The sequence below is a fragment of the Cellulophaga sp. RHA19 genome (genome assembly GCF_002813425.1).
Classification (GTDB): domain Bacteria; phylum Bacteroidota; class Bacteroidia; order Flavobacteriales; family Flavobacteriaceae; genus Cellulophaga.
The window spans coordinates 1,915,686-1,973,356 of record NZ_PHUL01000001.1; the positions used below are offsets into that span (position 1 = coordinate 1,915,686).

The 57,671-nt window shown below is 32.6% G+C and carries 36 protein-coding genes (2 of these 36 cut by a window edge); 24 read left to right on the forward strand and 12 right to left on the reverse strand.

Annotation, left to right across the window (positions count from 1 at the left end):
• Positions 1–351, reverse strand: the 5' portion of a protein-coding gene (locus AX016_RS08480; RefSeq protein ID WP_100895191.1) for a phytoene desaturase family protein. Its footprint begins 1,110 nt before the window's first position; 351 of the gene's 1,461 nt are visible here — the first part of the coding sequence; its start codon is at positions 349–351; the stop codon falls past the left edge of the window.
• 126 nt (positions 352–477) lie between these two features.
• A complete protein-coding gene (locus AX016_RS08485) occupies positions 478–2,439 on the reverse strand; it encodes a fasciclin domain-containing protein (protein ID WP_100895192.1) in 1,962 nt (653 codons plus the stop codon).
• A gap of 141 nt (positions 2,440–2,580) precedes the next feature.
• Here AX016_RS08485 and AX016_RS08490 point away from each other — a divergent pair, with 141 nt between their 5' ends.
• Positions 2,581–3,453 carry a MerR family transcriptional regulator gene (locus tag AX016_RS08490; protein ID WP_100895193.1) on the forward strand — a complete coding sequence of 291 codons (873 nt, stop codon included), beginning with the start codon at positions 2,581–2,583 and terminating at the stop codon, positions 3,451–3,453.
• 200 nt (positions 3,454–3,653) lie between these two features.
• The gene (locus AX016_RS08495; RefSeq protein WP_100895194.1) at positions 3,654–4,976 is read left to right on the forward strand and encodes a Gfo/Idh/MocA family protein; all 1,323 of its coding nucleotides are present in this window, start codon (positions 3,654–3,656) and stop codon (positions 4,974–4,976) included.
• Positions 4,977–4,995: 19 nt separating this feature from the next.
• Here the strand turns inward: AX016_RS08495 and AX016_RS08500 are convergent, their stop codons facing one another.
• Positions 4,996–5,865 carry an AraC family transcriptional regulator gene (locus AX016_RS08500; RefSeq protein WP_100895195.1) on the reverse strand — a complete coding sequence of 290 codons (870 nt, stop codon included), beginning with the start codon at positions 5,863–5,865 and terminating at the stop codon, positions 4,996–4,998.
• Positions 5,866–6,089: 224 nt separating this feature from the next.
• Here AX016_RS08500 and AX016_RS08505 point away from each other — a divergent pair, with 224 nt between their 5' ends.
• The 15 genes from AX016_RS08505 (at position 6,090) to AX016_RS08575 (ending at position 32,020) form a co-directional block, all read left to right on the forward strand.
• Complete coding sequence (locus tag AX016_RS08505; RefSeq protein WP_100895196.1) at positions 6,090–9,344, forward strand: DUF1553 domain-containing protein; 3,255 nt, start codon at positions 6,090–6,092, stop codon at positions 9,342–9,344.
• A gap of 25 nt (positions 9,345–9,369) precedes the next feature.
• The gene (locus AX016_RS08510) at positions 9,370–10,884 is read left to right on the forward strand and encodes a DUF1501 domain-containing protein (protein ID WP_100895197.1); all 1,515 of its coding nucleotides are present in this window, start codon (positions 9,370–9,372) and stop codon (positions 10,882–10,884) included.
• A gap of 13 nt (positions 10,885–10,897) precedes the next feature.
• Entirely contained in the window at positions 10,898–12,004 is a 1,107-nt protein-coding gene (locus tag AX016_RS08515; protein WP_198519418.1) for a twin-arginine translocation signal domain-containing protein, read from the forward strand.
• 16 nt (positions 12,005–12,020) lie between these two features.
• Positions 12,021–13,409, forward strand: a complete 1,389-nt coding sequence (locus AX016_RS08520; RefSeq protein ID WP_100895198.1) for a c-type cytochrome domain-containing protein — start codon at positions 12,021–12,023, stop codon at positions 13,407–13,409.
• A 22-nt stretch (positions 13,410–13,431) separates the two neighbouring features.
• Positions 13,432–14,922: an alpha-L-fucosidase gene (locus AX016_RS08525; RefSeq protein WP_100895199.1), complete on the forward strand. Its 1,491-nt coding sequence runs from the start codon at positions 13,432–13,434 to the stop codon at positions 14,920–14,922.
• A 293-nt stretch (positions 14,923–15,215) separates the two neighbouring features.
• Positions 15,216–18,350, forward strand: coding sequence for a SusC/RagA family TonB-linked outer membrane protein (locus AX016_RS08530; protein ID WP_232732613.1), 3,135 nt, complete (start codon positions 15,216–15,218; stop codon positions 18,348–18,350).
• A 17-nt stretch (positions 18,351–18,367) separates the two neighbouring features.
• On the forward strand, positions 18,368–20,170 hold the full coding sequence (locus AX016_RS08535; protein WP_100895201.1) for a RagB/SusD family nutrient uptake outer membrane protein: 1,803 nt from the start codon (positions 18,368–18,370) through the stop codon (positions 20,168–20,170).
• 11 nt (positions 20,171–20,181) lie between these two features.
• Positions 20,182–21,738: a hypothetical protein gene (locus tag AX016_RS08540; RefSeq protein WP_100895202.1), complete on the forward strand. Its 1,557-nt coding sequence runs from the start codon at positions 20,182–20,184 to the stop codon at positions 21,736–21,738.
• A 144-nt stretch (positions 21,739–21,882) separates the two neighbouring features.
• Complete coding sequence (locus AX016_RS08545) at positions 21,883–22,872, forward strand: beta-agarase (protein ID WP_100895203.1); 990 nt, start codon at positions 21,883–21,885, stop codon at positions 22,870–22,872.
• Positions 22,873–22,994: 122 nt separating this feature from the next.
• Entirely contained in the window at positions 22,995–24,656 is a 1,662-nt protein-coding gene (locus AX016_RS08550) for a sulfatase family protein (protein WP_100895204.1), read from the forward strand.
• 34 nt (positions 24,657–24,690) lie between these two features.
• A complete protein-coding gene (locus AX016_RS08555) occupies positions 24,691–26,316 on the forward strand; it encodes a DUF5060 domain-containing protein (protein ID WP_100895205.1) in 1,626 nt (541 codons plus the stop codon).
• Positions 26,317–26,430: 114 nt separating this feature from the next.
• Entirely contained in the window at positions 26,431–27,975 is a 1,545-nt protein-coding gene (locus AX016_RS08560; RefSeq protein ID WP_100895206.1) for an alpha-L-fucosidase, read from the forward strand.
• An 81-nt stretch (positions 27,976–28,056) separates the two neighbouring features.
• Positions 28,057–28,971 carry a 3-keto-disaccharide hydrolase gene (locus AX016_RS08565; RefSeq protein WP_100895207.1) on the forward strand — a complete coding sequence of 305 codons (915 nt, stop codon included), beginning with the start codon at positions 28,057–28,059 and terminating at the stop codon, positions 28,969–28,971.
• Between the two features lie 193 nt (positions 28,972–29,164).
• Positions 29,165–30,499 (forward strand): family 43 glycosylhydrolase, encoded by a 1,335-nt coding sequence (locus AX016_RS08570; RefSeq protein ID WP_100895208.1) that lies wholly within the window; start codon positions 29,165–29,167, stop codon positions 30,497–30,499.
• Positions 30,500–30,505: 6 nt separating this feature from the next.
• Positions 30,506–32,020, forward strand: coding sequence for a sulfatase family protein (locus tag AX016_RS08575; protein WP_100895209.1), 1,515 nt, complete (start codon positions 30,506–30,508; stop codon positions 32,018–32,020).
• Between the two features lie 69 nt (positions 32,021–32,089).
• On the opposite strand, the gene AX016_RS08580 is transcribed toward AX016_RS08575, so the two are convergent.
• From AX016_RS08580 to AX016_RS08600, 5 genes are all read right to left on the reverse strand, one after another.
• Entirely contained in the window at positions 32,090–33,634 is a 1,545-nt protein-coding gene (locus AX016_RS08580; protein ID WP_100895210.1) for a sulfatase-like hydrolase/transferase, read from the reverse strand.
• Position 33,635: 1 nt separating this feature from the next.
• Positions 33,636–34,880 (reverse strand): glycoside hydrolase family 117 protein, encoded by a 1,245-nt coding sequence (locus AX016_RS08585; protein ID WP_100895211.1) that lies wholly within the window; start codon positions 34,878–34,880, stop codon positions 33,636–33,638.
• Positions 34,881–34,888: 8 nt separating this feature from the next.
• Complete coding sequence (locus tag AX016_RS08590; protein WP_100895212.1) at positions 34,889–36,265, reverse strand: glycoside hydrolase family 28 protein; 1,377 nt, start codon at positions 36,263–36,265, stop codon at positions 34,889–34,891.
• Position 36,266: 1 nt separating this feature from the next.
• Positions 36,267–37,157: a family 16 glycosylhydrolase gene (locus tag AX016_RS08595; protein WP_100895213.1), complete on the reverse strand. Its 891-nt coding sequence runs from the start codon at positions 37,155–37,157 to the stop codon at positions 36,267–36,269.
• Positions 37,158–37,245: 88 nt separating this feature from the next.
• Entirely contained in the window at positions 37,246–38,628 is a 1,383-nt protein-coding gene (locus AX016_RS08600) for a glycoside hydrolase family 28 protein (RefSeq protein WP_100895214.1), read from the reverse strand.
• Between the two features lie 223 nt (positions 38,629–38,851).
• Here AX016_RS08600 and AX016_RS08605 point away from each other — a divergent pair, with 223 nt between their 5' ends.
• Entirely contained in the window at positions 38,852–41,464 is a 2,613-nt protein-coding gene (locus AX016_RS08605; RefSeq protein WP_100895215.1) for a VPS10 domain-containing protein, read from the forward strand.
• 4 nt (positions 41,465–41,468) lie between these two features.
• The gene (locus AX016_RS08610; protein WP_100895216.1) at positions 41,469–43,091 is read left to right on the forward strand and encodes a sulfatase-like hydrolase/transferase; all 1,623 of its coding nucleotides are present in this window, start codon (positions 41,469–41,471) and stop codon (positions 43,089–43,091) included.
• Positions 43,092–43,147: 56 nt separating this feature from the next.
• Here the strand turns inward: AX016_RS08610 and AX016_RS08615 are convergent, their stop codons facing one another.
• Positions 43,148–44,158 carry a LacI family DNA-binding transcriptional regulator gene (locus tag AX016_RS08615; RefSeq protein ID WP_100895217.1) on the reverse strand — a complete coding sequence of 337 codons (1,011 nt, stop codon included), beginning with the start codon at positions 44,156–44,158 and terminating at the stop codon, positions 43,148–43,150.
• Positions 44,159–44,314: 156 nt separating this feature from the next.
• Between AX016_RS08615 and AX016_RS08620 the strand changes: the two genes are divergently transcribed.
• The 5 genes from AX016_RS08620 (at position 44,315) to AX016_RS08640 (ending at position 53,734) form a co-directional block, all read left to right on the forward strand.
• Entirely contained in the window at positions 44,315–45,961 is a 1,647-nt protein-coding gene (locus tag AX016_RS08620; RefSeq protein ID WP_100895218.1) for a sodium:solute symporter family protein, read from the forward strand.
• Between the two features lie 11 nt (positions 45,962–45,972).
• Positions 45,973–48,252 carry an FAD-dependent oxidoreductase gene (locus tag AX016_RS08625; protein WP_100895219.1) on the forward strand — a complete coding sequence of 760 codons (2,280 nt, stop codon included), beginning with the start codon at positions 45,973–45,975 and terminating at the stop codon, positions 48,250–48,252.
• 65 nt (positions 48,253–48,317) lie between these two features.
• Positions 48,318–51,269, forward strand: a complete 2,952-nt coding sequence (locus AX016_RS08630) for a glycoside hydrolase family 2 TIM barrel-domain containing protein (protein ID WP_198519419.1) — start codon at positions 48,318–48,320, stop codon at positions 51,267–51,269.
• Positions 51,269–52,381: a glycoside hydrolase family protein gene (locus AX016_RS08635; RefSeq protein ID WP_100895221.1), complete on the forward strand. Its 1,113-nt coding sequence runs from the start codon at positions 51,269–51,271 to the stop codon at positions 52,379–52,381. The genes AX016_RS08630 and AX016_RS08635 overlap by 1 nt, the downstream gene beginning before the upstream one ends.
• 48 nt (positions 52,382–52,429) lie before the next feature.
• A complete protein-coding gene (locus AX016_RS08640) occupies positions 52,430–53,734 on the forward strand; it encodes a glycoside hydrolase family 117 protein (RefSeq protein ID WP_100895222.1) in 1,305 nt (434 codons plus the stop codon).
• A 79-nt stretch (positions 53,735–53,813) separates the two neighbouring features.
• Here the strand turns inward: AX016_RS08640 and AX016_RS08645 are convergent, their stop codons facing one another.
• The 3 genes in view from AX016_RS08645 to AX016_RS08655 are tightly spaced (at most 3 nt apart) and all read right to left on the reverse strand, a layout consistent with a single transcriptional unit that may run on beyond the window.
• Positions 53,814–55,457 (reverse strand): sulfatase-like hydrolase/transferase, encoded by a 1,644-nt coding sequence (locus tag AX016_RS08645; RefSeq protein ID WP_100895223.1) that lies wholly within the window; start codon positions 55,455–55,457, stop codon positions 53,814–53,816.
• 1 nt (position 55,458) lies between these two features.
• Positions 55,459–57,282: an arylsulfatase gene (locus AX016_RS08650; protein ID WP_100895224.1), complete on the reverse strand. Its 1,824-nt coding sequence runs from the start codon at positions 57,280–57,282 to the stop codon at positions 55,459–55,461.
• A 3-nt stretch (positions 57,283–57,285) separates the two neighbouring features.
• Positions 57,286–57,671: the 3' portion of a beta-agarase gene (locus AX016_RS08655; protein ID WP_100896833.1), read on the reverse strand. 1,432 nt of this gene lie beyond the right edge of the window; 386 of the gene's 1,818 nt are visible here — the last part of the coding sequence; its start codon lies off the right edge, out of view; its stop codon occupies positions 57,286–57,288.

Below are 57,671 nucleotides of genomic sequence, written 5' to 3' on the forward strand. Positions count from 1 at the left end.
ACTGCCTGGTTCAATTTTTTCAAAAGTGTCTCTAGTTTCATTAAAATCCTCAGAAATAGAAATAGAGTCATTTTTACCAAAATAAATTTGGTATGCAGGATTTAATTGATCTAATTGGTAATATTCACTTGTTTTTTTACCAAAATCAGCAAAAAATTTATCAAAAACATCTGGCATCCAATAAAAAGTAGGACCAATATCAAAAACAAAACCATTTGTTTTTAGTTGTCTAGCTCTACCACCAGTTGTTGTATTTTTTTCTAGCATTGTTACATCATAACCAGCTTTTGCTAAGTAGCAACTAGCAGATAATGAAGAAAATCCAGACCCTATAATAATAACTTTTTTCATAAAGAGTTAACAAGTATCTTCCTAAGATACTATATGTTTTATAAATAATAATAAAAACCGGTGATTTTTTACATCACCGGTACAACAACCAAATTAACCTAACCAACAGGCTAATTTTATCTCAAATTAATGTGTGTCTGGAAATAAAACTTTATTTATAATATGTACAACACCATTACTAGCCTCTACGTCTGCAGTAATTACTTCACCATTATTATCACCGGCATCTGCAATAAATACACCTCCTGTTAAGTTAACAGTTAAGTCTTGTCCTAATGCAGTTGTAATTAATTGTCCGTCTGTTAAGTCTGTAGATAAAACAGCAGCACCAGAAACAACATGGTATTTAAGTATGTCTGCTAATAATGCTTTTTCCTCATCAGTATCAAAATCAGCTAAAGTTGTATAATCTGGTCCTAAATCTTCAAATAAAGCTTCAAAAGCAGCATTACTAGGTGCAAAAACCGTAAATGGCCCTTCCATACCTAATAACTCAACCAAACCAGCATCTGCTTGTTGTAATGCACCAACTAATAAAGATAAATCGTCTGTAGCAATAGCTAACTCTACAATGTTAGGCTGTAAAGCATCTACAATTGCTTGTGGTAATAATACTTTATCTATAATATGTATAACTCCATTTTTAGCCTCTATATCTGCTGTTGCAACAGCAGCATCTGTATCTGTAGCATCTTGTATAAATACACCATCAGTTAAATTAATAGTAATATCTTCTCCTTGCGCTGTAGCTATCATTTGTCCGTTACTTAAATCTGTAGACAATGCAGCCGTACCAGCAACTACGTGATATTTTAAAATAGTAGCTAACATTTCTTTTTCATCTTCAGTATCAAAATCTGAAAGCTCATTGTAGTCATCTCCTAATTCTTCTAACAAAGCAGCAAAAGCAGCATTAGTAGGTGCAAATACAGTAAAAGGTCCATCTGTTCCTAATAATTCTACTAAACCAGCATCTGCTTGTTGTAAAGCACCAACTAATAAAGATAAATCGTTTGTAGCTACTGCTAAATCTACAATAGTTGGTTGTTGGTCTGCAATAAAATCTACAGCAGCTTGTGGTAATAAAACCTTGTCTATTACATGAGCAACACCATTAGAAGCCATAATATCTACAGCAGAAATATTAGCATTAATATCTGATGCATCAGAGATAACAAAAGTACCATCGTTATCAACCACTTCAATTGTGTTATCTGCTAAAGCAGTACCAACTTCACCAGCAGCTAAATCTGTAGATAAAACTTTTGCAGGAACAACGTGGTATAATAAAATGTCTTTTAATAATTGTATTTCATCCTCAGTATCAAAATCATCTAAAGAAGTGTAATCGTCACCTAACATATCTAATAATGCTAAAAAAGCAGTATCTGTAGGAGCAAAAACAGTAAAAGGTCCGTCTGAGTTTAAAGTGTCTACTAAGCCAGCTTTAATTACAGCAGCTTCTAAAACAGTTAAAGCATCACTAGCAACAACCACATCTACAAGAGTACCTAGGTTAATTGCGTCTATTACTGTTTGTGGTAATAAAACCTTGTTTATAACGTGTACAATACCGTTTGTAGCATCTACATCTGCAGTAACTACTTGTGCATCTGCTTCTGAAGCATCACTAAAAAATACGCCGTTATTTAGAGTAACAGTAACATCTTCTCCAGAAAGAGTAGTAATTACTTGTCCGTCTGTTAAGTCACCAGATGCAACAGCTGCGCCAGCAACTACATGGTATTTTAAAATGGTAGCAAGTAGTGCTTTTTCTTCTTCGGTATCAAAATCGTCCAAAGAAGAATACCCGTCTAAACTTGCAAAAAGAGCAGTAAAGGCATCATTTGTAGGAGCAAATACTGTAAAAGGTCCTGTACCACTTAAAGCACCAATAAGGTCAGAGTTTGGACTCTCATCAGATTTTGCAAGTGAAGCAACTAAAGAGCTAAGCACATCTGTTTTAGATGCCGTCTCTACAATGTTTAATTGAGATTCCATTTGCGGTGGAGTATCATCGTCATCATTACATGACGTAAAAGCAAATAAGAATAGAATTAATGCGGAAAAATAAATTTTAGTTTTCATTTTGTCTAACTTTTATAGTGTTAATCTTAGACAAATGTATTAAAATATTTGATAATGTCCAGTTTTTTTTAAAAAAAATTAGACAAAATTAAGTTTGATTCTTTTTTTAAGTTATTTTTGCAACTAGAAAATTTAGTTGAAATGGGTAGTTATTCAATGTCTCAGGTTGCTACACTAACCGGAATTAATGCACATACCTTACGTAAGTGGGAGAGCAGGTATAATTTTGTGCAGCCAGAGCGTACAGATACAAATATTAGATATTACACAGATGAGTTGTTACGTAAATTACTTAACGTTAGTATTTTACAGCGCAATGGTTTTAAGGTGTCTAAAATTGACAAAATGTCTAATGAGGAGCTACACGCTAATGTAACCGAGGTGTTATTAAAACCCATTGAGGGCGATGTGCTAACTGCTCTTATGTTGTGTTTGTTAGAGATGAACGAAAGAGAATTTGTTAAAATACTAGACGGGCACATATTAAACAAAGGCTTATTACAAACAGTTTCTGATTTAATTTACCCTTTTTTAAACCAAATAGGTGTTTTGTGGGGAATAGATAAGGTAATGCCTGCACAAGAGCATTTTGTGTCTAATTTAATTAGACAAAAAGTAATTGCTGGTATAGATAATTTATCATTAGCAGAGGAAGATGCATCTAAAATAGTATTATTTTTACCAGAGAATGAACACCATGAAATAGGATTATTGTTAGCGCAATATATAGCTAAAGATTTAGGATGGAATGTGTATTACTTAGGTCAACATGTGCCTATTGAAAATTTAGAATCTGTACAAGAAATAGTAAAACCAGATTTGTTACTTACTATGTTTATAACAACAATTCCAGATAAAGTAAAAGATAAAATTGCGGCTATATTAAAGCAGACAACAGCACATTTATTAGTTGCTGGAAACCCTATTAATTTAAAAGAAAAATATTTTGAAGGGAAAACAACTTACGTGTCAAATCCAACAGAACTTATTGCTATTTTACAAGAAAGAAAATAAAGAGATCTAAAAATAAACTACAATCCGAAAGCTTAGTGTTTTCGGATTTTTTTTTGTCTTTTTATTAAAAATTAACCATTTATGGCACTATTTTAAACACTACTATTACTAGACAAAGTATAGTATAGGTAATTTTATTGGTATAATTTTTTAATTTTAAAAAGTAACCCTTTTTAATCAAACTAAAAACAACCTATATAATGAAAGACTTAAAAAGTACTAAAAAGCCAGTAACAGATTCTAAAATATCTAGAAGAGGTTTTATAACCAAAACCGCCTTGGCAACAGGAGCCGTAACTATACTACCAAGACATATTTTTGGTAGAGGATTTGTTGCACCTAGTGATAGAATTAATTTAGGATTTATTGGTTTAGGAAAACAAAGTAGAGGGTTAGCAAAGAATTTTGTTGGAGCAACAAACTCTCAAATTGTTGCTGCTTGTGATGTATGGTCAACAAAAAACGAGTGGTTTAAAGGGGCTGTAAATGCAATATATGCAGAAAAAAGAAAACAGAATAATTACAATGGAGTTACAACTTATACAAATTACAACGAGTTACTAGACCGTAAAGATGTAGATGCTGTTGTAATTGCAACTCCAGATCATTGGCATGCAATACAGGCAATAGATGCAATGAAAGCTGGTAAAGATGTGTATTGTGAAAAACCATTAACACATAATATTAATGAAGGTATAGATTTAGTTAAAACAGTAAAAAAGACAAATAAAATATTACAAACGGGTAGTATGCAACGCTCGGGTAAAAACTTTAGACGAGCTTGTGAGTTGGTAAGAAACGGATATTTAGGAGACATAAAACAAGTTCTTGTAAATGTTGGTGACCCTGCAGTACCTTATAATTTACAGCCAGAGACATTACCAGCAGAGGTAAACTGGAACAAGTGGTGTGGCCCAGCACCTTTATTAGGCTATAACCATAGGTTGGCACCATCTCGTAATGATGTAGATTTTTGGCCAGATTGGAGACTTTATGAAGAAGTTGGTGGAGGTATATTATGTGACTGGGGAGCTCATATGTTTGATATTGTCCAATGGGCTTTAGGTATGGATAGGTCTGGGCCTGTAAAGTATGTTCCGCCTACAGATAAAAAAGCAGTTAAAGGTTTAAAAATGTATTATGATAATGGTGTAGAAATGATACATGAAGATTTTGGTAGAGGATGGGGAGTTCGTTTTATTGGGTCTAAAGGAACTATGGATATTAGCCGTAGTTATTTTGAAACTACACCTAAAAATTTGGTAAGTGCAGAGCTTACAGCTTCAGATATTAAACTGTATAATACAGAAGGAAACCATTATCAAGATTGGATTTCATCTATTAAAAACAGAACACAGCCAATATGTGATGCAGAAACAGCTCACCGTTCAGCAACGGTTTGTAACATTGCAAATATTGCCTATAACTTAGGTAGACCATTAGATTGGGATCCTGTTAAAGAAAAGTTCTTAGGTGATAACCAGGCAAACAAAATGCGAGGCAGAAAAGAACGTAAATTTTAATAAAAAATAAGTTTTACCTTTAAATATTCACCTGCTCCTTTCTAAAAGAAGCAGGTGTTTTTTCGGTATGCTTTTTAAATGACCTAGAGAAATAAGATACATTTTCAAAACCAACTTTTTGTGCTATTTCCTCTAAAGAGTCTTTTGTTGTTAGTAATAGTAATTGTGCGCGTTCAATTCTTTTAGATTGTATGTATTTATTGGGTCTTAATCCGTAGGTATTTAAAAATAATTTAGAAAAGTAATCTGTACTGTAGTGGCAAGTATTAGCAAGTTCTTCTATAGTAATGGGTAGGTGTAGATTTTTATTAATGTAATTTAAAATCTGATTTAAATTAGAATTAGATAAATTAATTTCTTTGGGGAGTTTTTTATTAGTTATAAAATTAGATAATAAGGTTGTTAAAATTCCTTGTGTTTCTAAAAACTCTTGAGTACTTAAATTCTCATTTTGCTTAATAAAATCTTGTAGTGTAGGTCTATTATCGTATGTTTTTGGGTCACTATTTTTAATTTCTCTGTTAGCATTTAATATAGTTAACCTTTTAAAGTAATATAGACATTGCTCACTTGCTTTAATTTCGTATTCAAAATTTTTAAAATTATATATAGATAAGCCACTATTAATTTCTTCTAAAAAACTAATATAATATTGTTCATGATAATCATCACAGATATACCTAGCATACGTAAAACTAGGTATTAAATACATGTATCCTGGTTTTAAGTGGTATACATTATCGTTATGGTATACTCTAGCAGTTCCTTTAGTAATGTAATACATTCTTGTAAAAGGGCTAATAACGTTGTCAAAATCCCATGAAGTACCTAGTTTGGCATACCCTGTATTAAGTAAGGTTAACCTTAAAGATTGTAGAATTTCTATCATAATTAGTTTTTGCTTTTTTTAAATAGCTGATTATGTATTTTTTATAAACTAGACTCTTATCTAGACAAACAGCTTACACCACTACTAAAATATAAAATATTAATAGATTATAATACTAGATAAAAACTCAACATAACGGAAAAGTATATTTTATAGACTGATTTGGTCATTTATATAGAGGTAAGTTATTTTATTTTTGATTCGTTATTAAATTATCAATTTTTATGTTAAAAATTAAGATACCGTTAATTTTAGGATTTGTTTTTTTGTTAATCTGTTCTTGTGGAGGTCCAGACCTACCAGAACTGGTTGCGGTTGAATATGATAAACTACCAGAGAAAGTAGATTTTAATGAACATGTAAAACCAATTTTGTCTGATAAGTGCTACTTATGTCACGGTCCAGATAAAGGAAATATTAAAGGAGGTTTACAATTACATGATGCAAGTTTTGCATATGCAGAGTTGCCAGAGTCTCCAGGGAAATTTGCAATTACACCAGGTAATTTAAAAAAGAGTGAGTTTTTTCATCGTATAATGTCTGATGATCCAGATTTAATAATGCCAGCACCAAGCTCACATTTAACATTAACAGATTATGAAAAAGCAGTTTTAATTAGGTGGATAGAAGAAGGAGCAGAGTATAAAAAACATTGGGCTTTTTTAACCCCAGAGAAACATAAAATTCCTAAAATAGAAAATAAAGACTTAGGTGGTAATGAAATAGATAATTTTGTGTTAGCAAAATTAAAAGAAGTAAACTTAACACCATCCAAAAAAGCAGATAAAGAAATATTATTACGTAGGGCTTCTTTTGATTTAATTGGCTTACCACCAACACAACAAGAAATAACAGACTTTTTAAAAGACAATTCTTCTAATGCTTTTGAAAAACAAATAGATAGGCTATTGGCATCTCCTCATTTTGGCGAACAAATGACATTAGATTGGATGGATGTTTCCCGATATGCAGACACGCACGGTTATAGTAATGATAAATACAGAGATACCTCGCCGTGGAGAGATTGGGTTATTAAATCTTTTAATGAAAATATGCCATATGATGAGTTTTTAACTTGGCAATTGGCAGGAGATCTATTTAAAAATCCAACCAGAGAGCAAAAATTAGCTACTGCTTTTAATAGGTTGCATCCACAAAATTTAGAAGGTGGTATTATAGATGAAGAATTTAGATCTGAGTACGTTGCAGATAGGACAGCAACAGTAACACAAGGTATGTTGGGATTATCTTATGCATGTGCTAAATGTCATGATCATAAATATGACCCTATTTCTCAAAAAAACTATTACGAAATGTATAGCTTTTTTAATAATGTAGATGAAACCGGACTAATACCTTGGGATTTAGCAACTCCTGTTCCTGCAATGATGCTACCAACTAAAGAACAAGAAGGTGTAATAGCTTATTTAGAAAAAATTGTTAACGATGCAGAAGAAAAAGTAAAAACCACTAAAAAAGTTGAGGTTAGCAAAGCAGATAAATGGCTTGCTACCAATGCGTATAAAAAAGTGCCGTTAACTGCAAAACCTAAAGGATTAATTGCTTCTTTTAATTTTGATAATAAAAAAATAATAAATGCAGTTGGTGGTAACGGAAAAAATAACATAAGAATGCGTCAGCAATTTGTTGATAATGAAAAACCAGTATTTGGAGAAGGAGCTAGTGGAGATGGCCTTGTAATGAATGGTGATACTTGGTTAGATTTAGATAAAATAGGTATTTTTCAAAGAAACCAACCTTTTAGCATAGGTATAAAAGTGTTTATTCCAAAAGAACTAAAAGATGGGGTAATTTTTCATAAAATGAATAGCCCTGAGTTGCATAGTTTTAGAGGGTATCATTTAAAAATAAAGGATAATAAGTTAGAAGCTTTACTAGCACATGTATATCCAGATAATGCAATTGTTGTAGAGTCATTAAACAATGTTCCTAAAGATAAATGGGTGCAGTTAACTATGACATATGATGGTTCTAGTAAAGCAAAAGGAGTAGCTATTTATGTAGACGGGGAAAAGCAACAAACTAAAGCTGTTTTTGATAATTTGTATAAAGACATCATTTTTCATGAAATAAGGTTGTATGGTCCTAAAAGTGAAAAATTAGAACCTGGTTTACGTATAGGTGCAGTCTGGAGAGGAAAGGGTATTAAAGATGCTATTATTGATGACTTTTTAGTTTTTAACAAAGAGTTAAGTGAAATAGAAGTAATGCAAATTGCAAATCCTGATGCTTTAGAGAACATTAAAGAAAAAAGTGTTGAAAATTTATCTGATAAGGAAAAACAAAAGTTTATAGAGTATTATTTATCAGCCAACTCATTAGCCTATAATAATGTTCTTAAAAAGTTAGAAAAAGATAGGCTAGCTTTAGTAGATAGTATAGACCCTATTAAGCAAATTATGGTTATGAAAGAGAGTAAGCATAATAGGCAAACCTACATTCTAGATCGTGGAAATTATGATTCGCCAACAGATTCTGTTTTTCCAAATGTACCCGAGGATATTTTTGCTTGGAAAAAAGAGTGGCCAAAAAATAGACTTGGCTTAGCCAAATGGATAACGCATAAAAACAACCCGCTTACTTCTAGAGTTACTGTTAATAGATATTGGCAAAACCTTTTTGGGAATGGTCTTGTAGTTAGTTCAGAAGATTTTGGTAATCAAGGTAATTTACCAACTCATCCTAAATTATTAGACTGGTTAGCAATTCGTTTTACAGAATCTGGATGGGATGTTAAAGCGTTATTAAAAACAATAATGATGTCTAATACATACCAACAAAGCTCTGTAATAAGTAAAGAGCTTTTAGCTGTAGACGTAGATAATAAATGGTTGTCTCGTGGTCCGTCAACAAGACTTTCAGGAGAAATGCTGCGCGATAATGCGTTGTATGCTTCTGGTTTATTAAATGAAAAAGTAGGTGGAGAAAGTGTAAAACCATACCAGCCAGAGGGTTTATGGGAGGTAAATGGAGATACATATACACAAGATGGAGAAGAAGGTTTGTATAGGCGAAGTATGTATACCATTTGGAAAAGAACAGTTCCTAACCCAACCATTGCAACTTTTGATGCTCCTACAAGAGATTTATGCTCATCTAGAAGGCAAAAAACAAATACTCCTTTGCAGGCATTAGTAATTTTAAATGACCCTACATACATAGAAGCTTCAAGGGTTTTAGGTAAGTTGATGTCTAAGGAAAAAGATATAACTTCTGGTATTAATATGGCATTTATAAGATTAACCGGTAGAAACGCAACAAAAAAGGAATTAAGCTTACTACAAAAATTACAAGAAAATGAATATCAAAAATTTAGTAGCAACACTGCCAAAACTTTAGGTTGGTTAAATACAGGAGCCTTTAAGTTAAATGAGAATGATAATAAAGCATTAATTGCAGCAAATGCAGTAGTAGCAAGTACTATTATGAATGCAGATGCTACCATAACAAAAAGATAAATATTAACCTTAAAAGAATAAGAATATGTGTAATAATCATCACCATAAATTAAGGTCTAATAATAAAGATTTACAAGAAATTGAAAAGCAAGTAGACCGTAGAGACTTTTTAAAGAAAACATCTTTAGGAATAGGTGCTTTAGCATTGGGTAGCTTATTGGGTGCAGATAAAATGTTTGCTTCCTTAAATAAAAATAGCACTCCAGAAGAAATATTAAGTACCTATAACAAAAACAGATTAGGTTTGCCACACCATTTGCCAAAGGCAAAGAGAATCATTTATCTGTTTCAGAGTGGAGGTCCTTCACAAATGGATTTGTTTGATTATAAACCAAAACTGTCAGATATGTTTGGTAAAGAGTTGCCAGATTCTATTATGAGTGGTCAACGCTTAACAGGTATGAGTGGTAACCAAAGTACATTGCCCATTGCACCTTCTACATTTAATTTTAAACAATACGGAGAGTCTAGAGCGTGGGTTAGTGACGCTATGCCTTATTTGTCTGAAGTTGTAGACGACTTATGTTTTATTAAAGGGATGCAAACAGATCAAATAAACCATACGCCTGCTATTACTTTTATGCAAACGGGTAACCAATTACCTGGCAGACCATCTATTGGTTCATGGCTAAGTTATGGTCTAGGATCAGATAATGAAAACCTACCTACATTTATAACTTTGGTTTCTAAAAACGGAAAAGGACAGCCTTTAAAATCTAGTTTATGGGGTAATGGCTTTTTACCAACAGAGCACCAAGGTGTACAGTTTAGATCTGGTAAAGATCCTGTGTTGTATTTAAGCGATCCAGAAAATTACGATGGTAAAGATCGTAGACATATGTTAGATTATTTAGGTGATTTAAATGACTTGCAAAAAGATGCTTACGGCGACCCAGAAATTCAAGCAAGAATGTCTCAGTATGAAATGGCTTTTAAAATGCAAACTTCAGTACCAGAAGTTTCAGATTTATCAGACGAGTCAGACAGTACTTTTGAAATGTATGGTAAAGATAGTAGAGATCCAGGGACGTATGCAGCAAACTGTTTAATGGCAAGGAAACTGTTAGAAAAAGGAGTAAAGTTTGTGCAGTTGTATCACCAAGGATGGGATCAGCATAACTATTGTCCAGGAGGAGTTAAAAGTCAGTCTAAAAAAACAGACCAACCAACAGCAGCTCTAATAAAAGATTTAAAACAACGCGGAATGTTAGATGATACGTTGGTAGTATGGGGAGGCGAGTTTGGCCGTACAGTATATTCTCAAGGGCAATTAACAAAAGAAAATTATGGTAGAGACCACCACCCAAAAGCATTTACAATGTGGATGGCAGGTGCTGGTGTAAAACCAGGTTTTTCATACGGAGAAACAGATGATTTTAGTTACAACGTAGTAAAAGATCCTGTGCATGTACATGATTTTCACGCAACACTTTTACACTTATTTGGTGTAGACCATGAACGTTTAACATTTAAGCATCAGGGCAGACGCTATCGTTTAACAGACGTACACGGTAATGTTGTTAAAGACCTATTAACTTAAACCAAACAAAAAAATGTCAACCAGAAGAAATTTTATAAAAAACACAGCTATAGCAAGTGCCGTAGTTGCAGCTACACCTACTATGGGTTTTTCAATACTTAAAAAAAGTAAACCAGAGCAAACTATTTTAGGTCACGGAGATTATACCTATAAAGTGCATAATAATTGGGCACAGATAAGTGCAGTGCACAACCCATTGCTTAACTGCCATGAAATGGAAATGGATAGTAAAGGTAGACTTATAATGATTGGTGACCATACCAAAAATAATATTGTAATTTTTGATAAGTCTGGTAAGGTTTTAGATGCTTGGGGAACAGCTTATCCGGGTGGTCATGGGCTTACTATATCTAATGAAGGTGGTGAAGATTTTCTTTTTTTAGCAGATTCTGGTTGGTACTTAAACAAAACAGGAAAATGGATAAAGCACAATGGTAGAATAACAAAAACGACTACAGATGGTAAAGTTCTTTTTGATATTGGTCATCCGCAAACTATAGGTGTATATGAGCCAGGTGAAAATTTTTGTCCTACAGAAATAGCCATAGGTCCTAACGGAGATATTTATGTGGCAGATGGGTACGGACAAGATTATATTTTACAATACAATTACAAAGGAGAGTTTATTAGGCGTTGGGGAGGTCATAACAACACCAATACAGATTATAATTTGCAAAATGCACATGGTGTAGCTATAGATTATAGAGATAAAAACAAACCAATGGTGGTTTGTACATCTAGGAACGAGCAGTGTTTTAAATGGTTTACCTTAAATGGTGTATATGTTAAAACATTAAAACTACCTAATATGCAGGTGTGCAGACCTGTTTTTGATGATACTAATTTATATGCTGGTGTTTGCTGGTCACAACCAAAAGTTGGTAAAACTAATTGGAAAGATCACACTGGTTTTGTTACTATTTTAGAGAACGATAAAGTAGTTTCTAATCCTGGAGGTACAGAGCCAGAATACATAAAAGGAGAACTTCAAAAATCATATCAACTAAAAAACAAACCAATTTTACACGGTCATGATGTGTGCGTAGACGAAGATAAAAACCTCTACATATGTCAATGGAATGCAAATAAAACGGCTCCAATAAAATTAGAGCGCGTTTAAAAATTAAAAAATAAAAATGGAAAATAGTGTCCCAGATTTTGTATTGTTTTTAGGTAGGTTTCATCCGCTTGTGGTGCATTTGCCTATTGGTTTTTTATTATTTGCCTTTATACTTGAGGTTTTTAGTAGAGTTAAAAAAAATCCTGTTTTAACAGCAGGTATACCGTTAGCATTACTTCTTGGAGGAATAAGTGCTTTGGTTGCTTGTATTTTAGGGTATATGTTATCATTAAGTGGAGATTATGATGAAAATGCTTTAGATGCTCACTTTTGGTTTGGAGTAGCAACAACAGCATTGGCTTTTTTAGCTTGGTTAATTAGGATTGAAAAAATAAAATTATCAAACTATAAAAAAATACAACCCAATATAGCAGCACTTACGTTGCTTGTTATTGTTATAAGTGTAACGGGTCATTATGGAGGTAACCTTACCCATGGAAGTGATTATTTGGTAAAATATGCACCATTTAATACCAATGAAAAAACAGAATTAGCAGCAGTTACTAAGGTAGAAGATGCTGAGGTTTATGGCCATTTAGTAGCACCAATTTTAGAGAATAAATGTATTAGTTGTCATAACGATAGTAAAAAAAAGGGAGGATTATCTTTGGTAGATAGTTTGTCTATGCACAGCGGTGGTAAAAATGGGGCTATTTTGGTTCCGGGTAATGCAGATGCGTCTGAGTTGGTAAAAAGGGTTTTATTGGATCCTCACAGTGAAGATTTTATGCCACCAGAAGGCAAAACTCCTTTAACTGAAGAAGAAATAGCAATTGTAACATACTGGATAAATAGTTCTAATGCAGGTTTTAAAACTAAAGTTGCAAATGTAAAAACCCCAGATAATATTACAGCAATAGCAAGTACAATGCTAGGTTTTAGTGCTGCTACTAATAATACAGAGGCTTTACCAACGGTAGGTAAAGTTAGTAGTGAGTTAATATCTAGTATAGAAAAAGAAGGTTTTAAAATTAGAGAACTGGTTTTTGAGTCTAATTTGTTTGAAGTAGTATTGGCCCCAAATACAGTAGTAGCCGGACAAGAAAATGAGTTGAAAGAAAAACTAGAAAAGCTACTGCCTATTAAAGAGAATATAATATGGCTATCTTTAGAAAATAATCAAGTAACAGACGAAAGTGTTAAGATTATAAGTAAAATTACTAATATCCAAAAACTGAAACTCAGTGGTAACCCAATATCAGATAATGCTATTACTCATCTTTTAGAATTAAAAAATATGACCAGTGTAAACTTATTTGGTACTAAAATTACCTCTAAAAGCTTAGAGGTATTTTCTAAAATGGAAAATTTAAAATTTGCTTATGTTTGGCAAACTAGTATAGAGCAGAAAGATTTAGAAAAATATGACGCAGCAGAAATCCCTAAAATAGTTATAGGACTATAACACCAAGGAATTGCAACCTACTATGAAAAAAATAATATTACTAAGTGCTTATTTGGTTTTACTACTTATGGGGTGTACGTCTCAGAAAATAAAAACTGAGCTTCCAAAAACTAATTATAAATATACTGCAGATTGGGAATCACTACAAAAATATAAGGTTCCAGAGTGGTACAAAGATTTAAAATTTGGAATATATTTTCATTGGGGACCATACACTGTACCTGCATATATGAATGAATGGTACTCTAGGTGGATGTACGTAGATGGACATCCGATAAATAAATATCATAAAAAAACATATGGTAGCTTAGATGCTTTTGGTTATAAAGACTTTATACCAATGTTTAAAGCAGAAAAGTTTAATGCAGATGCTTGGGCAGATTTATTTGTAAATGCAGGCGCACAATTTGCAGGGCCAATTGCAGAACACGCAGATGGTTTTGCAATGTGGGATAGTAAGTTAACCACTTGGGATGCCAAAGATAAAGGTCCAAAAATAGATGTTGTTGGGGCTATGGAAAAAGCCATAAAAACACGTGGTTTAAAATTTATAACAACTTATCACCGCCACTGGTTATATGCCTGGTACCCAACTTGGGATAAAAATACAGATGCTTATACTACCAATTTTAGTGGTTTATACGGACCCAAAGTTCCTAAAGGAACTTTTGTAATGGCAAATAAACCAACAAATCCGTTACCAGATAATGATTTTAATAAAGAGTGGTTAAATAGGTTAACAGAGTTAACAACTAAATACGATCCGGACATTGTATGGTTTGATAATAAAATGGACATTATTGATGAAGATTATAGAAAACAATTTTTAGCAAACTTTTATAACCAAGGATTAAAAAATAACAAGGAAGTTGTTGTAACCTATAAATTTAAAGATTTAGCAGTAGGCTCTGCAGTATTAGACTTAGAAAGGTCTAGAATGAGTAAAAAAAAAGATTTTACTTGGCTAACAGATGACTCTATAGATTGGAAATCTTGGAGTAATGTTCAAAATCCTAATTACAAAACAACTAACAGACTTGTAGATTTTTTAGTTGATGTGGTGAGTAAAAATGGTGCAGTTTTATTAAATATTACACCAACAGCAGAAGGAGAAATTCCTGCAGAGGTTAAAGAACGTTTGTTACAAATGGGAGCTTGGTTAAAAGTTAACGGAGAAGCTATATATGGTACAAGAACTTGGGATATATATGGCGAAGGGCCTGCAGAAGTTGTAGAGGGACACTTAAGTGAACATAAAAATAAAGACAATACAGAAAAAGACATTCGTTTTACAACAAAAGACGATGTATTATACGCTACAGTTTTGGATTGGCCAAAGGATGAGGTTGTTATAAAATCTTTATCAAATAAAAAGCAAAAAATAAAACAGATACAACTTTTAGGTAGCACAGAAGATATTAGTTGGGAGCAAACGGCAATGGGTTTGGTAATACAACCATTAAAAAACAAAGTAGGTAACTATGCCTTTGTTTACAAAATAGAATTCTATTAAAAAAACTCACTTTTTACAAAAACCGCTATTAATTCTACTTAAGTTTTATGGTGGTTTTTTGTTAGATTATCAATTTAAATAAAAATTAACTTAATTTTTTTAAATTGACATTCTAAGTCTTGTTTTATTGTCAAAATAATATAACATCAACCATTTTGCTACCTTCAGGACGTTTTAGTTAACACTTTTTTAAGATTTTATACATATGTTTTACTTAAAAAAACATTTGTTACTACGCTTAAAGTAAATAAAATCAACATTTGTGTAACTAAACTTAAAAAACAATTATGGAAATGAAATTCAATTTACTTGTTAAGTCTAGACATAAAGCTTTTTTAACTATTCTTTTTTTTGTTATAGGCTTTGGTTTGGTTCAAGCGCAAACAAAAAGCGTAAAAGGTAGTGTTACCGGAGACGGTGAACCGCTTTTAGGAGTAAGTGTGGTTGTTAAAGGAACTACTAATGGTGTAGTTACAGATTTTGATGGCAATTACGAAATAAAGGCAGAACCTAATAGTGTACTAATATTTAGTTACATAGGTTATTTAGCACAAGAACTTAAAGTAGGTTCAAAAACCACCATTAACGTTGCTATGAAAGAAGACATAGAGGCGTTAAAAGAAGTGGTAGTTATTGGCTATGGTGTACAAAAGAAAAGAGAAGTAACAGGAGCTGTTGCACAAGTACAGGCAGAAGATATAGAAAAAATATCTACATCAGACGTTGGTAGTGCACTGCAAGGGCAAATTGCAGGTGTAAATGTAACCTCTAGTAGTGGACAACCAGGGTCAGATGCTGTAATACTTATTCGTGGTATTAACTCTGTTTTTGGAAGTAATTCACCATTGTATGTTGTAGATGGTATACCACAAGATGGTAACCCGCAATTAAGTGTAGCAGAGATAGAGACAATAGATGTACTTAAAGATGCAGCTTCTGCCGCAATTTATGGTACAAGAGGTTCTGCTGGTGTAATTTTAATTACAACAAAATCTGGTAAAGTTGGTAAAATGGATATTGGTATTACCAGCTATATGGGAGCACAAGATATAGTATCTAGTGTGCCTTTAATGAATTTTGAAGATTCTATGTACAGTCAGTTTGTAAGGTTAAATAATATTAACGGCACTTTTCCCAATAACTCTTTTACAACACTAGAGCAAAACCGTTATGATTTTACCAATAACACTAACTTAATGGATATTCTTCAGAATGATATGGCTTTAATTCAAAATCATAATCTTAATATCTCTGGAGGTAAAGAAGGGTTACGCTTTAATGTATCTGTAAATTATTTTGATCAAGAAGGTTCTTTAATCAACTCAGGTCTAGAAAGATTAAATGTAAGAGCAAATACAACATACAAAAAGGGCAAATGGACATTTACAACTGGTATAGGTTTAAGAACTGATGAGCAAGAGTATACACCATGGCAAATACTATTAGATGGGTATAGGTACAAACCTTATCAGCAGCTTATAGACCCTAGTGCACCAACGGTAGATGATAGTGCAGGTGCACCAAATAGTAATGACGCAACTAACTTAAGTTTTTTAATGTCAAAGCTTAAGCAGTCTGATGTTAGAAATGGAGATAATTTTGATGCTCGTATGCAAATAGATCATCAACTACTTTCTAGTGTAAAACTTACAACAAGAGCTTCAATAAGCAGAACTAACAATACACGTGTTAGAATTAATCCTTTATTTACAGCATATTCTGTAGAGGGAGATTTAATTCCTCAACAAGTAAGATCTGGTGTGTATAACCAAAGTGATAGATCTACTAGTGCAACTATAGATGGTATAGCAACTTTTAATAAAACATATGGAGACCACCATGTAACTTTAGTAGGAGCATTAAGTGCAGAAAAATACACTTACGATTCTTTCTTTGCTCAAAAGTTTGATCTTTTTAATAATGAAGTTACCAACTTAAATGGTGCAACTTTAGATGCTAATGTAGGAACGGGTAACGGTTATGGGCAAGATAGAACCAATACGTTAATTGGTATGCTTGGACGTTTACAGTATGATTATAAAGGTAAATATTTAATAAGCGCCAGTTTAAGGCGAGATGGTACTAGTCGTTTTTCTGAAGAAAATAGATGGATATATGCCCCTTCTGCATCTGCAGCTTGGATTGTATCAGACGAAGAAGGATGGGATAAAGTTTTTGGAAAAACTTTCAATTTCTTTAAAATGAGATTTAGTTATGGTACAACTGGTAACCAAAGTATTTTAGATTATAGTACAGCACCAACTATAGGGTTAGGACATGATTATGTTTTTGGTACGGGATCAAATCAGGTATTGGTTTTAGGAGCTATACAAGAAGCATTTAAAAACCCTAAAGCAAAATGGGAGAAGAAAATAGAGAAGAACTTTGGTATGGAGTTCGGTTTCTTTAATAATAAACTTACCCTAACTAGTGAGGTTTATGACGGGTCTAGAACAAATATGCTGTTTCCTGTTATTTTACCACCAACTGTTGGTGGAGGTAACAACTCTAGCGTAATATTAAATGTTGGCGATATGCGTAACTATGGTACAGAATGGAGTGCTAGTTACAAACACAAAGGAAAGTTTAGTTGGAACGTTTCAGCTAACTATTCTAAAAATGAAAATAGAATAACAAGAATGAGTGATTCTAATAAGTTTTCATTTTTAGGAGGTAGTCAAGTAGCTCCAGGTTTACCAGGAGAAGATTTAGTAACAGCTCTTAGAGAAGGGTATGAAGCTGGTGCATTCTTTTTAGTAGAAACAGATGGACTGGTAACAACACAAGCAGAATTAGATGAGTACAGACAGTTAGATCCTACTGCAAATTTAGGAGATCTTAGGTATGTAGATCAGCCAACAGTAGATACCAATAACGACGGTATAGCCGATGCTGGAGATGGAGAAATTACATTAGATGATAGAGTCTATAAAGGTAGTGGAGCTCCAGAGTATGAGTTAGGTTTAAACCTAAATGCTAACTATAAAAATATAGATTTTTCTATGAATTGGTATGCAGCAATAGGAGGAGAAATTATTAATGGTAGTAAGGCATACGCATATAAGCAAGGTACGCACCAAGACTTAGTTCATCAATGGACACTTTCAAATCCAACTTCAACTGTTCCTGCAGACAGAGGCAGAGATCATTTTAATTATAGAGGATATACAGATTACTGGCTACAAGACGGAAGTTTTGGAAGATTAAGAAATGTAACTCTAGGGTATACTTTACCTAAAAAATTAAATGAAAAGCTTAATATTAATAAATTAAGATTTTACATAGCAGCAGATAACCTATTAACTATTACAGGTTATGATGGTTTTGATCCAGAAATTGGAAATGACGGATTAAGTACTCGTGGTATTGATGCAGGTGTTTATCCAATAAGCACACAGTACAGAGCTGGTATTGAATTTAAATTTTAATAAAAAAAGAACTAGAAATGAAAAAATTAATAGTTAACAAAATAGCTGTTGCTTTACTGTGTGTTATATGCAGTACAGCATGTTCAGATGATTATTTAGAAGAAACCAATCCTAATGAGCTATCTACAGGTAGTTTCTGGAAAAATAATGTAGATCTTAATGGAGGTTTAACTGCTGTATATAACGCTTTTAAAAATACAAGTATTTTTAATGTAGTATCAGACAATCATAGATCAGATATGAGTTGGCCAGGATTTGGTAGGCCAAACACGCAAAATTCATTTTATCTGCAAACTTTTAATGATGCAGAAAATGATATTAGAAATAAATGGTCTGCAACTTATACTGTTATTTTTAGATCAAACCAAGTTATCTCAAACGGAGAAAGGTTAATAGCAACCTATAAGGACCAAGATAAAATAGATTTTGCAACACAAATTATTGCTCAAGCTAAATTTTTTAGAGGCATATCTTACAGTTACTTATACAATATGTATAATCAAGGTAGTGTACCAATTTTTGATTTTGTTCCAGAAGCAGAAAGTGATTTTTACCAACCATTAAGCTCTGCAAGTGAGGTTAAAGCTTTTTACTTAGCAGACTTAGAATTTGCGTATGAAAATTTACCTCCAGTCTGGGATGGTAACTCTAATATTGGTCGTGTAACTGCAGCTGCAGCAGCGGCAGAACTAGGAAGAAGTTATTTGTATGAAGAAGATTATACAGCAGCAGAAGTTTATTTTAACGATATTATAACTAACGGAGAATACGGTAGAGCCCTTGTAGATAACATAGGAGATAATTTTTCTGAAGCTGGTGAGTTTAATTCAGAATCTATTTTAGAGGTTAGCTACTCTATTAACTTTAAATCAGAGTTAAACCCTTATGATAGTCAAAACGTATCTAATGTTTTAAGTAGAATATTTGCACCAGGAAATTTAGGAGGTTATAGAGCTTCTATGCCAAGTGCATGGTTGCAATTGGCTTATAAAAATGAGGAATTAGATATGAGTGACCCAAGAAATTTTGTCCCTTGTGAAGACGGTGAAGAAGGTTGTGATCCTGTTACTTTAATGAGACCAAGGTCTTACTCACTGCGTGCATCTTATTCTATTGCGGTGGTAGATGATATGGATACTCCTTATTACGGAGGTTTATCTACAGCAGACGCAACTGTATTTAATAATAAAGAAACAGCTTATTTTAGAAAATACACAAATTGGGCAACTGTAAATACAGAGAGTGATATTGTACCTAATACACGTTCTGGCTTAAACATACGTTTGGTACGTTTAGCAGATGTTTATTTAATGTTGGCAGAGTGTTTAATTAAAGGAGGTACAGATGACGCAGGAGTAGAACAAGCTATGACTTTAGTAAACGAGGTAAGACACCGTTCTGCCTTAAAACTAATAGGCCCTAATGGTTCTGGTACATATCCAGGAGCAGATCATGATGATATTGCGTATGATGCAAAAACTTTAATGGAGCATTTAATGTATGTAGAAAGACCATTAGAGTTATCTGAAGAAGGACATGCAACTCGTTTCTTAGATTTAAGACGTTGGGGAGTTTTAAAAGAACGTTTCCAAGATTTAAGTCAAAGAAGATATTGGGCAGATAATTATCCTTTTATAGACAAAGAAGGTAAACCTTTAACAAGATGGGGTTCTATATTAAAAGAAGGAGAAAGTCCTATTGCTAATGGTTTTACATTTATAGATTACGCACAAGCTGCAGTAAATTATAATGAGAGTGTACACGGATATTATCCTATACCAAATAGTGAAGTTACTGCTAATCCAAATTTGAATAACTAAAAAAAGATATTATGAATAATAGATTAATTTTAATAGCATTAATTATATCGCTTATCACAGCGTGTAATAGTGATGATTATGATGCTCCTAATTCGTTCTCAGATGTATCTTGGTATACAAGTGGTTTTAGAGATACTATAGTTAGTGTTAGTGTAAATGATTTTGCTTCATTTTCAGATTTATCTCAAGGAGAAATATCACATAAATGGACAATAGAGCAAGGAAGTGCTTTTTTAAAAGGGCCAATAACCCGTAAAGATTCTATTTATGATGAGTTTATTATTAAGCCACAGTCTTTAGAAAGTAAAGATAAAACAGTACATATTTTATTTACAGAAGGTGGTTTAAAAAAGGTAAATCTTTATAATGAGTTTAAAGAATACGTAGAATTTAAAGGGGCAGATGGTTTTGTTTTTCCAGCAAAAGAAGTAGGTAACAAATGGGTTATAGATACTACTTTTGTGGTAGATGTTTATGATACCATTGTACCGCAAATACTAATTCGTCAAAACGGCGTAGTTGTTCCTCATGAGTTAGAGAGTGATGTAATTACCGTAGAAGCAGGGTCAGAATTAGAGTTTGTAGATGTTACAACTATTGGTCGTCCTAATACAAGGTCATGGCAAATAGGAGATATCACAAGCACAGATTCTCTTGCAGTTGTACAATTAAATCAATTAGGATCTTTTAAAGCATCTTTAAATATTAGTAGGCAAGGAGAAACTATACCTGCAGATTATGACAGATATAATATTGCAGCTACAATAAACGTGGTGCCATCATCATTACCTTTTGAGGTTGCTGGTGATTTGGTAGAGTTAGAAAACCAAACTATACAAATACCATATAATGGAGAATTTAAACCTTTTGCAGATCAGAAATCCTTTTTTACTGTAAATGTAAATGGCTCACCTTTTACAATTTCAACAATTAGTTTAAACTCTTCTAATGCTACTATTTTAGAAATAAAACTACAGGATCCAATATACAGATCTGATGATATTACAATTTCTTATGATGGTAACGGAACTTTAGAGTCTACAGATACTCGTATACCAGCAGCGTTTACAGATTTGCCTGTTCAAATGTACCAACATGAAGCAGTACGTTATGACATTGAAGATGGTGGAGTAAACTGGACAACTAAAGATGATAATTTACCAACTACAACTGTAGCGCCATCAACAGAACAAGCTGCTAGTGGTCAATACAGTATAAAAGTAGATGCAGCACAATCTGGTGCTTGGTCTGGGTTTCATAATATTGTAGACCAATATTCATTAACAGCAGGGGTAACTTATCAGTTAGAATATAAAATATATAAGCAAGCCGGTGCAGTAATAAATATGAATGGACCTTGGATACAGAAAGACGGAGAAACTGCATTTCAGTTTTGGAATAACGTAGTTGCCACAGCGGCAGAAGATACTTGGGTTACTGTAAGTCCTGCTCAAAGGTTTACTGCAGGTACTACAGCTAGTGATTATGAAATATATTTAAGACACAATGGTATGGGTGTTATATATTTTGATGATATTAGAATTATGGAAGTAGATGAAAGACCATAAAAAATAATTTATTAAAAATAAGGCTCTGCTCTACAAAGTAGGGCCTTTTTTATGCTTAAAAAAGGGCGTTGTCTATTTTTTGTACAGTTTTTTTTTGTGTAAAAACCACAAGCATTCTACAATTTTGGCTAAAACTAATTTACAATGATAAAATTTAAAGCAACAATACTCTTCTTATTTTTTTATGTGGTTTCATGTAGCAATAGCAGCTCTATAGATAAAGCAGAAGATGAGCAGGTAGTAGAAAATCCAGATAACCCCGTAGAAGAAGCTGAAGAAGAACCAGAAGTAACTTGGCAAACCATACCAGTACCTGCAGATGCAGGAGAAGGTAATGTTTGGGAGTTTCAAGAGACATCAGATAATTTTGATTATGAAGCACCTGCAGATAATAAAGGAGCAGATTTTGATGCTAAATGGACAGATTTTTACCATAACCAATGGGCAGGACCAGGATTAACTGAATGGAAAAGAGACCACTCTTTAGTAAAAGATGGTTACTTGCAAATGGTAGCTAGTAGGGTGCCAAACTCAAACAAAATTCATTTAGGTTGTATAACCTCAAAAGAACAAGTAATTTACCCAGTGTACATAGAGGCAAATGTAAAAATTGCAAATACTACATTAGCATCAGATGTTTGGCTTTTAAGCTCAGATGATACACAGGAGATAGATATTGTAGAGGCTTACGGAGCTAGTTACTCAGAGTTAGCACAGGCAGATCAAACTTGGTATGCAGAGCGTATTCATTTAAGCCATCATATGTTTATTAGAGAACCTTTTCAAGATTACCAACCAACAGATGCAGGTAGTTGGTACAAAGATGAGGTTGGTACGTTGTGGAGAGAAGATTTTTATAGAGTAGGTGTGTACTGGAGAGATCCTTTTCATTTAGAATATTATATAAACGGAAAATTGGTAAGAACAACTTCTGGTGAAGATATGATAGACCCTAATAATTTTGCAGAGGGCAAAGGTTTAAGTAAACCAATGGATATTATAATTAATGCAGAAGATCAAACATGGAGATCCGATAAAAACATTACACCATCTGATACAGAATTGGCTAATAAAGAGAACAATACTTTTAAAGTAGATTGGATTCGTATTTTTAAACCAGTTAAAGCAGATTAAATGTATTAATCATATGTTTTATTCATAAAATCATATGTTATTATTTATTACTAAAAAAAATGTAACTTTTGTAAAGCGCTTTAATTAGCGCTTTTATTTTATCAAACTAAAACCTACTAACAATGTTTAAAAAGCTATTTTGTTTTTCAATATTTATAGCAACTATTATTTCTTGTAGCGAAAAAGAAAAAATAGCTATAGAAACCAAAAAACCAAACATAATATATATTATGGCAGATGACCATACTTCACAAGCTTTTGGTATTTATAACAGTAGGTTGGCTAGTTTAAACCCAACACCTAACTTAGATAAAATTGCTAATGAAGGTATTATTTTTGATAATTGTTTTGTTACAAATTCTATTTGTACTCCAAGTAGAGCAACTATGATTACAGGACAATATAGTCAGGCAAATGGTGTACTAGATTTAGAAGGTCACATACCGCCAGAAAGGCAATATTTACCACAAGAAATGAAAAAGTTAGGGTATGAGGCTGCAGTGGTTGGCAAATGGCATTTAGAAGATGAGCCTGCTACTTTTGATTATTATGCGGTATTGCCAGGACAAGGTAAATACCATAATCCAGAATTTATAGTACAAGGAGACCAAGAGTGGCCAAAAAACAGAATACAAACAAAAGGACATTCTAGTGATAATATTACAGATTTAACTATTGCTTGGTTAAAAGATAAGCGAAACAAGGACAAACCATTTTTTTTAATGCATCATTACAAAGCACCTCATGACGATTTTGAGTATGCGCCTCGTTATAAAGATTATTTAAAAAATACATATATTCCAGAACCTGCAAGTTTATATGAAAATGGTAATAACGGTTCTATAGCTACCAGAGGGGCAAATGACTCTCTTTTGCGTGTAGTTGGCTCATCAGTATCTAAAAGAAATATTGTTAGGAGTATGGGAATGAGAATTTGGTCTGATGAGTACACAAAAATATCTAACCCAGAGTTTGATGCAGCAAAAAGTATTTCTTTGGATATTACGGATAAAGAATATACACATAAAACGTACCAAGAATACTTAAAAAGGTATCTACGTTGTGTAAAAGGGGTAGATGATAATGTAGCCAGATTGGTTAAATTTTTAAAGGAAGAAGGTTTGTATGATAATACCATAATTGTGTACACAGGTGACCAAGGTTTTATGCTGGGAGAACATGATTATATTGATAAAAGATGGATGTATGAAGAGTCAATGCGTATGCCATTTTTTGTACGTTATCCAGAAAAAATAAAGGCAGGTACCAGAACAGATGCTATAATTAACAATGCAGATTTTGCGCCTACTTTAATAGACTTGGCAGGCGGTACAGCTCCAGAACAAATGCAAGGAAATAGTTTTAAAACAATTTTAGAAACAGGTAAAGAGCCAAAAGGTTGGCAACAATCTACCTATTATAGGTATTGGATGCATATGGCACATGCACACGCAAATCCTGCTCACTTTGGTATTAGAACAAAACAATATAAACTAATATTTTTTTATGGTAAATATTGGGTAGACACCAAAGACCCTAACGCAACATGGAACAAAAAAAGTTGGGGTAATAAGTTTGATATGGATACACCAGCTGCTTGGGAGTTTTATGATTTAAGTAAAGATCCTAAAGAAATGAATAATGCCTATAATGACCCTGCCTATAAAGACATAATTAAAGAACTTAAAAAGCAGTTAAAAACCAAGCGTAAAAGTTTAAATGAGGAAGATGGTAGTAAGTTTCCGCACATACAAAAAGTGATAGATGAACACTGGAATGACTAATAATTAAAATGATGAACATACAAAAAACACTGTTATGCAAAATGTATTAAGGCTTTTAATAGTTGTTAGTTTGTTAACTTTTACAACAGCAACTGGTCAACTTAAAAAAGAAAACTATACGTATAACACTGTTTTTAATATTCCAAAGTGGGAGGTTTTAGATATTACATTTACAGTAAACAAAAAAATATCAACTCCTTATACCGCTAATTTTTATGCTGTTTTTACCCATACAAATGGTACTGTACAACAAGTACCTGGCTTTTACAATGGTAATAAAGAGTGGGTAATTAGATTTTCTAGCTCGTTAAAAGGTAATTGGAGTTTTACAACCAAAGGAGACATAAAACAAATAAGTAATAAAACAGGAAAGGTGTCTGTTTCTGATGCAGTAGGCAATAACCACGGAGGTATAATAGTGCATAAAAATGATCCTCAAAATTTTTATTATGAAGATGGTACTCCTTACTTTTTACTAGCTTTTGAGTGTGACTGGCTTTATGCTTTAGATTATCATGATAAAAATGGGACTCCAAAGACAAACCATCTTTTAGATCTTTTAAGTAAAAACGGATTTAACCAAGTGGTTATGAATGTGTTTTCTTATGATGTAAGTTGGAAAAAGGATGACAAGTTAAAAGAGTATCCAAAGCATGAATTTGGTGGTCCAAAAGATATTTTTCCTTTTTTAGGAAATAATGAAGCGCCTAATTATACATCTTTAAACCCTGATTTTTTTAAAAAACTAGACCGTACAATTAGTTTAATGCATGACAAGCGTATAGCAGCCCATTTAATGATTTATGTATGGAATAAACTAGTTGCTTGGCCAGATATGAATACAGCAGCAGATAATATGTATTTTGATTATGTGATAAAACGCTACCAAGCATTTCCTAATATTGTTTGGGATATATCTAAAGAAGCATTGTATTATGGCAGAGCAGATGAAGATTATATTCATGGAAGAATAGATAGGTTAAAAGCAAATGACAAATACAACAGGTTGGTGTCTGTACATGATTATAAATACTGTTCTAATTTTCCAGACAAGGTAGATTTTATTTCTTCCCAAAATTGGTCGCACAATATTTACAACAAAATGTTAGAGGCCAAAACAAAATTTAAAAACAAACCCATATTTAATATAGAACACGGGGGTTATGAAGAATCTCCGTATACTGTTTTTACAGGAGACTATACCAATGCAGAAACCTGTTTACGTCGTAATTATATGTGTTTGTTTGCAGGTGTTTATACAACGTATTACTGGCAAGGAACCTCATGGAATGTAATTATTTATAACCCTTTTGAGCAACCTAAAGAGTTTTATAGGCCAAAGTTTATATACTTTAATCATATGCAAAAACTGTTTAGTAAGTTTCAGTTTCATAAAATGAAACCAACTCCTTGGCACAACGGTAGTGGTTATAACTTAACAGATGATAAAGGCACTGTTTTGTTATATATACACAAAGAAAACTACGGCATAGATGCTGCATTTTTAAAAAAGAAAGAAGAAAGTAGAACCGTACAATGGTTTAATACATTGACAGGTGAGTTTACAAAAGAAATAATTATAGATAAACCGGGCAAATTCAGGTCTCCGTGGGCAGGAGAAGCAGATTGTATACTAATTTCTAGGCTTAAAAAGGTGTAAAAACTACGAATTAGACATTTGGTCTACTATAAAAAACATACGTTTTAATGCTTTTAGCAGGATAATTGGAATTTCGCTATAGATAATTAGAACAACCTTTAAGATCTATTGACTATGAAATATAGAAAATATAAAGTACTTAGCTTTTTTATTGTTTCCTTAGCTATTTTGTCTTGTGCAGACAAAAAGGAAAAGAAAGAAGTAGCCCAAGAAACAAAACCTGTTTACGAGGCAAATTGGGAATCTATAAAAAAGAATTACAAAGACCCAACTTGGTTTAATGAAAAGAAATTTGGAATTTTTATTCATTGGGGACCCTATTCTGTACCAGAATATTCATCAGAGTGGTACCCTCGTAAAATGTATATGGATACGGCTACTTTTTCTGCACAATTAAAACCAGGTCAAAAAGGTCCTTCAGATGTATATTTACATCATAAAAAAGAGTGGGGAGACCAAAAAGAATTTGGTTACAAAGACTTTATCCCTATGTTCAAGGGAGAAAATTTTAATGCAAACGAATGGATAGATTTGTTTAAAAAATCTGGAGCTAAATATGTAATTCCAGTAGCAGAACATCATGATGGTTTTGCAATGTATAAATCTAATGTTACTCGTTGGAATGCTGTAGATATGGGACCTAAAAGAGATATTTTAGGGGAATTATTTAAGGCAGGAAGACAAAAAGGGATGATTATGGGTGCATCTTCTCATTTTGCTTTTAATTGGTCATTTTTTAATAAAAAAGATCATTTTGATACTACAGATCCTGCGTATGCAGATTTATACTCTACTAAGGGTAAAAATTTAAAGGAGCCAGTATCTAAAGAATTTAAAGAAATATGGTGGGCAAGAACCAAAGATATTATAGATAGTTACCAACCAGATATTATGTGGTTCGATTTTTATTTAGATATTCCAGATTTTGCAGATCAAAGACCAAAATTAGCAGCCTATTACTATAATAAAGGAATAGAGTGGGGAAAAGAAGTTGTGTTACAAGACAAAAACTTTTCGCACGAAGCTTTTCCAGAGGGCACTGTTATTTATGACTTAGAACGAGGAAAACTTCCAGGTATAAGAAAATTGCCTTGGCAAACAGATACTTCTATAGGCAAAAACTCATGGAGTTATGTTTCTAACTGGGAGTCTAAAACAGCAAATCAGATAGTAGATGATTTGGTAGATATTGTTAGTAAAAATGGTAATCTTTTATTAAATGTTGGTCCAAAATCAGATGGTACTATACCAGAAGATCAAAAAGAAATATTATTACAAATAGGAGATTGGTTGGCAGTAAATGGAGAAGCTATTTATGATACCAAATATTGGAAAACATTTGGAGAAGGACCTACAGAAGTAAAAAAGGGTCATCACTCTGAAGGCAATAATAAAGACTTATCCTCTAAAGATATTAGGTTTACAACAAAAGAAAATAAGCTTTATGCTATTGTATTGGCTTGGCCTAAAGATGGTATTGTAACCATAGAGTCTTTAGCTAAAGAAGCTACTTATGCTAAGGATCTAAATATTACAAATGCAAGAGTATTGGGTAGTAAAGAAAAAATAAAGTGGAGCCAAGAAGAAGGTGGCTTAAAGGTTATTATGCCTAAAGAAAAACCAGGTGACTTTGCATACGTTATTGAGTTAGAAATGTAGTTAAATTGTTTGAAGTAAGAGAGAGCCAAGGTTTTATAACTATATAATCTTGGCTTTTTTAATTTTAAAAGTTTTTTTAGTATGATGATACAGTGTTTTAAAAAAGTAACTTTTTATGTATTGATAACAAGCATTTTTATGTGTTTGTTTTTAAGTTGTAAAAGTGCAGATGTAACTAGAAATACTAATTCTTCAACTATTTATTTGTTTGATGAAAATTTATCTAATTGGGAAATTTGGATGGGTGCTGTTCACAAATCTGTAGATTTAGATGTAGAGAAGTTTACAGATGTAAAAACAGGCAAACCACTTGGTTTAAATAACGATCCAAAAAATGTGTTTTCAATCATAAAAGAAAATAATATTCCTGTTTTAAAAATTACAGGTGAAATTTATGGTGGTCTAACAACAAAAGAAGATTATGGTAATTACCATTTAAGCGTGCAATTTAGATGGGGAGAAAAAAAGTGGGAGCCTAGGTTGTACACAAAAAGAGATAGTGGAATTTTATACCATGCTAAAGGTCCGCATGGGGCTTTTTGGAATGTTTGGATGTCTAGTTTAGAGTTTCAGGTACAAGAAGAAGATTGTGGAGATTTTATTGCTTTAACAGATGTTTTTGGAGATGTGCCTGCAGAAAAAAAGTATGCAAAAAACGGAAATTCATTTTTTGAGTATAATCCTAAAGCTAATTTGGTTCCATTAAAATGGGGTGCTGGTTTTGAGTCTGGTCAAGCAAGTAAATCTGGTTTATACGAAAACCCAAATGGTGAATGGAATACATTAGAAATTTATTGTTTAGGGGCAGAAAGTATACATCTTGTAAACGGTGAAGTTGTAAACAGGGTAAAAAATGCCCGTTATTTAAAAAATGGTATTGTTACACCTGTAACCCAAGGAAAAATACAAATACAGTCTGAGGCTGCAGAAGTATATTACAAAGATTTAAAAATTACACCAATAACAAGCTTTCCGGAGGTTTATAAACAGCAATAAATAGGTTAAACACATAAGTAGTAGTTTCTAAAACATATGTGCTTTTGTGTCTAGTTTACAAGCAATAATTTTGGTAGAGTTGCAATGCCTGTACTTAAACAGTTTTAGTCAATAAAAACCTCTAGTTTACTTTCAATACTTTTATTTCTACTATATACTAACAGAAAATCAATTAAATCAACTATAAATAATTATGAAGCACATTCTATTAACCCTGAGTTTTTTAGCATCAATACATATATCTTACGCACAAAACCCTTTGGTAACAGATATATTTACAGCAGACCCAACTGCTCGTGTTTTTAATGGTAAATTATACGTTTACCCTTCTCATGATATTGTGCCAGAAGAAGGAGTACAAGCGCCAGATTTTTGTATGCCAGATTATCATATGTATTCTTTGGAAGGGGGTAATACTTGGAAAGATTATGGTGTTGTTTTAGATCAGAATAATGTTCCTTGGGGAGAGAAAAATTCTTACGGTATGTGGGCTCCAGATTGTATAAAAAAAGGAGATACATATTACTATTATTATCCTGCAGCACCAATAGATAAATCATCTTTTAGACGTATTGGAGTAGGTACATCTAAGAGTCCTACTGGCCCTTTTAAATGGGAAAAAAAGTATATAAAAGATGTTGAAGGGATAGATCCCGGATTATTGTTAGATGATAATGGCAAAGCGTATTTGTATTTTGGAGGAGGAGAAAAACTATTTGTAGCACCTTTAAAAGATAATATGAAAGAAGTTGCTGCAAAACCTATAAAAGTAGAAGGTTTACCAGCAGGTTATAAAGAAGGTTCTTTTCCTATAAAAGTAAACGGAATGTATTATTTAACTTTTGCACATGTATTTGCAAACGAAGGGTATACAATTGCTTATGCTACAAGTGATAATCCTTTAGGGCCATTTGTTTACAGAGGAAAAATTATGGATAATCTAGGTAATGGAACCAATCACCATTCTATTGTAAATTACAAAGGAAAATGGATATTGTTTTACCATTGGTGGGAAATTAGTGGTTATAATAAATTAAGATCTATGCGCGCAGATTACATGACATTTAAAGAAGATGGAACCATAGCTCGTGTAAAACCTACATTAAGAGGTATAGGAGCACCGACTATAGGGGAAAAAATACAAGTAGACAGGTACAGTAGTATTAGTGGAGCAACAACCAACTTTGTTGGTGGTAATGAGCCAATAGGCTGGATGGTTACAGAAACCAAAATGATGGGTAACGTAAGTTTTAATAATGTAGATTTTGCAAATGGTACAGCTAAAAAAATAGTTGCCCGTGTTGCAAGCGGACAAAGAATAGGTACTATGGAGGTACGTTTAGGTAATCCTAAAGGAGATTTAATTGCAGAGTTTCCTGTAAAATATACAGGAGGTTGGAACAATTGGGAAACTATAGAAACAGATTTGTTAAAAAGCGTTTCTGGAATGCAGAATATTGTAGTTGTTTTTAAATCTGTTTGGGGAGCAGACAAAATTTTAAATCTAAATTGGTTAATGTTAAAATAAACAAGTATGTATAAAAGATTAATTTTTACAATTGTTATTGTTTTTACAATACAGCTTTCAGCTCAAAAACAACCTAATATAATTGTTGTTTTGGCAGATGATATAGGAGTAGGAGATATTTCTTATTATAGAAAAATGCATTCTAATAAAATAGTAGTAAAAACACCTGCTATAGATAATTTAGCAAAAAACGGAATGACTTTTACAGATGCACACTCGCCTGCAGCATTATGTGCACCCTCTAGGTATGCAGTAATGACGGGCAATAACTGCTACCGTAGTTATGCACCTTGGGGAGTTTGGGGAGCTTTTCAGCCCTCTCCTATAAAAGAAGACCAGCTAACTTTAGGTAAATTAATGAAAAACGCAGGTTACCAAACAGCTTTTTTAGGTAAATGGGGTTTTGGAATGGATTTTTTAAGAAAAGGGAGCGCAACAGAAATTTATAGGTCTCCTAGAAAAAGAGTAGAACTAGATGTAGATGTACGCAAAATAATAGGTAAAGGGCCTTTAGATAATGGTTTTGACTACAGTTTGACTTTTCCTGCAGGTATACAAAACGTGCCATATGTAGTTTATGAAAATCAAGAATGGATGCCTTTAGAACAAAACTCAGAAATTGGCTATATCTCACAAGAGAATATGACTAAAAAAGGAGTTACTTTAGATAAAGATGAAGGCTTAGGAGATACCAATTGGGATCCACATAATATGGGGCCGTTATTAGTAAATAAAGCTGTAGATTATATTGCTAACGCAGATACAGACAAACCTTTTTTTATGTATTACTGTTCCTTGGCTGTGCACTTACCACATACACCAACTAAAAAACTTAATGGAGAAAAAATTGCAGGTGAAACACCATCTAAACATTTAGATATGGTAAAAGAGTTAGATGTGCAAATGGCAATGCTTGTAGCGGCATTAAAAAAGAAAGGTGTTTATGATAATACCGTAATTGTATTTACATCAGACAATGGAGGCTTGTTAAAAAAGAAAAGTATACAGGCAGGTCATAAATCCAACGATATTTACAGAGGAGGAAAAAACCAGGCATATGAAGGCGGACATAGAGTTCCTTTTATAGCATCGTGGCCAGGTTTTATAAAAGAAAAATCTGTGTCTAATATACCAGTACTGGGTTTAGATATTTTAGCTACTTTGGCAGCTATAACCAATCAAAATATAACAGAAGATCAAGTTAAAGATTCGGCTAACTTATTGCCAATTTTATTAGGAGACAACAAAAACAATAAAGTACATCCCTATTTGGTAACACAATCTGGTACAGGTAAAGAAGCAATAATTATTAAAGACGGTTGGAAATTAATTATAGCTTTTGATAAAAAAGATAAAACTAATAGCACTAGAAAACCTGTTGCATTATTTAACCTAAATACCAATATTACGGAGAATGAAAAGCAAAACTTAATAGATGCACCTAAATATGCATCTAAAGTAAAAAAGCTTTTTACGACTTATAATAAGTACAGAGACTCTGGAGAGAAAACTAAAATTTAATAGATATTTATACCAAAAAAAGCCCAAACAAGTAATTAATTGTTTGGGCTTTTTTATGATTTATTACGGCTAATAATAATCCCAGAAGTCGTACTTTTCTCCGTTAACATTCTCTTTTTTATCACCTAGTTCTTCTGCTTTAATCTTTATTTCTAACCTCATTTGAGTTAAAAGATTTTTGTACTCTGGAAAAAATGATAAATCTTGGGTTTCCCAAGGGTCTGTTGTAATTTTAAAGAGTTGCGTAACTCTAGAACCAGCAACAAATTCCCCATCTTTTTTATTTATATCTTTAGCTCTTACATATTCAATTAGTTTAAAATCACCTTTTCTATAAGCTCTTTGAAACTGCTTGTATGCGTGATAGGTATAATTGCGGACTTGAGCTTTTTCATTAGTAATTATAGGTAGTAAACTTTTACCAGAGACAGAACTTGGAATGGTAGTATTGGTGAAATTGCAAATAGTAGGGAAAATATCATGTATATAGGTGAAGGCCTTGAAACGAGCTCCTTTGTTTTTTATAAGATTGCCAGAAAATAGTAATGGTACATGTATGCCATCTTCATCATAAACATTTTGTTTGCCCATTAAGCCGTGGTTGCCAACAGCTAAACCACTATCTCCAGAAAAAACAATTAAAGTATTCTCATACTGTCCGCTTTCTTTTAATGCAGCAATCACTTTTCCTATTTGGGCATCTAGATGGGTAATAATAGCATAATAATCTGCTAATTCTTGTTTTGAAATTTGTGGCGTTCTAGGCCAGGGAGCCAACTCTTCATCGCGTAAAAACATATGTCCGTTGTCAAAAGGATGTTGCGCCATATAAGAAGGAGGTAGTTCTATTTTATCTACATTATATTTGTTTTTGTACTCTTGTGGTGCTTGGCGCGGATCATGTGGTGCGTGAAAAGCTAAGTACATAAAAAAGGGTTTTTTATTTTTGTAATTTTTAAAATATTTGCTGGCTTCATTAGCAAAAACTTCAGAGGTATGCGGACCATTTTTTTCGGTAGCAGTAGGTCCCCTTTTTTCATCCTTAGAAATTGCTTGTTTAACAATTTTTCCGTTCGCATCATATACCAATAAATAAGCATCTTTAGGTTTAAATTCTCCAGCCTTATCCCAATCGTAAAAAGGCATTCTAAATTGATCTACTAAGTAAACTCCTTTTCCCATTATTTTATCACCAGAATTAAAACTACGCTTTAAGGAGTTTCCATCTTGATGCCACTTTCCTATGATATGTGTATTGTAGCCTTCATTTTTAAGCGCTTCTCCAATGGTTTTATTTGCTACAGGTATGTTATGTCCTGCACCTTGTAACTGAAATAAGTTGGTGCCAGTTAATAACATTGCTCTACTAGCAACGCAAGTAGCACCTGTAAAAGCTCCCATTAAATATGTGTTTTCAAAAGCTACGCCGTCCTTTGCTAAAGCGTCTATATTTGGTGTTTGTACATTTGCACCACCTAATGTATGTACGCCAGAGTACCTATGATCATCTGTATAAATTATTAGTACATTGGGTTTGTCTTTTTTAGGTTGACAATAGCTATTGTTTAGATATAAAATGGTTACGAGTAGAAGAATATATTTTAAATTCATCATTTCATTGTTGTGTTAATTTTTTATTCTCTTTAAGAATGCGCTCTTTTTGGTTTTTACTTAAGGCTTGTTTAAAGTACACCTCTGGTCTATGGTAAACGTGGTGTTTTTTCATTTCAGGATCGTTAATTGCCCGACTCAAATCACAGTCAAAACGCACTAAAATAGCATGGTTTTTATCCCATGTAGTGGCATTAGTAAAATGAGATAATCCCCAAGTTATGCCAACACCATTTTTAGTATTAGTAAAAGCATCAGGTACATAAGGTCCTGCTGCAGCCGGCATCATTTCTACCATAGAAGCAATTTTAAAATTAACCCCATCTTTTGCAAATTGCACCGTATTATGCTCATTACCGTCTCTAATAGTTAATGCTGCAATACCATCTTTAAAAGGAAACATAGTAGTTTCATGGCCAGATGTTAGCACAGGGTTTAGTTTACTTTTTGTAAAGGGACCAAAAGGAGAGTCTGCTGTGGCTAAACCTTGCATTCTTATTAAGTTTGGATCACCATCAAAGTCCGATTTGTAATACAGGTATATTTTATCTTTATAAACCAAAGGGTAAGGATCATGAATAGAGAATTGATCCCAAGTATCTTTTGGACCGTTGGGAATTACAATTTTGTTAGCTGCCGTCCAAGGCCCATCAGGAGAATCTGCATACGACATTAATACAGGACAATCATCTCCTCGTAAACCACTTGCTTCACTAAAACCTTGATAATACATATAGTATTTATCTTTCCATTTTAAAATATCTGCAGTGCTCACAGACCTATGACCCAACTCTTGTTTTGGAGGTCTAGGTATAGCAACACCTTGCTCTTCCCAGTTAAACCCATCTAAGCTGGTAGCATACCAAATTTCAGATAAATCCCAATCTGCAGAAGGTATTGTTTCTGTAGCTTGTTTAGCTCCTTTAGGAGGTGTTTCGGTTTTTCTGTGTGTATACCAAACATAGTATTTTCCGTTTTCAAAAATAATTTTAGACGGATCTCTACGGCTAACTGTACCGTCATCATTACTATAATCTAAACCTTCTACTTTAGTATATTTAAACTGAGTATACAGCTCATTATCCTCTGGTCTTGGCGCTAAGTAATTATCGTAATTACGTTGCATAGCAGTGCTTAACGGTTGTTTAGGTTTTTCCTTAGGTAATATAAAAGGAAAATTTTGCGCACATACGGTATTTACTGTTATAAGTATGTAGCCTATAATTAATAGTGTACTATAGTTTTTCATATTTAAAGCTATTCTATTATTAAAGATTCGTTTCTGTAATCCTTATTTGTAAGCTTAAAACTAACATTGGTTGTTTTTAACTCACTAATATGTCTGGCATATAAACCATAGGCAGGTAAAACATTAAAGAAGTTGAATTCCGGATATCTTTTTTCATCTTCTGGTACCTCTATTAATTTATCTTCTTTAGAACCACCGCCAGGTAAGTTAATTGAAATGTTTTGTAGTTGTAAAGATGTTATTTTATGATTTGGAGTACCCGTTATAAAAATTCCAGAAGGCGGTGACACTCTAGATTGTTTTAAATTTCTACTAGTTGCATTTATATTAGAAATAAGAATATCTTTAATAGAACCCACAGTTCTTTTTTTAGCGTATCTATATGTATTTAGGCGCTCACCTAAACGCATAAAAATTGGCATATCTACATTGGTCATTTTTATACTGTCTATAATTATATTATATATGTTGGCACCATCTACGCTAAGTATTTTTATACCACCACCTTTAGTATCATATATTTTACAATTGCTAATAGCTATATTGTAAAAATCTCCCATAGATTCTGTGCCAAATTTTATTGCTCCCCAATCACTCTTTAAAGTACAATTACTTACTTTAACATTGTGTGTAGGTAACGTGCTTGTTGCTTTAATACAAATGGCATCGTCACCAGAATTTATAGTGCAATTTTTTATTTCAACACTGTTACTAGAGTCTAAATCTATACCATCATTATTTTTATTAGCGTGATTATAAATATTTATATGGTCTACTGTTATGTTTTCTGATTGATAAAAATGGCAAGCCCAAGCAGCAGCTTGCTTTAGGTAAATATCTTTTAATGTAATTTGGGACGATCTTACGAACCGTAGTAAAAATGGACGATTAGTTCCAAATTTTACATCTATAATGCCAAGTTCTTTCTTTTTTAAAGCTAAGTTTTTAGCTAAAAAAGAAGCGCCATTGCCGTCTATAATTCCGCTACCTGTAATACCAATATTTGTAGCATCTACTGCACCAATTAAGCAAGTTCCTCTTTCTTGGCCAACGGCATCTGTAAATGTATCTATGCTTTTATAGTCTAAAGGGTTGTTGCTACCAATTAACTTTGCGTTTTTGCTAATGTTAAGAATTACGTTATTTTTTAAAATAATTGTACCACTAATAAAAACGCCGTTAGCAATATGTACAATTCCGCCTCCTTTTTTTGAGCATTTATCTATAGCCTTTTGTAGTGCTTTTGTATTTACAGTTATACTATCTCCTTTTGCTCCAAATTTTGTAACATCGTAAACTTTGGTTTGTGCCGTAACCGAAAAAGTAAGTGCAGTAATACTAACAGTTAGTACTATTTTTATAGTATGTAATAGTAGTTTATACATATTATTTAGTGTCTATTAATTTCCAAGTTCTTACCCAGTTGTAGGTAGTAGTTCTTTCTTCTTTAGAACCGTTCATTCCTCCATCTTCAGGAACCGGATTCCAGTCATACGTTTCTACAACCATTCTTAAATACATATCTATATTAAAATCTGCTGCAGGCTTTACTTTAGAGACAAAATTACCATCTATAAAAAATAAAATTTCATCTTTAGATTTCCACCACACTCCGTATACATGAAAATCATCATATGTTTTGCCGTTAATACTACCTTTAGATTTTACAGAGCCTTTTACAAAGTTACAACCTTCCGGTATGTTTCTACTATGTGTGTTAGAGTTCATTGCTTCATCAAAATGTTTCATCCATTCTGCTTTGTTTATAATTTGACCCACAGTTTCTTGTATGTCTAGTTCTGTAACCCTTTTATCACAACCATTTTGTTCTCTAGATTCATTTATCAACCAAAAAGTAGAAGACATAAAGGTTTTGTTGGCTTTCATTTTACATTCGTAAAAGCCGTATTTCATTGCGTTTCTAGAACCAACATAACCACCGCCATGGGTGTATACTTTACCATTTTTAGTAACGGGCTTATCTAACATAGTGGTTGTAATTTGTAAGCTACCATCTTTAACCTTAATATTATCGGCTAAAAATAATCCTGGAGCACGGCCAATCCATCCTTGACCAGATATTTGCCATTTACTCTCATTTACTTTTTTGCCGTTAAATTCATCAGACATGTTTTTTACCAATTTCCATTTTTTATGGTTAGGTTTGGGATCTTGTCCTTCTTTAAAAAACGGAGTTTTTTGAGCAAAAGATTGCCCAACACAAATAAAAATTAGTAGTAATGTAATTTTTTTAGTTACACGTAAAATAGATTTCATTTAAGTTAGTTTAAGGTTTTATTTTTGGTTTAAGCACTTGTTTTTTGAATATATTACAGATAGTTCTGTAGGGGCACTAAGTCCTAAGTTAATTGTCTTTGATAGTTTGTTTTTTTCGGTTTAAAAAAATAGAATTGCTATTAAAATGTAGAACATCATTTAAAACAACAGCAGGTCTTTTATCATCTAAAACAGTATGTAAATAAAAGTTGTTTATAAACAAACCATTAATATGTCTGGCATAAATACCAGAAGCAGGTAATGTGCCAACTAGACTAAATTCTGGCCACCAATTGCCTAAGGTTTCTAAAGTATACTCTTTAATATCTGTTCTATTAGCGTCTGTTTTATTTCCACCACCAGAAACTGTCATTTGTATATTGTTTAACTGTATGTCTGTAATGTAATTTTTAGGCATACCAGTTAAAAAAATAGCAGAGTTTTTATCTACATCTTTATTATCGATAATAAAATTATTGAAAGAGAAAGAATGCATAGCCTTCATAGGAAGCATTTTCATAGGAGTATCTGTACCAGCTCTTTGTTGGCAGAAAGTCATAAAAATAGGTCTAGGAACGTTTTTCATGACAATGTTAGAAAAAATCATGTTTTTCATTTCACCACCCTCATTCATTTGTATTTTTAGTCCAGAATCTTGTATGTCATGAAACGTACAATTGCTTACAGTAACGGACTCAAAATCTCCTCTAGAAGCTAACCCAATGCGCATAGCTGCCCATTTACTAGTAAATACGCAATTGTTAATTACAATGTCTTTACAAGGTTTATCTGGTCTAGATGTTTGCAAACAAATAGAGTCATCACTAGTATTAAAAGAAGAATTAGAAACACGTACGTTGGTACAACCATCAAAATCTAAACCATCTCCGTTGTGGTTAACTCTACTTGTAATTTTAATACCGTCTACAACAATTTCATTACAATATAACCAAGCAGAAGTCCAAGAAGCAGAGTTTATAAGCGTTACATCTTTAATTTTAATATTATTACAATTAAGAAAGCGTAACATCATAGGTCTACCGCCTTTTTCTTTTGTAAAATTGTTAGGAAAACCGTTGCCATTAATTGTTCCATTACCTTCTATAGAAAAAGAGTTTATTCCATCAGCAAAAATTAAACACCTGTCCATATGAGGTTCATTCTTATAAGTATTTTTGTGGGTATCTGTTGTATAGTCTTTGTAATCTGGACTGCCTAAAAGTACAGCGCCATTTTGCAGATAAAGTGTTACATTATCTTTTAAATATATAGTGCCAATAAGTACTGTTTTACCAGCAGGAATTATAACTTTTCCGCCACCTTGTTTAGAGCATAAATCAATAGCTTTTTGTACGGCTTTTGTATCTAAGGTTGTGCCATTGGCTTTTGCTCCATAATTCATAACATTATACTCGTTAGCATATATAGATAAACTAAAACCAAGATAAAAAAGAAGGAAAAGGTGTTTCATTTTTTATTTTATTTTTCTGAAATAAAAGTATCAAATCAGAGGAGAAATAAGGGGAAGAGACTACTATAATACTACCATAAATGGTTTTGGTTGTTTTAAAATAGTTTAAATAGGTAGTATGGTAAATTGTCTAGTTGTTTATATGTTGTAGTAGTAAAAACATATGTGTTGTTAAAGGGTAATTAACTTGTATAGATTTGAAAAAAACTTAATCTTACTCTTTATGAAAACTAACATTTTATTATTAGTGTCTATTTTAATTGTTTCTACGGGATGTAGTCAGAATAAGAAAAATAGAGATTATTTTTTTGAAAAAATTAAGACAGAAAAGATAAACTCAGATTCGTTAATCACATGGAATAACTTTGGACCAGGAATGTCTGGTTATAACGAGGAGTTTTGGATACACCCAACAGATACCAATACTATGTTTATGGCACCAGATATGCACGTAAGTTATGGTACGTGGAATGCAGGAAAATCTTGGCATACAATTAAAGATTCTGATGGTAATGGGTTAGATATGGAACGTGTACATGATATTGTTTTCTCTAGACAAAACCCAAATTTTGGAGTAGCAATAGAGCGTGCCGGTGGAGTTTATATTTCTAATGACAGAGGTAAAAGTTGGAAAATAATTTATACTATTCCGCGTACAAACAGTAAGCATGTTAGTAATGCACATACAAAAATTGCTATTAATCCTAATAATGATAATGAATGGCTAATTGGAGCGGGAGACTTTTGGAATGTAAAAGAAAACCATAGAAGTTTAAAAAATCCGCACGGAAAAATTAGCTCTAGGGCAAGTTATGGCTATGTTTTAAAAACTAAAGACGGGGGAAAATCTTGGTCTAAAATAGCAACAAACATTAATAAAGATTTAGATGTAGCCCGTATTATATATAACCCTAAAAACACAAAAAATATTTTTATTGCCACCAATTATGGAGTTTATATAACTAATGACAGTGGTGCTAACTGGCATTTAAGTGACAAAGGACTACCAAACAACTTACCAAGAGACCTAACATCTTATTACAATACAAAAACAGGAGAGTTTATTTTGTATTTAGTAACACAAACAGAATATAAAAAAGACGGAAAATCTGTAACCTCTAAAGGTGGTGTATATAAAAGTTTAGATAATGGCGCGTCTTGGATTAATTGTACAGGTAATTTAGAAATCAATTTAAATAAAATACAATTTTCTGCAGAAATAGACAGGTATTATAAAACAATTGGTTTTTGGTTTGGTATCACAAAAAATGAGGCTAAATCTAAATTTACAGTTTTGCCTAATAAAATTTTACCTGTGTTTAATAGGTTAGTTGTTAATCCTTTAAATAAAAATGAAATTTATGTTTCTTTTAATAAAAAGCATGATAAATCTTTTGGGGCAGGAGACCTTTGGAAAACTGAAGACGGAGGTAAAACTTGGTTTGCTTGTGCAAGAGAAGGAACTTACTGGTTGTCAAAAAAAGATACAGCATATTGGCAAAGTAGAAACAACCCTATGGGTGCAAATGTAACATTTGCACACCTGCAAAGATATATGAATAACCATGCAGAAATTTCGGGCAACCGTATGTTGGCAATTAATAATAAAGGAGAAGTTTTTATAGGTATAGACCAACAGACACTAAAATCTGTAGATAGCGGCAAAACTTGGCAACAGATTGATGATTATGAGACATCTAAAGGAAGTAATAAATGGATAGGACGTGGAGATAGTAATTTACCGGGAAGATTTATGTTGTTAGAAACAGGAATACCAAACAGAAGATTACTAGCAAGTGGTGAACACGGTTTATGGCAAACCACAACTTTAGGTAATTGGCCAAACAAACAGGCTGTAGCTGTAGAACAAATAGACGGGCAAGTTCATGACCATAATGGAATGCATGGTCAACACTCTACATCTACAATGGCTGTACACCCCCAAAATACAAATATAATTTACTCATTAGCTTGGAGGCAAGAGCATAGAGGTAAATTAAGAAGAACAAATGATGGTGGTAAAACTTGGAAAAATATAGCCACAATTTTTGATGCAGATAACAATTCATGGGAGGGCTTGGCAATGCAATACTCCTTAACTATAGATCCTGTAACTCCAGAGAATATGTATTTCTGTGCAATTAAAAAACCAATTTCAGAGGTTGGAAGTAAAGCACCCAAGCTCACTAAAGGTGGGTATGGTTTTTATCGTTCTTTTGATGGCGGTTATACTTGGGAATTAAGCAATAATGGTTTTCATAAAAATGCTAGTGTACGTAGAATAAAAATGGATCCTATAAATTCTAATATTTTATATGCTGCTTGTAATGATGATAATGGTGGTTTGTATATATCTAAAAATAGAGGAAGTAGTTGGGAAAAACATAAAATTCCGTCACAAATAAAAGCTGTAAATAATGTTTTTATAGATCGTAATAGCCATAACATATATATAGCTGCCGGAAGACGCTCTGGAAGTTATGAAGAAGGTGGTGTTTGGATGTCTAAGAATAACGGTAAAAGTTGGTTAAAGATATTTAAAGCTCCTTTTGTTTGGCAGGTAGAAACGTCTCCTGTAAATGAAGATATTATAGTAATTAGTGTTGCCGGACAAGCAAATAATTTAATTGATAATTTTAAAAACCCAGGAATTTATTTGTCTGAGGATGGCGCTAATAGTTGGAAAAAAATAAACAAAGGCTTAGGGCAACCTAATAAAATGGTAGATGTTAAGCCAGACCCTTATAATGAAAATGTTCTTTGGAGTGCAGGTTGGGGTTCAGGTTGGTTTATAACATACTTAAATAACAGTAAAGAACCTTGGTTAATAAAATAAAACTATGAAAGCAAACGTATTAAAAAGTCTATCTATATTATGCTTATTTACTTTTGTAAATAACAGTATAGCTCAAAATAAGCCTAACATTATTTTGCTTTACGCAGATGATATTAGTGCCAGAGAATTACCTATTTATGGGTCAACAGTATGGAGTTTACCTAAGGGAGGAAATTTAAAAGGAGGAGATACATCAGATAAAAAGTACAGGGCAAAAACTCCTGTTTTAAATAAATTAGCTAAAAAAGGTGTTTACGTAAAAACAGCTTGGGCAGCCACAATTTGTTCTCCCAGTAGAGCTATGATGATGACAGGCAGATATGCTCATAGACACAAATGGTGGCATAATAGTGATAAAGGAAAGGCACCAGACAGAAAAGGAAGTTGGAATTTATATGATAGTTCTCCTTATAGTTTAGAAGTTGTAGCTAAAAAAGGAGGATATGCCACTTATTGGGCAGGCAAAACACAAATGAAAACAGAAGGTTTTAAGTTTGATGAAGGCTGTTTTACACCAGGCGAAGGGTCTTATAATAAGGCAATACACACTACAGATTTTAGGCTAGAAACAAAAAAAGTAAATGGTACAAAAAAAATATTTAACGCAGATACAGGAAAAGAGGTTTCCTCTTATGTACAATCTGGTTGGTACTGGAAACCACACGTACAATTATTAAATCATCCTAGAGCATCTAAAGCTTTAGAATGGTGGCCTAATAACAAAGCAGCTAAAGATACTTTTGGGTTAAATACTTTTGGCCCAGATGTAGAATTAAATTTCATTTTTGATTTTATGGAACGTAAGCAAAAAGAGGATAAGCCTTTTTTTATTTATCATACAAGTCATTTAGGTCATGATGCAATGGATTTTTTAAACCCAGAAGAAGGTAATAAGTGGCCAGGTACACCAATTGTAAATTGGGATGGTAAAAAATATAGTAAAATAAAACCTTATGTTACAGGAGACAATGGTGTTTATAATACTCATGGAACAATTACAGAAGATGGTATACATAACCATATTAATTACTTAGACTACCAAGTTTGGTTGTATATGAAAAAATTGAAAGAAATGGGAATAGAGAATAATACTATTTTTATTTTCTGTGCAGACAATGGTACAAGTGGCTACGGTAAATCTAGCCCTGTATCGCAAAAAGGAACACACGTGCCACTTATTATATACGCACCAGGATTAAATATGACTAAAAAAGGTTTGCAAAATGTATTGGTAAATATGTCTGATATGTTACCAACAATTGCAGATATAGCAAACGTTAAAATTCCTGATAGTTATGAGGTAAACGGAGAAAGTTTATTGCCTTTTTTAACAACAGAGAAACCAAACCATAGGGAATGGATATATGGTTACCATAAAGAAAAGCAAATTATACGAGGCAATCTAGTATTAAAAGATGGTAATAATACTTGGTGGGATGTTAGTAGTAATCCTAAAGATTTAATCAGTTTTAAAAAAATAAAAGAATGGAGTTTAGTATCTCCTGAACACAGATTAGAAAGAGATAAATTAAATAAAGTATTGCCTGTTTTTAATTTACACGAATCTGAATATAATGCACCTAAAGAAGGTATTACAATAAAAGACTCACTAATTATAAGACAATAAAAGTTATAAAATGATTATAAATTAAAAGCTTTAGAGTATTCTAAGGCTTTTTCTTATCAAATAATTTTAACAGACGAGTCTCTAATATTTAGTCTTCCGTTTAAGACAATAGTTTGTGGCACAAATAATCCCTTAGTATTTATTTGCTCTAGTAATAACTTAGCTGCAGTTTGTCCAATATCATTAGTAGGTTGTTCTACAGACGTTAGTGTTGGTGTTGTATGTTTTGCAAGATTTGATTCTGTAAAACCAACAATGGCAATGTCTTTAGGAATAGAATATCCATTTTTTTTAAAAACACTAATTGCGCCAACAGCAGAAGAATCATTAGCAGCAAAAATAGCTCTTGGAACCTCATTATTATCAATTATTTCTTGGGCAACACGCTCACCATCTTCCATTTTAAATCCGCAGGGAATAATTTTACCAACAGCAAGTTTATACTTTTTATGTGCATCTGTAAAGCCTCTTAATCGGTTTTTAGTTAACGTAAGGTTTTTGTCTCCTTCTAAATGTATAATGTTTTTGTACCCTTGTACTATTAAGTGTTCTGTTGCAAACATTGCCCATTTATAATCATCAAATAAAACTTTAGATGCTTTAATTTGATCTACAGTACGATTAAAGAATACAATAGGTATATTTTGTTTTATTAAATTGTTGTAATAGGCATTATTTTTATTTTCTGATGTTAATGAAATTATTAAACCATCAACCATATTATTAACCAGTGTTTCTACATTTTTCTTTTCAACCTCCCAAGAATGGTTAGACTGCATTATTAATGCCTGATACCCTTCTTTTAACAATACTTCCTGAGCACCCAACATTACTTCAGGAAAAAAATTATTACTAAACTCAGGAACTATAATGCCTACAGTAAAGGATCGCTGCTGACTTAATTTTTTAGCTATAGGATTGGGCTTGTATCCAAGTTCATTGGCAGTTTGTAATATTCTTTGTTTAGTCTCCTCATTAATATCATACTTATTATTAAAAGCTCTAGAAACCGTAGATATAGATACATTTAGCTTTTTAGCAACATCTTTTATTGTTATATGCTTCATACAGTAATATTAATATAAATAAAAGTTTTCGGCAAATTCGGAAACGTTTCCGAAAAAAATAATGCTCCCGAGAGCGTTTCCGATGGCTATAAATTAACATAGATAATTTTTGTAGTAATATTTGTCATAAATTGACATTCAACTTTAATTTTTTTTATGGGAATTACAGACGTATCTGTCATATTTATATTTGTCTTGTTAATTTTTATCTGCGGAATGAGTTTTTCTAAAACAGGTAAAAATATGAAGTCTTATTTTTCTGCAGGCGGTGCTTTACCTTGGTGGATGAGTGGCTTGTCTTTATTTATGAGTTTCTTTTCTGCGGGTACATTTGTTGTATGGGGAGCCATAGCATATAGTAGTGGTTGGGTAGCAATTTCTATACAGTGGACAATGTGTATATCTGGTTTAATAATAGGTTTTGTTATAGCACCAAAATGGCAAAAAACAAAAGCTATAACTGCAGCACAGTTTATTACAGACAGGTTAGGTTATAAAACACAACGTACATACACTTACTTGTTTTTACTAATATCTATTTTTACAATGGGAGCTTTTTTATACCCTGTTGCTAAAATTGTAGAAGTTTCTACAGGAACACCCATAGTAGCCAGTATTGTAGGTTTAGGTATTTTAATTTTAATATACACCACCGTGGGTGGTTTATGGGCGGTAATAGTTACAGATGTGTTGCAGTTTGTGGTTTTAACGGCAGTTGTACTAATTGTTGTACCTCTTTCTTTTGATAAAATAGGAGGTATAGATGCTTTTATATCTAAAGCTCCTGATACTTTTTTTCAGTTTGTTAACACTGAGTACTCTCCGTTGTTTTTAGTAGCGTTTGGATTGTATAATTTGTTTTTTATAGCAGGTAACTGGGCTTATGTTCAGCGCTATACAAGTGTTTCTACTCCTAAAGACGCAAAAAAAGTAGGTTGGTTATTTGGCGTTTTATATGCTGTTTGTCCGTTAATTTGGATGTTGCCGCCTATGGTTTACCGCGTGTTAAACCCTAATTTAAATGGTTTAGAAAATGAAGGTGCTTATTTGCTAATGTGCAAAGAAGTTTTGCCAGTAGGTATGTTAGGGTTAATGTTAGGGGGAATGATTTTTGCAACATCTAGTTCTGTAAACACAACCTTAAATATATCTGCAGGAGTATTAACTAATGATATTTACAAGCATTTTAAACCTAATACACCAGAGCGTAAATTAGTAAAAATTGGTAAGTTGGCTACAGTTTTACTTGGGGTCATTACTATAATTATAGCCTTGATGGTTCCGTATTTTGGAGGTATTGTAGAGGTAGTTATGTCTTTAGCCGCTCTAACGGGAGGTGCTATGTTTTTACCTCCTATTTGGGCTTTGTTCTCAAAAAATCAAACAGGGTTTACTGTTTTATCTGTTACAATAATTTCACTTTTTATAAATGTATTTTTCAAGTTTTTTTCACCCTTATTATTCAATTTAAAATTAGACAGAGCATTAGAAATGCTACTAGGTGTTGCCGTACCAATAATTTTATTAATTGCATATGAAATATACTTTATGTTAAAACCTGTAGAAAATTTAAAATACCAAGAATATAAAGCTTTAATAGAATTAAAAACTACCACAGAAACAGATAGTACAAGTACTCAAAATAAAAAAGGAGCTCGTGTAATAGGTATAGGAATTGCTTTAACAGGCTTAATTATTTTAACCTTATCGTTTTTAGCAGCAACAGGAGCTTTTTTTGTTGGTACAATTGGACTTTTGGTTGGTATTCTTGGAATTTTAATTATTTATAAAAATCTTAAATAGTAGTATTTGTTATGTTGGTAGAAAATTATAGTCCGCAAAAAAGAGACAATAAAACTATTAAGCTAAATACAGATTTTGTTATAGTTGGTGGAGGTATAGCTGGTGTTTGCGCTGCAATTACAGCAGCAAGGCAAGGAACTAAAACAATATTAGTACAAGACAGGCCTGTTTTGGGAGGTAATGCCTCATCAGAAATTAGACTTTGGATTTTAGGTGCAACTTCTCATATGGGTAATAACAACAGATGGGCAAGAGAAGGTGGAGTTATAGATGAAATTCTTGTTGAGAATTTATACAGAAATAAAGAAGGTAATGCTGTTATTTTTGATACCATTTTACTAGAAAAAGTACTAGTTGAAGATAATATTACGCTTTTATTAAATACCAGCATTTATGACATTAAAAAGTTAAACGAAAAAAAAATAGATAGTGTAATAGGATTTTGTAGTCAAAACTCAATAACATATATAATTGGTGCGCCTTTATTTTGTGATGCATCCGGTGACGGTATTGTTGCTTTTAAAGCAGGTGCACCATTTAGAATGGGAGCAGAAACCAAAGAAGAATTTGGAGAATTATTTGCGCCAGACACTTCTTATGGGGAGTTATTAGGACACTCAATGTACTTTTATAGTAAGCAAGAAAATTTCCCTGTAACTTATAAACCACCAGCTTTTGCATTAAAAGACATTACAGAAATTCCAAGGTATAAAGCAATAGGTAAAGATGATAAAGGTTGTCGTTTTTGGTGGTTTGAGTATGGAGGAAGAAAAGATACAATTTATGACACAGAGGAAATAAAATATGAACTTTGGAAAGTAATATATGGTGTTTGGGATTTTATTAAAAATTCGGGTGAGTTTGATGGTGTAGAAAACCATACATTAGAATGGGTAGGGACTGTACCTGGCAAACGAGAAAGTCGTCGTTTTAAAGGTATGTATATGCTAAAACAGCAAGATGTAATACAACAAAAAACGTTTTATGATGCTATTGCTTTTGGTGGTTGGGCAATAGATTTGCATCCAGCAGATGGTATTTACAGTAAATTATCTGGTTGTACACAATGGCACTCTAAGGGTATTTATCAAATTCCGTATCGTTCTTTTATTGGTAATGAAATTGAAAATCTTTTTTTTGCAGGCAGAATAATTAGTGCTAGTCACGTTGCTTTTGGTTCTACACGTGTAATGGCAACAACAGGTTTTTGTGCACAAGCAGTAGGTATGGCAGCGCATATGTGTGTTACTAACAATATACTTCCTAAACATATTTTAGAAGATAATTATTTAAAAGTACTACAGAATAAATTAAATATTGCCGGACAAAGTATACCTAATATTCCACTAGAAAAGAACAGTAATTTAGTAAACTCTGCAAAAGTAACAGCTTCATCTGTATTAGAATTAAACACTATTTTGTTTGATGGTGAATGGTTAAGTTTAAAAACAGCAGCAGCACAATTATTGCCTTTACAAGCAAATACAGCTTATGAGTTTGTTGTAGAAGTAAATGCAAAAGAAGATACAGTTTTAGAAGTACAACTTCGTTCATCAGAAAATATAAAAAATTATACTCCAGATTTAATTTTAGAAACGCATAAATTTCAGCTTAAAAAAGGGGAACAAAAAGTAACAATTTCTTTCAAATCTACTTTTAAAGTAAATCAATATGCATTTGTAACTTTTTTAAAGAATGATAAAATAAGTCTAAAGAATAGTAACAAAAGATTTACGGGCGTACTATCTGTTTTTAATGGTACAAATAAAGCAGTTTCTAATACGGGTAAGCAAACACCACCATTAGATTTAGGTGTAGATACGTTTGAGTTTTGGATACCTCAGCGTAGACCAGAGGGTAAAAATATAGCAATGACAATTTCCCCAGCTATTAAGGCTTTTAATGTAGAAAATTGCAGTAATGGTTACGTTAGGCCTTGGGGAGGTACGAATGCTTGGGTTGCTAGTTTAAAAGACAACAAACCTACAATAAACATTAATTGGGGTAAAGAGGTAGAGATTAAAGAAATTAAGCTCTTTTTTGATACAGATTATGATCATCCAATGGAGTCTACATTAATGGGGCACCCAGAAGATGTAATTCCTTTTTGTGTACGTAATTATAAAATTAAAGATCAAAATGGTAAAGTGTTGGCAGATAAAAAAAATAACTATCAAACCATAAATTCCATACACTTTAAAAGTCCTATAAAAATAACAGAATTAGTAATAGAAGTAATGCATCCTTCTAAAGATGTACCAGCTTCAATATTTGAAATTTTATGTATGTAATTATAAAAAATAAGCTATTTATTATTGTGTTGTTGTTTATGGCTCTTGGGTTTTCTCAAGAAAAAATGAAGAATAACAAATCAGAACAAATAATGACTTTAAATGGCAACTGGAAGTTTAATGCTATTTATGGAGAAGGTTCTAATTACAATAACATAAAAGCCGGCAGTACAGATGTTATTGTAGACAATCTAAATGCCAATCAAATAAAAGTAAAAGGAAAATGGACAACTACTAATGTAGAAGAAAGAGGTTCTGGCTTTTATAAGGATAACTACTTAAAACATTTTTATAAGGATAATACAGATAAGTCTAGTGTAACTTACACTCCAAATTTACCCGCATCTGGTTATTATGAAGCATTTGTGCGTTTTCCGTTTGCTAGCAATGTAAATACTAAAGTTAATATACAACACGCTAATGGTATAGATACACAGTATTTTAATCAGCGTAATCGTTGTGACGAGTGGTTAAGCTTAGGTATTTTTACTTTTGAAAAAGACAAAGAAAATAGTGTAGAAATTACCTCAGATGTATATGGTGTATCAGTCTCAGCAGATGCTGTTCTTTTTAGGCCAGTATCTAAAGAAAAAATAATTAAAGCAGAGAAAGAAAAGAAAACTGTTTATTTAAATAATTATGATGATACAGATTGGTACAATTTAAAAGTACCAGGACATTACGGAATGATTAACGATTTTTCTAACTACACAGGAAAAGCTTGGTACAGAAAAACATTTACAACTCCTGATAAATGGACACTAGATAAAAACGAAAAAATTAGACTAAAGTTTGATGGTGTTTACCATATAGCAAAAGTGTACCTCAACGGTAAATTTATAGGAGAACACCAAGGAGGTTTTACTCCGTTTGAAATAGATGTTACTAAAAATATAGAGCTAAACAAACCTAACGTTTTAGCTGTAGAAACAAATAATAATGCATTAGTTGGTGCTACCTGGAACTGGGGTGGTATTATTAGAGATGTTACTTTGGTAAAAAATAATGATGTACGTATTACACATAATTATATACATGCAGATCCAGATTTAGAAAAAGGAACAGCAAGTTTAGAGTTAAAAATTAGAATAGAAAATAGTGGTGCTGTAGATAAAGTTTTAGATTTTAAAACCAACATATATAGAGATAAACAACTGCAAGAAATAACAAAAAAAGTAACCGTTAAAGCAAACTCTACTAAGGAACTAGTTTTAAAGAGTTCTTTAAAGGCTAAAGATGTTAAGCTTTGGCATTTTGATAGGCCTTACTTGTACAAAATGCAACATACTCTTTTAGATAATGGTATAAAAGTACATACTGTAAACGATAGGTTTGGTATTAGAAAAATAGAGTTAACAAATAAAAGCTTAATTCTAAACGGTGAAGCTGTACGTTTAGCTGGTTACAATAGGGTTAGTGATCATAGATATTGGGGATCGTCAGAACCACAAGAAATTATTAACACGGATGTAGATTTAATGAAAAATGCGGGTGCAAATTTTATGCGAATTATGCACGGAACGCAAAATAGAAAACTGATAGAACGTTGTGACGAAGAAGGAATTTTATTGTTTGAAGAAGTTAACGTACGAGATTTAGATAATTCAGAATTTACAGCACCAAATTATCCATTAATAAAATCTTGGGTTAAGGAAATGGTAGAGAGAGATAGCAACAGCCCAAGTATAATAGGGTGGAGTGTAGGTAATGAGCTTACAGGTCACAATACTTATGCTACTATGATGATGAATTATGTGAGAGAGATAGATGCTCACAGGTTGGTTACATGTGTTAGTAATACAGGGGCAAGAAAAGAGGCTAACCCTAATACAGATCCCAATACCAATACAGATCTAATTATGCACAATCATTACTCTTTTCAAGGTACAGCACAGAGTGTTATTTCTACATTAAGAAGCAAATGGCCTAATAAGGCTATATTTTTATCTGAATACGGAGTAGATAGATTAAAATCTACTTCTTTAGATGAAGATTTACCAAAAGCATCAGATTTAAATGATAATTTAAGAGGTAAAAATGAGTTTGTAATTGGTGCTTCATTATGGACATATAACGATTATAGAAGTGGTTATATTGGTACTAGTGAAGAAGAAAACAGAACTTGGGGAATTGTAAATGCTTGGCGACAAAAGCGAAGATTCTATACAAGAATGCAAAAAGAAAATAGTCCGGTTAAAGATATTAAAGTATCTTTTAATAAAACTAAGGTCGCTATAGTTATTCCAATAAAGGAAAGAAATAACTACCCTAGTTTTACAATGGTAAATTATGATTTGGTATGGAATTTAAAAGATGCTAACGGAAAAATTATAAGTAGCGAGACTAAAAAATTACCTGTGTTGCAACCAGAAGATGCTGTTTGGGAAGGGCAAATAAAACTACCTAAAAGTATAAACAAAGCTGTGGTTATGCACATTGCTTTGGTAAGTAGTAATGGTTATACCCGCTTTGAAAAAACGATAGCCTTGCAAAAACCAGAAAAACCAACTGTAACATCTATAGTAGCAGGTAAAAATAAAACAAGAGTATATTTTAATACAGTGGTTGCTGCAGAAGAATATTTTATTAGTTATAAAAATAGTAAAGGAGAAACTGTAAAAACAGAACCTACAATTGCTAATTTTATTGAGGTTAAAGATTTACAATTACCTGTTATAAAAGCCAATCTAATAGCTGTAAATAGTTTAGGAGAAAGTTTGCCACAGAGCGTAGAGTTAAAAAACAACACTAAAAGTTTACCACCTGTGGTTTGGCAAACTTTTATTAGAGATAATCATATAATAGTTGGGTATTCTGGTGAGTTGAATGATGAATCTTACACCGTACGTTACGGTGTTAGTAAAGATAAATTACTTCATAAAATTACAACATACACTAGAGGTATGATGACTATCCCAATTAAAAAGTTAGACACTTATTTTATTCAAATTAAAAGAAAAGATAAAAACGGAGATAGTAATTGGTCACCAGTAATAACTGTGAAAAATAATTTATAATGAAAAGCACAGTAATAGCATTTTTTTTAGCCTTGCTAATTTTATCTTGTAAAGAAAAAATAGAGAAAAAAGAAGTCGTAAAAAAAATAGAAAATTTTAAAATTGAATTTGGCAAAGTATCAAAAAAATCAATTTTTAAAGAAGAAGGCAAAAGTGTTTGGGGAGGTAGTTTAATTAAAGGGGAAGACAATTTGTATCATATGTTTTACTCTAGATGGCCAAAAAATATAGGGTGGGAATGGGTAAACTATTCAGAAATAGCCCACGCAACGTCACCATCTCCGTTTGGACCATTTACATTTAAAAACGTAGCCTTAGCAGATAGAGGAGTAGAGTTTTGGGATGGTGGTACCACGCATAACCCTACAATTATAAAAGTAGATACTAATTACTACTTATATTATATGGGTAATACAGGTGATAAAAAAATTGTTAGCAAACCAGGCAAACCTAAACTTAATTGGAAACATAGAAATAACCAAAGAATAGGTGTTGCAGTTGCTAAAAATTTAAACGGACCTTGGAAAAGATTAGATAAACCTGTTATAGATATTACGCCCAACATAAATGCACATGATGCATTAATGACTTCTAACCCGTCTGTTTGTAAAATGCCAAACGGTAAAATTTTAATGGTATACAAAGCGGTAGGTAAAAAAAATAAATTGCCATCTGGCGGTCCGGTAGTACACTTGGTAGCTATAGGAGATACGCCAACAGGACCTTTTATAAAATATCCAGATCCTATTTTTGTTTTTAAAGGAGAGCGTTTTCCGGCAGAAGATCCTTATATCTGGTACCAAGATGGCAAATACAGAGCTATTGTAAAAAGGTTTAAAACAGTAGATAAAAAAAGAGTTTTTTCTTTAGTGCATTATGATTCTGAAGACGGAATAAAATGGGAGCAAGGCAAGTATTTTAATATATCTGATAGAACAGTTGTTTGGGAAGATGATACAGAAACAAAGTTTGATCATCTAGAGCGTCCTCAAGTATATTTAGAAAACGGAGAACCTTTAGCGCTGTTGTGTGCTGCAGATACTATAGATGTGAATAATGTGAGACACTCATTCAATATTCAAATTCCTTTAAAAATCTCAAAAGAGAAATAACTCTTTGTAAAAGAATACATATTTAAAATAATGTAAAGCAATTAAAAGATGAATGGTACTTTATTAAAACAAATAGTAAAAACTAGTTTGTTTGTTTTTATGTTAGCTGCTTGCCAGTCACAAAAAAGCGAAATAAAAGAAGAAGCTGTAGCAGAAATAAATGCAGAAGAAAATAGTTTAGGGTTTCCGTGGGATATTCCAAAAACAAAACCTAATAGGCCTTTAAGTAAAGCAATGGAACGTCTTTATGATAATTACTTAACTCCTAGACCACAAGATAATGAGTTGTTCTCTAGTTTTAAATACACCAAACTAAAAGGCTTAGATTATAATGAAGGAGATGGAACCATTTCAAGACGTGATCCTTCAAAAATTATAAAAGAAAACGGAAAGTATTATGTGTGGTATACAAAAAGAGAAACTAAAGTACCACCTGTAGGTTTTAAAAATGCAGATAAAGCAACAGATGAAATTCCGTCTACAGATTGGGACTTATGTGATATTTGGTTTGCAACATCTGAAGATGGTTTTACTTGGCAAGAGCAAGGTATTGCTATAAAAAGGCCAAAAAAGCCAGCTGTAGGTTGGCGCTCTGTTGCCACTACCGATATTTTAAAATGGGAAGGTAAATATTATTTATACTATCAATCATTTATGGAGGCTAGTGGTACAAAAGGTGATCATTGTCCTGTAGCGGTATCATACTCAGACTCACCTAATGGTCCTTGGACACCAGCAAACAAGATTATTATTCCTAACGGAGAACCAGGAACTTGGGATCAATTTTCAATTCATGATCCTTATCCACTTGTGTACAATAATAAAATTTATGTGTATTATAAATCAGCTTACGGAAACAGACCAGATTATTTAGTTGGTAACGGTTTAGCAATTGCAGATCATCCGCTAGGACCTTTTACAAAACACTCTCTAAATCCTTTATTTAATTCAGGTCATGAAACAGCATTGTTTCCTTTTAAAGAAGGAATTGCAGCTTTGGTTATTCGTGATGGTAATGAAAACAATACCATTCAATATGCAGTAGATGGTGTTAATTTTGATATTGCTTCGGTAACAAGTTTAATGCCAACTGCCGCAGGATCTTACGTAGCAGATGCCTTTAATAGCAACGGTAATGGTAGAGGTATTACTTGGGGGTTGTCGCATTTTACAAATATGGGTACAGCAAATAAATCATACAGTATTTTAGGTAGGTTTGATTGTGATTTAAGTTTAGATATTAACGATCCAAGTATGAAAAACACGCAACTGTGGCTAGATCCCGAAGTCTATTTCTCTCAAGGTTTAAATAGTAAACAACTGCAAAGAATAAAAGAACAAAATGCTAAGTAAAACACTAAGCAAAATACCTTAATTGTTTATAAGCAGGTAATTAATAAAAAAAGCTTGAGAACCTTCTCAAGCTTTTTTATTAGTGTTTAGCACTTGGGTACATATCATTTGTATACCTATAAACTTCTGTTTTTTTAGAACCTCTAGCTTGGGTTATTTCTATTTTCCATTGGGCTTTAAGGTTTTTTAAAACTGAACTGTATTCAGGGTTGTCAATTAAGTTATGTAATTCTGCTCTATCTGTTTTTAAGTTGTACAATTCTTCATACACAGGTTGTTCTCCTTGTAAAGGGGCCTCTATGTAATTTCTATATACAGCAATACCTGGATCATGCATTTTATACAACATTTCGTTTACAGGAATATTAAACTCTTTAGCATATGCTATTTCTTTAGTTGCAGAAAAATTATTGTTTTTATAATACCTAATGTATTTCCATTCTTTAGTTTGTACAGCTTCACACCTAGGGTTTCCAAAATGAGTAGACCATAAATTTTCTGTGAAAACATATTTTCTAACTTCTGCTTTAGAACCATTAATAAGACTAGTTATATTTTTTCCTTGATAAGTGTTTGGAATAGAAATACCAGCCATTGCAAGCATACTAGGAGCAATGTCTATAGATTGCACCAAAGCATCACTCTTAACCCCTTTTAGCTTTTTTTTTGCTTTTGGGTTGTATACTATTATAGGTACGTGTGTGGTTTGCTCATAACACAATGCTTTTCCTCCAAGCCCTTGTTGCCCACTAAAAAGACCATGATCAGATGTAAAAATGATAATAGTATTCTTGTCTAACTTAAGACTTTTTAATTTTTGTATTAAATTACCAACTAGCCTGTCTATGCCAGTCATTGCCTCCAATTCTCTTATGTAACGTTCTTTAATTGTTGCGGGTGTATCTACATAATTGTAGCCAGTTTGTCTATCTTCTGTATGCAATAGACTAGCAGGTAATTTAGGTGTGGTAATGTCTTTTTTTGCAACATAATTATCGGGTAACGGAATGTTTAAATCTCTATATAAGGTTTTATATATATCGTCATCATTATCTTTTAATTTCATAGAGCGTGTACCTGCTCCGTGTGGTAAATTAAAATTTATAGAAAGCATAAAAGGTTTATCTGCAGGTCTGTTTTCTAAAAAATGTAATGCACCTTTTAATTTACGAGCATTTGGATCTAAAAAATCGTCTACACCTTCATTAATAATTTCTGGTTGCGTAAAAGCTATAGCATCATTAAAAATAGCATGATTGTCCTTAGGGTAAAAACCTAAATGCCCGTGACCAGCATACCAATAGTCAAAACTTTTTTCCATTAATCCACTTTGGTAACCACCTTTACCTATTGGAGCGTGGTTTTTGCCAACCCAACCTGTGTAATATCCGTTTTTACGCATAACAACAGGGTAAGAATTTTGCCAAGCAACATCTGAAACACTTGTGCCAGAGTTAAAATTTACACCATGTTTACGCTCATACTGGCTTAATAAAATAGAAATTCTACTTGGTGTACAAATAGCACTTGTAACGTGTGCATTGGTAAATAATATACCATTATCTGCTAGCTTATCTATGTTTGGAGTTTTTACAATTGTATTTCCAGTACAACCAAGCAAATCATAAGACTGGTCATCTGTAAGTATAAATACAATATTTGGTTTTTCTTGGGCTTTGCTAATTACAGTAAATAGCATTAATAAAAATAGTACTTTTTTCATCTTATAACTTTTTAATATAAACGTAGTAAGCCACGTTCTTTTCTCCTTTATCAGAAATAAAATTAGCATACATCTTAGTTTTTCCTGCTTTTAAATTGATATTGAAGTTTGCTGACAAATCATTCTCTTTTACATCAATTTCAGAAACTATTTGTTTTTCAAACTGTATAGAAGCCTTACTATAATTTAAGTTTTTACCTTCTGGAATATCTTTTTGCAAACCAATAATTTCTTTAGTAGTAATTGGTGGAGTAGTGGTGTTAATAGCCAAGTTAGACTCTTTTGGGTACCTCCTTAATGAAACCTCATAATTACCATCTTCTAAAATATCTACACTCCAATAACCAGCACCAACTTTACCTTGTCTAATTTGTATTTGGTTCCAAGGTTGCATAGTTTCTTTACCATGTATATCATGTGCAGTTAGTGTAATAGGGTTTTCTTTATTAGAACCTATTTTAAAGTAAATTTCTTTATCAAAGTCTTTAGATACTTGTGTCCACCAACTATTGTAAAAGGCTCTCATTTCTTTAACTTTTTTTTGGTTAATAGCTGCAATATCTTTTTTCTGACCAATATCTGTGCTAATATCATAAAGTTCTTTACCATTAATTAAACGCCATTTATTTTGCATTACAGCAGAGCTTTTCCATTTTTTTGGATTTTGAACACGCTGTGAGTCTGTTATTAAAAGTCTATTGTTTAAAGTATCTTTTCCTTTTAGCACAGCAACCAAACTTTGTCCGTCTATATCTAAATGATTTTTTGGCAAGTCTATGTTACACAATTCTGCTAATGTTGGTAAAATATCTATTTGCGCAGTAAGTGTATGTATATCTTTTGCAGTACTTATTTTACCGTCTTTCCAATAAATAAAAAACGGAACTCTGTGTCCGCCATCATAATGGCTGCCTTTTGCACCACGCATACCTGCATTATACCCAGTAACTTTACCTTTTTTATTGTAGTAACCAGCAGATGTGCCATTATCTGTCATAAAAATTAAGATGGTATTATCAGCAATCTTTAATTCTTTAAGTTTATTTCTAAGCTTACCAAAATTGTCATCAATATTAGTAATCATTCCATAAAAACGCTTTTGTGTGTCGGCTAATATGGTATCGTTTAAACCTTTGTAAATGTCGTAATACGCTTTAGGTACATTGTAAGGACCGTGTGGCGCATTTGGTGCTATGTAGCAAAAAAAGGGTTTGTCTTTACTTTTTTCTATAAAATTAATGGCTTCTGTAAAAAACACATCTGTACAATAACCATTGTATTTTTCTGGGTTTCCGTTATGTAAGTATGTGTCGTTAAAATAAGTATTGTTCCAATAATCTGGAGTTTGTTGTACACCGCCGCCGCCGTGCATTACTGTTTCATTAAAACCTTTATCTTCTGGTCTATGTGGGTAGTTGTCACCCAAGTGCCATTTACCAAAACCACCTGTAATGTAGCCAGCTTCTTCAAACATATTACCCAAAGTTTTTTCTTGCTCCCTAAGTAAGGACCAACCGCCTACTGTGTGCCACACACCAGTACTGTTAGCATATCTGCCAGTCATTAAAGAAGCGCGAGTAGGTGCGCAAGTAGGACTAACATGAAAATTGGTTAGGTGATAACTCTCAGAATATAAACTGTCTATATTAGGTGTTTTTATAATAGAATTTCCGTGAGCACCAATATCACCATAGCCTTGATCATCTGTAATTACTAAAATTACATTTGGTTTGGTATTGGTAGCAATTTCTTTTTGTTTGGGTTGGCAACCAATAGTCAGTGAAAATAAAATTCCAGTTAGTAAGAGTTTTGTATAACGCTGCATAAATTAGTTTTTAAATTTTTCTACATTAACAATTACAGAGCTAACATAGCCACCAGAATCAGGAAAAGTTAGCTCTATTATGTTTTTCCCATTCTTTATGTTTTTTATATCTGTAGGTATTGGTATTACACCAAAAAACTGTTCTCTACCAGCTTGGTCATACCCAGCCCAATTGTTTGGCACGGTAATTTTAGTACCATTTACTTTAACAATAGGTTTTTTAGATAAATTATGAGCTCTTCCAAGTCCCATTTTTATAGTTGCTATACCTTTGTTATTTGCCATAACATTATCTACAGTAAATACTAATGGCGTATTGGCTTTTATTTCCTGTAGGCATAATTTAGAATAGTAATTGTTTTCTCTAATAACATTAGAAAATGTATAGT

Coding starts and splice junctions, on each gene's coding strand:
- AX016_RS08485 (WP_100895192.1), bottom strand. CDS start 2,439: ATGAAAACTAAAATTTATTTTTCCGCATTAATTCTATTCTTATTTGCT.
- AX016_RS08490 (WP_100895193.1), top strand. CDS start 2,581: ATGGGTAGTTATTCAATGTCTCAGGTTGCTACACTAACCGGAATTAAT.
- AX016_RS08495 (WP_100895194.1), top strand. CDS start 3,654: ATGAAAGACTTAAAAAGTACTAAAAAGCCAGTAACAGATTCTAAAATA.
- AX016_RS08500 (WP_100895195.1), bottom strand. CDS start 5,865: ATGATAGAAATTCTACAATCTTTAAGGTTAACCTTACTTAATACAGGG.
- AX016_RS08505 (WP_100895196.1), top strand. CDS start 6,090: ATGTTAAAAATTAAGATACCGTTAATTTTAGGATTTGTTTTTTTGTTA.
- AX016_RS08510 (WP_100895197.1), top strand. CDS start 9,370: ATGTGTAATAATCATCACCATAAATTAAGGTCTAATAATAAAGATTTA.
- AX016_RS08515 (WP_198519418.1), top strand. CDS start 10,898: ATGTCAACCAGAAGAAATTTTATAAAAAACACAGCTATAGCAAGTGCC.
- AX016_RS08520 (WP_100895198.1), top strand. CDS start 12,021: ATGGAAAATAGTGTCCCAGATTTTGTATTGTTTTTAGGTAGGTTTCAT.
- AX016_RS08525 (WP_100895199.1), top strand. CDS start 13,432: ATGAAAAAAATAATATTACTAAGTGCTTATTTGGTTTTACTACTTATG.
- AX016_RS08530 (WP_232732613.1), top strand. CDS start 15,216: ATGAAATTCAATTTACTTGTTAAGTCTAGACATAAAGCTTTTTTAACT.
- AX016_RS08535 (WP_100895201.1), top strand. CDS start 18,368: ATGAAAAAATTAATAGTTAACAAAATAGCTGTTGCTTTACTGTGTGTT.
- AX016_RS08540 (WP_100895202.1), top strand. CDS start 20,182: ATGAATAATAGATTAATTTTAATAGCATTAATTATATCGCTTATCACA.
- AX016_RS08545 (WP_100895203.1), top strand. CDS start 21,883: ATGATAAAATTTAAAGCAACAATACTCTTCTTATTTTTTTATGTGGTT.
- AX016_RS08550 (WP_100895204.1), top strand. CDS start 22,995: ATGTTTAAAAAGCTATTTTGTTTTTCAATATTTATAGCAACTATTATT.
- AX016_RS08555 (WP_100895205.1), top strand. CDS start 24,691: ATGCAAAATGTATTAAGGCTTTTAATAGTTGTTAGTTTGTTAACTTTT.
- AX016_RS08560 (WP_100895206.1), top strand. CDS start 26,431: ATGAAATATAGAAAATATAAAGTACTTAGCTTTTTTATTGTTTCCTTA.
- AX016_RS08565 (WP_100895207.1), top strand. CDS start 28,057: ATGATGATACAGTGTTTTAAAAAAGTAACTTTTTATGTATTGATAACA.
- AX016_RS08570 (WP_100895208.1), top strand. CDS start 29,165: ATGAAGCACATTCTATTAACCCTGAGTTTTTTAGCATCAATACATATA.
- AX016_RS08575 (WP_100895209.1), top strand. CDS start 30,506: ATGTATAAAAGATTAATTTTTACAATTGTTATTGTTTTTACAATACAG.
- AX016_RS08580 (WP_100895210.1), bottom strand. CDS start 33,634: ATGATGAATTTAAAATATATTCTTCTACTCGTAACCATTTTATATCTA.
- AX016_RS08585 (WP_100895211.1), bottom strand. CDS start 34,880: ATGAAAAACTATAGTACACTATTAATTATAGGCTACATACTTATAACA.
- AX016_RS08590 (WP_100895212.1), bottom strand. CDS start 36,265: ATGTATAAACTACTATTACATACTATAAAAATAGTACTAACTGTTAGT.
- AX016_RS08595 (WP_100895213.1), bottom strand. CDS start 37,157: ATGAAATCTATTTTACGTGTAACTAAAAAAATTACATTACTACTAATT.
- AX016_RS08600 (WP_100895214.1), bottom strand. CDS start 38,628: ATGAAACACCTTTTCCTTCTTTTTTATCTTGGTTTTAGTTTATCTATA.
- AX016_RS08605 (WP_100895215.1), top strand. CDS start 38,852: ATGAAAACTAACATTTTATTATTAGTGTCTATTTTAATTGTTTCTACG.
- AX016_RS08610 (WP_100895216.1), top strand. CDS start 41,469: ATGAAAGCAAACGTATTAAAAAGTCTATCTATATTATGCTTATTTACT.
- AX016_RS08615 (WP_100895217.1), bottom strand. CDS start 44,158: ATGAAGCATATAACAATAAAAGATGTTGCTAAAAAGCTAAATGTATCT.
- AX016_RS08620 (WP_100895218.1), top strand. CDS start 44,315: ATGGGAATTACAGACGTATCTGTCATATTTATATTTGTCTTGTTAATT.
- AX016_RS08625 (WP_100895219.1), top strand. CDS start 45,973: ATGTTGGTAGAAAATTATAGTCCGCAAAAAAGAGACAATAAAACTATT.
- AX016_RS08630 (WP_198519419.1), top strand. CDS start 48,318: ATGAAGAATAACAAATCAGAACAAATAATGACTTTAAATGGCAACTGG.
- AX016_RS08635 (WP_100895221.1), top strand. CDS start 51,269: ATGAAAAGCACAGTAATAGCATTTTTTTTAGCCTTGCTAATTTTATCT.
- AX016_RS08640 (WP_100895222.1), top strand. CDS start 52,430: ATGAATGGTACTTTATTAAAACAAATAGTAAAAACTAGTTTGTTTGTT.
- AX016_RS08645 (WP_100895223.1), bottom strand. CDS start 55,457: ATGAAAAAAGTACTATTTTTATTAATGCTATTTACTGTAATTAGCAAA.
- AX016_RS08650 (WP_100895224.1), bottom strand. CDS start 57,282: ATGCAGCGTTATACAAAACTCTTACTAACTGGAATTTTATTTTCACTG.